The sequence below is a fragment of the Paraburkholderia tropica genome (assembly GCF_914484835.1).
Taxonomy (GTDB): Bacteria; Pseudomonadota; Gammaproteobacteria; order Burkholderiales; family Burkholderiaceae; genus Paraburkholderia; species Paraburkholderia tropica_A.
Map to the genome: position 1 here is coordinate 56,967 of NZ_CAJZAR010000095.1, position 55,779 is coordinate 112,745.

Here is a 55,779-nt window from a genome sequence, read left to right on the forward strand (position 1 = left end):
TGCCCATCAGGCCGACCTTGCCGCCGCCGTAGACGAGGCCCAGGTCCGCCGCAACCAGCGCGCGGCCGAACGCGCGGGCCGCGTCGCCATACTTCGGATCGACTCCATTCGAGGAGCCGCAATACACACAGACTGCTTTCATTCGCGGGTTTCCTTGCTGTCCTTGCTGGCCGGTGCGCCGTCGCGCGGCGGCAGATAGTCGTAGAACTCGCGCTTGGGCAGCTTGCCCGAGACGAGATCGTCGAACAGCTGCTTCGCGCGGCCACGCAGATACGGCGCCATCAGCGACACGATCTGCACGCTCACCTGGTGGAGTTCGTCGCGGATCGCTTCCTGGTCGTTGTACTTGCGCGGGTTCATCACGAACTGGTACGACAGCCAGTAAGTCGCGATCACGCCGATATTGGTCGAGATCACGCCGATCTCGGCGGGCGTGGCCACCATCTCGCCGTCTTCCACGAGCTGATCGCAGAACTCCTTCCCGAAGTGCACCTTGTGGCTGATGATCTGCTTGAAGTGCATCTCCAGCGTGCGGTTGCGCGCGAGCAGATCGTTCAGGTCGCGGTACAGGAAGCGGTAGCGCCACGTGAAATCGACCATGTATTGCAGATACGCCCACATCTCGTCGATGGTGGCGCGATGGTCGTCGGGGAAACGCAGACGCTTTTCGATCTCCTGCTCGAACTGGCTGAAGATGCTGTTGATGATGTCGTCTTTGTTGCGGAAGTGGTAGTACAGGTTGCCTGGACTGATCTCCATTTCCTCGGCGATGGTCGTCGTGGTGACGTTCGGCTCGCCGATCTCGTTGAACAGTTTCAACGACAACTCAAGAATCCGTTCGCGTGTACGGCGGGGAGGTTTGGCTTCCATGTCCGGCCCTGAATGTGCGGCGCCGGGCGTGGCGCGCTGCCGCTGATGCGTTGCGTAGTGTGCCCGGTCGCGGTTGGTCTTTTTTAAGACTGTCGTTCGATTATAAACCGACGCTGGGGGCGCAAAACGCACCCGCAAGGAATGGAGAGTAGAGGCGGCGCACGCGTCGCGCAAGGGCGGACGGGGCGTGCGCCTGGATTCGGGCCGGATTCCGTCTGGATTGCGCCTGGATCTGCCCTGGAGTCGGGGCGGATCCGGCGCGGATTCCGTGCAGCTTCAGCGCATCAGCGCGATTGCAGCCAGTGCAGCAGCGACGGGCCGAAGCGCGGCACGAGGATCAAGCCCCACGTCATCACGCAGGTGAGGAGCGCGACCGTGACGGCCGCGCTGCCGAGATCCTTGGCGCGGCCCGAGAGTTCGTTGCGTTCGAGCCCGATGCGGTCGACGGCGTTTTCGATGCTCGAATTGAGCAGTTCGACGATCAGCACCAGCATCACCGAGCCGAGCAGCAGCACGCGCTCGACCGGATCGACGGGCACGAAGATGCCGATCGGCACGAGGATCGCCGCGAGCGTCAGTTCCTGGCGAAACGCGCTTTCCTCGCGGATGGCCGCGCGAAATCCCTTGATCGAATACTTGAGCGCCTTCCAGGCGCGCGTGACGCCGCGATTGCCCTTGTACGGATTGAAGGGCGCGGGCGCGAGCGGATCGTCGGGGCTCAGCGGCTCGTGCAGATGCGCGGGCTCGGGCGGCTCGGGCAGGATCGCGTGGACCTGTGGCTGCGGTGCGCCGGAGGGTTGGGCGGCGTGCGTCGCCTGCGGATCGCGAGGCGCGGAAGACGGCTGCGGCGGGGTCGAGGGACGAGGGGCCATATCAGTGCGAGTGGATGCCGCAGTATCGCACGCATGATTGGCCGTTGCGTCGGAAACGTCTGAGGAAGCGCGCGACGCGGCGCGCGCCGCGCGCGCGTCGCCGTCGTCGTGGGACAGATCGGGTAAATCGGGCAGCGTTTGCACGCCGCCTTCGGCTTCGTCGGCACGGGGTGCGTCGGGGCCGTCCATGGCGTGGGGTCGCTTCATCGCTCGCTTCGCTCCATGCGCTTCGTGCCGGGTGCCGGGTGCCTGGTGCCTGGTTGCCGCGCGGCGCGCTCAGGCCGCCGCGCTGCTTTCCTGCATCGACGCGCGCGGGCGCGGCTTCAGATGCGAGGCGAACTGCTCGGACGCGGCCTGCCACGAGAAGCGCTCGGCCCAGGCGCGCGCCGTCGCGCGGTCGATCTTGAGCGCTTCGAGGCAGGCTTCGCGCAGGTCCTCGTTCATCGAACCGGCGTCGCCGCCGCTGAGCACGTCGATCGGGCCCGTCACCGGATAGGCCGCCACCGGCGTGCCGCAGGCGAGTGCTTCGAGCAGCACGAGGCCGAAGGTATCAGTGCGGCTCGGGAACACGAACACGTCGGCGGCCGCGTAGACCTTCGCCAGCTCGGGCTGGCTCAGCACGCCCAGATAGTTGGCCTGCGGATAGCGCGACTTCAGTTCGGCGAGCGCCGGACCTTCGCCGCAGACCCACTTCGAGCCCGGCAGATCGAGCTTGAGGAAGGCTTCGACGTTCTTCTCCACGGCCACGCGGCCCACGTAGAGGAAGATCGGGCGCGCGGTGTTGAGCACCTTCGAGTCCATCGGATGGAAGATTTCGAGGTCGACGCCGCGCGTCCACAGCACGACGTTGGTGAAGCCGAATTTTTCGAGGTCGGACTTCACGACGGGCGTGGGCGCCATCACCGCGAGCGAGGGCTTGTGGAACCAGCGCAGGAAGCGATAGGTGGCCGACAGCGGAATGCCGAAGCGCGCCTGCACGTACTCGGGAAAGCGCGTGTGATAGGCGGTCGTGAACGGCAGATCGTGGTCGATCGCGTAGCGGCGCGCGGCGAGGCCGAGCGGGCCTTCGGTCGCGATGTGGATCGCGTCGGGGCCGAAGGCGTCGATGCGCTCGCGCAGATGACGACGCGGAAACAGCGAGAGCCGGATTTCCGGGTAGGTCGGGCACGGAATCGTGCGGAATTCGAGCGGCGTGAGCAGTTCGACCTGATGGCCGAGCGCGATCAGCTCGCGCGTGGTGTTCTTGAGCGTGCGGACTACGCCGTTGACCTGCGGCTCCCATGCATCGGTCACGATCATGATTTTCATTGGTCGGAGGCCCTCTGTTGGTGCGGTTGGTGTGGCGTCGGCGCGCCATGGCGGACGAGCGCGGCCGATGCCGTGTCCGAGCCGTTCACGGCGCGCGTGCGCGATGCTGGCGGAAAGCGAAGCGAGGCACGCAGCCCGATGACACGAAGCCCGGCGCGCGTGTTCGTGCGCGCGGGCGGTCGTGCGGATGGAAGGCGGCGGGCGTTCAAGCGGGGCTCGGGGGAAGCGGGCGAGCGGCGGCCGCGCCGGTCAGGCGGCGCTCACGCGCGCCTTGCGGCTGGCGGCTTGCGCCTGCGGCGACTGCATCACCGTCCAGTAGACGATGCGCAATTCGCCATCGAAGGTCTCGACGAGCGCCGACAGACTCTCGACCCAGTCGCCGTCGTTGCAGTACAGCACGCCGTCGATTTCGCGGATCTCGGCCTTGTGGATGTGGCCGCAGACCACGCCGTCACAGCCGCGTCGGCGCGCTTCGTCGGTCATCACGCGCTCGAACGACGAGATGAAGTTCACGGCGTTCTTCACCTGGTGCTTGAGATATTGAGAGAGCGACCAGTACTGGAAACCGAGCTTCGCGCGGATGCGGTTGAACCAGCGGTTCAGTACGAGGATCACGGTATAGGCCGAGTCGCCGAGGTAGGCGAGCCACTTCGCGTGCTGGATCACGCCGTCGAACAGATCGCCGTGCACGACCCACAGGCGCTTGCCGGCGAGCGTCGTGTGGAACGCTTCCTCGCGCACGTGGATGTCGCCGAACGCGAGATTGCAGAACTGGCGCGCGCTCTCGTCGTGATTGCCGGGGATGTAGACGACCTGGGTGCCCTTGCGCGCCTTGCGCAGCACTTTCTGCACGACGTCGTTGTGCGCCTGCGGCCAGAACCAGCCCTTGCGCAGCTGCCAGCCGTCGATGATGTCGCCCACCAGGTACAGGTACTCCGAGTCGTTGTGGCGCAGGAAGTCGAGCAGATAGTTCGCCTGACAGCCGTTGCTGCCGAGGTGGATGTCGGAGAGCCAGATCGTGCGGTAGCGATGCGGGGAGGGGTGATCGTCGTCGTGAGAGTCGGACGACGTGTCGGCCTGAAGGGGCAACGGTGGGGTGGCGAGCGTCGCGGCGCTCGGACCGGAGTGGAAGGCGGCGGAATCGGCGCCCGGGCCGGACGTCTGCCGGAAAAGAGGGGTCGCGGTCGTCTTCTGGGCCATGGCTCACGCGGCAGGTTGCAATGTGCGCATTGCGCCATGTGGCCGTGACCGCGCCGTGACAGTCACAAGAAGGTCTTGTTACGGGGTCCAGGACAGGCGAGCGGCCGGTGGCAAAGGCCGCGCGGGGCCTGGCGTTGCGTCGCCGCGCAGGCTGGCGGCGGCGCGTGCGCCGTGCCGCATGACGTTTCGATGACGTGGTTTGGCGGCAACGCGGCGTCGCGCGCTTGCGGTGGTTTTCCGCATTTTCGCCGCCGCGGGCCTTCCGGTTTCAGCGCGGCACGGCGACGATGCGCGTGCCTGCGAGGCGATCGTGCGGGAACCGGCGTGCGCGATCCAGCCGCGTCGCCGCCGCCCAGAGTGCGAACCAGACGGCTTCGAGCACGAGCGTGTGGGGAATCGTGAGATCGAGCAGCGGATGCAGCACGAGCGGCGGCAGGAACCAGAGCCAGGCGGCCAGATAGCGCAGCGTGGCGCGGCCAATCGTCGGCGGCGCGCCGTCGGGGCCGACGACGCGCATGCGCCAGGTTTTCATCGGCAGCGTCTGCCCGCCGCGATGCCAGCAGCCGACGAAGTACATGCCGGCCACGAGCACGATCCACGCGGACATCGCCCGATGGTAGGTGTAGCCGTTGCGCTGCTGCATGACGAGGCTGAAGGCGAGCCCGGCGATGAAGATCACGCCGAACAGCAGCACGCTTTCGTAGACGAGCGAAGCGAGGCGGCGGCGCAGGGTGACGGGCGAGGCGAGTGGGCTGGAGCCGCCGGAATCCGCGGAGACGGAAACGGGGAGAGCGGGGGAAGCGCGGTCGGTCACGTTGGCGTCGCGGTGTCGGAATGAGGGCGGGACACCGCAAGAATAACCGCGAACGCGGGCAGGACGAAACGCGTGCTAATGCCAGGCGAACGCATGGCGATCGGGTTTGGCGGCGGTGGAGCGCAGTGGCCGAACCGCGCCGAAACGTGCCAATACGCGGCTCAGGAGCCTTTGAACGCGGCGGGCGCTTCGGCGGGCGACACCGGCACCGGCACGGCGGGTTCGAAGCTGCCGGCGGCGGGAATACTGGAGCCGGCGGCCGTAGCCGGGACGCCGTTCTGACCGGACGAGCCCGGTTGCACGGGCAGCGCGGGAGACGGCGCGCCATTGACGCCCGAAGCGCCGGCCGCGGTGCGCGAATGGGCGCGGTGCTCGCGTTCGTTCACGAGGCGCTCGATGTCGCGGATTTCGCTCTTGTTGCCGCTCGGCGGCGCGCTGACGACCGTGCGGCGCTTGCGCTCGCTGGCCGCGAGCTTCGCCTTCTGTTCGTCGGAGAGTTCCTGATACGCCTTCCACGCGCGCTGACGCGCCTGTGGGGGCAGTTCCTTCGAGACCTGATAGTTTTCACGCGCGACGCGGCGCTGCTCGGGCGTCATGCGGACCCATTCGGCCATGCGCTCCTGCAAGCGCTTTTGCGCTTCGGGCGTCATTTTCGGGTAACGTGCGGCGATCCGCAGCCATTTGCGCTTGCGTTCGTCGCTGAAACGGTCCCATTCGCCGGCGAACGGCGCGAGTGCGACGCGCTGTGCGTCGCTCAGGCGCGACCAGGCGAGCGGACTGCCGTTGTCAGGCTGCGGCGCGGCGGCGGGCTCAACGGCGCTGGAGGCGGAGCCGGGCGCGGGCGCGTTCGCCGCGTTGGCGGCTTCCGGCGCGGCGAGCTCGGGATGAAAGCGCGGGTAGGTTGCCGCGTACGACACCAGCGCCGCGACCACAGATCCAATGACAACGGCCAGGCCGCGCTTGTAACTCACCCCGACAATCCCCCGGTTTTTCGTGTTAGTGCGAGCGCGACAGGTACGCGTTGAAGCCGTGATCGAGATAGGCCGTGAGCGGCAGATCGTCGCTCAGCATGGCCGCGTCGATATCGGCGAGTTCCGCAGTACGTTGCTGGTCTTCGAAGTAGGCGATCGCGAAGAGTCCGGCCACCAGCGCGGCGAGCGGCCAGGCGAGCGCGAAGCGCGCGAGCGCCGAACGGCGGCGCGGCGCCGGCAGGCCGCCCGGCACGCCACCGATGGCGCCGACACCCGCGGCGGCCAGCGCCGGCGCGCGCACGAGCACCGGCTCGGCCTTCTTGCGGGCGAGCGCGGCCTTGCGGGCGGCGGACAATCGGACAGTGGTGGCAGAGGGCAGGCTGGCGGCGCTCTCGTCGAGCGCGCGGCGCAGCTCCTGCACGAACTCTAGTTCTTGTTTATCGATAGCGGAGCTCATAGCGTGATTCCTTTGGCCTTGAGCGCCTGAGCCAGCGTGTGCGTGGCCCGCGAGCAGTGCGTTTTCACACTGCCCTCGGAACAGCCCATGGCAGCGGCGGTTTCGGCGACATCCATATCTTCCCAGTAACGCATCAGAAACGCCTCCCGTTGACGTGCTGGCAATTTCTGGATTTCGTCGTCGATGAGCTGGAGGACCTGGGCGCGCTCCATTTGCTGCTCGCTGCTCTCCGCGCCGGGGGAACCCGACTCGGCCTCGAAGGTTTCGAGCGGGTCGAAATCCTCGTCGTCGGCGCCGCTCAGCGAGGAGAACAGGCTCACCCACGTATTGCGTACTTTCTGCCGACGAAAATAGTCGTGCATCGTATTCTGCAGAATACGCTGGAAGAGCAGCGGGAGTTCGGCGGGGGTGCGGTCTCCGTATTTCTCGGCGAGCTTGATCATCGCGTCCTGCACGATGTCGAGCGAGGCGTCGTCGTCGCGCACGGCGTAGACCGTCTGCTTGAACGCGCGTCTTTCGACGCCCGCCAGGAAATCGGCGAGTTCCTTGTCTGATGCCATCCGTTGCAGGGCGCCGCCACCAGCGTACGCGTAATCGTTCGAAAAATGTCGTAAAACTCGCGGATGCTAGCAAATTTTCGCGCCGGCAGGTGAGCCGGCTGTCCGCGCAGCTGTTTCGCGTCAGGCCGGGCGCGGCTTGCGCGGGTGCGGCGGGGATCGTGTCCGGCGCCGCTGCCGCGCACTTTACCCGATCTGGAGCGTGTCGAGGCGTGCAAGTGCCACACTGGCGAATTCGGCACCCGCGCAACGTTTATGCCTGTCTTTCAAAAATGCACGGCGAATCGGCAATAAGCGCTTGACCGAATGCTGTCGAGCCGCTATCTTCGACGGTTCGCAACATAAGTGACTGTCTCAATTGAGATGAGCCCAAGAAGCCCATCTGTCAACTGGACGCGCCGCTTGAACCCGAGCCACAAGCCCGGCAGAGAGCACCCGATCAATTTTTTGCCGAAAATTCGAAAGGTGAATGAATGAACATGCCTAGCGCGGAATTCTCCACGTCGGTCCCCCCCTCGCAAGAATCTGACCCTCAAGCTCACAACTCCATCGGCGGAACCGTGCTGATGAAGGCGCTCGCCGACGAGCAGGTCGAATTCATCTGGGGTTATCCCGGCGGCTCGGTGCTCTACATTTACGACGAGCTGTACAAGCAGGACAAAATCCAGCACGTTCTCGTGCGCCACGAACAGGCAGCCGTGCACGCGGCCGACGCCTATGCGCGTTCGACCGGCAACGTCGGCGTGTGTCTCGTGACCTCGGGTCCTGGCGTCACCAACGCGGTGACCGGCATCGCAACGGCCTACATGGATTCGATCCCGATGGTGATCATCAGCGGCCAGGTGCCGACTGCTGCCATCGGTCAAGATGCGTTCCAGGAGTGCGATACGGTCGGCATCACGCGTCCCTGCGTGAAGCACAACTTCCTCGTGAAGGACGTGCGCGACCTCGCCGCCACCGTCAAGAAAGCTTTCTACATTGCGCGCACCGGCCGTCCCGGCCCTGTGCTGATCGACATTCCGAAGGACGTGTCGAAGACGCCGTGCGCGTATGAACCGGTCAAGAGCGTGTCGCTGCGCTCGTATAACCCGGTCACCAAGGGCCATTCGGGGCAGATCCGCAAGGCGGTTTCGCTGCTCCTCTCGGCCAAGCGTCCGTACATCTACACCGGCGGCGGCATCATCCTCGCGGATGCGTCGCGCGAACTGAACCAGTTCGCCGACCTGCTCGGCTATCCGGTCACGAACACGCTGATGGGTCTGGGCGGCTATCGCGCGAGCGACCGCAAGTTCCTCGGCATGCTCGGCATGCACGGCACCTACGAAGCCAACATGGCGATGCAGCACTGCGACGTGCTGATCGCGATCGGCGCGCGCTTCGACGACCGCGTGATCGGCGACCCGGCGCACTTCGCGTCGCGTCCGCGCAAGATCATTCACATCGACATCGACCCCTCGTCGATCTCGAAGCGCGTGAAGGTCGATATCCCCATCGTCGGCGACGTCAAGGAAGTGCTCAAGGAGCTCATCGAGCAGCTTCAGCACGCCGAACACGGTCCCGATACGGCGGCTCTGGCCGACTGGTGGAAGGACATCGAAGGCTGGCGTGAAAAGAACTGCCTGAAGTTCGACCGTTCGAGCGAGATCATCAAGCCGCAGTACGTGGTCGAAAAGGCGTGGGAACTCACGGGCGGCAACGCCTTCGTGTGTTCGGACGTCGGCCAGCACCAGATGTGGGCCGCGCAGTTCTACCGCTTCAACCAGCCGCGCCGCTGGATCAACTCCGGTGGTCTCGGCACGATGGGCTTCGGCCTGCCGGCGGCGATGGGCGTGAAGATGGCCCACCCCGACGACGATGTGCTGTGCATCACGGGCGAAGGCTCGATCCAGATGTGCATTCAGGAGCTGTCGACCTGCAAGCAGTACGACACGCCCGTGAAGATCATTTCGCTGAACAACCGCTACCTCGGCATGGTCCGCCAGTGGCAGCAGATTGAATACAGCAAGCGCTATTCGCATTCGTACATGGATGCGCTGCCTGACTTCGTGAAGCTCGCCGAAGCGTTCGGCCACGTCGGCATGCGGATCGAAAAGACGGCCGATGTGGAGCCGGCGCTCAAAGAAGCGCTGCGCCTGAAGGACCGCACGGTGTTCCTCGATTTCCAGACCGACCCTTCCGAAAACGTCTGGCCGATGGTTCAGGCCGGCAAGGGCATCACCGAGATGCTGCTCGGCTCGGAAGACCTGTAACGGTATTTGCACGGCGCCGTTCCAACCCCGCGCGGCGCGCGTCCACACAACGGGCGCGCGGGTTCGCGGGGAAGGGCGGCAGTCACGCTCAACTGGATAAATCGCGGATCACATCATGAGACACATCATTTCCGTTCTGCTGGAAAACGAGCCGGGCGCGCTGTCGCGCGTCGTCGGACTCTTCTCCGCACGCGGCTACAACATTGAAACCTTGACGGTGGCGCCGACCGAAGACCGTTCGCTGTCGCGCATGACCATCGTTTCCATTGGCTCGGACGACGTGATCGAACAGATCACGAAGCATCTGAACCGCCTGATCGAGGTGGTGAAAGTGGTCGACCTTACCGAGGGCGCCCACATCGAGCGCGAGCTAATGCTGATCAAGGTAAGGGCGGTCGGCAAGGAACGTGAGGAGATGAAGCGGATGGCGGATATTTTCCGTGGCCGCATCATCGACGTCACCGAAAAGACCTACACGATCGAACTGACGGGTGCGAGCGACAAGCTCGACGCGTTCATCGAGGCGCTCGACGCCACCGCGATTCTCGAAACCGTCCGCACGGGCGGCTCGGGCATCGGGCGCGGAGAGCGCATTCTGAAGGTGTGACCCGACTCAGTCGATCTTGCACCGAAACTTGACCGGATGCGTTTTTGATCGCATCCGGTGCAGCAAAGCTAATAGCAGTACCGAAATTCACCAGACTCTCGCCAAGGAACCAACATGAAAGTTTTCTACGACAAGGACGCCGATCTCTCCCTCATCAAGGGCAAGCAGGTCACGATCATCGGTTACGGCTCGCAAGGCCACGCACACGCGCTGAACCTGAAAGACAGCGGCGTGAACGTCACCGTCGGTCTGCGCAAGAACGGCGCATCGTGGAGCAAGGCTGAGAACGCCGGCCTCCAGGTCAAGGAAGTGGCCGAAGCGGTGAAGAGCGCCGACGTCGTCATGATGCTGCTGCCGGACGAGCAGATCGCCGACGTCTACGCGAAGGAAGTCCACGCGAACATCAAGAACGGCGCAGCCCTCGCATTCGCGCACGGCTTCAACGTTCACTACGGCGCTGTGATCCCGCGTGCGGATCTGGACGTCATCATGATCGCGCCGAAGGCTCCGGGCCACACGGTTCGCGGTACGTACTCGCAAGGCGGCGGCGTGCCCCACCTGATCGCTGTCCACCAGGACAAGTCGGGCGCAGCACGTGACATCGCCCTGTCGTACGCAGCAGCGAACGGCGGCGGCCGTGCCGGCATCATCGAAACGAACTTCCGCGAAGAAACCGAAACCGACCTGTTCGGCGAACAAGCCGTGCTGTGCGGCGGTACGGTCGAGCTGATCAAGGCTGGCTTCGAAACGCTGGTGGAAGCGGGCTACGCGCCGGAAATGGCGTACTTCGAGTGCCTGCACGAACTGAAGCTGATCGTCGACCTGATCTATGAAGGCGGCATCGCCAACATGAACTACTCGATCTCGAACAACGCCGAATACGGCGAATACGTGACGGGCCCGCGCGTCGTCACGGCAGAGACGAAGAAGGTCATGAAGGACGTCCTCAAGGACATCCAGACCGGCGAATACGCCAAGAGCTTCATCCTGGAAAACAAGGCCGGCGCACCGACGCTGCAATCGCGCCGCCGCCTGGGCGCCGAGCACCAGATCGAAACGGTCGGTGCAAAGCTGCGCGCGATGATGCCGTGGATCGCCGCAAACAAGCTCGTCGACCAGTCGAAGAACTAATCTGACGGACTGAGTACGACCTCGCGTGCGGTTTTGCGCCGCTTCGCGACAACGAGTACCAACAAAAGCCGCCCAGGTGGGACGAACCCTGGGCGGCTTTTGCTATCCTACGGTTTTTAGTGCGACACGCACGCTCGTGTCCGTCAGCCCCACGTTACGGGGCATCGACTAGAGGGTTATTGAAACGGCCTTGGCCGGATCACCATGCCCTCCGCAGGCGGCCTCCTTGTGGGCCGCAATTTTGAGAAGTAGACGTGCTCTTCATGAGCACGCTTTTTAGTGAAAGCGGGACTCGGTGCAGTTGGCCGATTACCGCATTGCATTGACCTGATTACCGTCAGGTCCCGCCCAGTCAGCGGCTTCATCTCCGCCGACAGGGTGGGGTGATGTTTGCAATTCCTGCGCCGTCAGGCAACGGAGTCGCTAGACGATACGAGCGAAAGTTCGGTGTGTCATTGTTCGAACTCACTGGCATTACAGGTGAGTAGCGAACCTGCTGTACGACCAGCAGTAGCCTAGGAAGACATGCGTCACTGGCAACGGTGGGGTGTGAAGCTCTTCTGACAATGTAGCCCCCGGAAGTTCGGGCGGATGACTGTCGCGAGACAGTCGTCCGGAGACTCCAAGCAGCGCAGGGGTCGAGGAGCTAGGCTGGCTGATATGGTTAACGTATGTGAACTGCTGATAAACCTCGTAAGTAGGACGGTGCCAAAGCTGCTGACAGGCATCAACCAAACGGTGTGCGGTCGGATAGCCCGCTTGAAATTCGGGTTACGTCGTCGGAGACCGCCGGGGGATAGGCAGAACCTAAGTCGGTCGTGTGACATGCCGGGAACGTGGTAAGCCTGTATGGTCGCCAGTGCAGCATGGCTGGCAGGCGAACCGTGAGGAACGCTGTGGATTGTGCAGGTATGGGATGACGGAGAAAGCGAAAGCCGGGTTGTAACGATCCGGATAGGGGTTGAGACATTACCCCACGCGAAAGCGGGCAGACTTCCGTCTGGTCTACCGTCGCAAGATGGCTGACTGACCCCTTAGCAAAAAGTGAAACTGCCGGGCTTCCGGATCGGCAGTGATGTTCTTATCCCAAGCGGGAGCAAAGCGCTCCCGTAAGGGACGTGTTGCTCTCCGCGGAGGATCACTTCTTCGACTAGGAGAGCAGCATGAGAGTATCTGTCCGTAAGGATGGGTCTGCGCTTTCCCACGCGCCGGACAACTGGTACGCCGTAGATTGGCGGCGGGTTGAACGGAATGTGAGAGGGATGCAGGTTCGAATTGCGAAGGCGACGCGGGAAGGCAACTGGCGCAAAGGGAGAGCTTTGCAAAGGATGCTGACTCGCACGTTGTCCGCAAAGCTGTACGCGGTACGACGTGTTACGCAGAACCAAGGTGCGCGGACGGCGGGAGTCGATCGCGAACTGTGGGATTCGCCTGAGAGCCGATGGGAAGCTGTCGGCAAATTGAAGCGGCGTGGATATAAGCCTCTGCCCTTACGCAGAGTCTTTATCCCTAAGGCCAATGGGAAGGAACGCCCTCTGGGCATTCCGACCATGCGGGACAGAGCGATGCAAGCTCTGTATCTGCTGGCCTTGGAGCCAGTGGCAGAGTCCACGAGCGACCCGAACTCGTATGGGTTCAGAATCAATCGCTCCACGGCTGACGCCATGTCACAGATATTTGTTGCCATGTCCCAGAAGGGCTCCGCCCGATGGGTATTGGAGGCGGATATCAAGGGATGCTTCGATTACATCAGTCACGACTGGTTGATAAGCCATGTCCTTATGGACAAGGAAATCCTCCGGAAGTGGCTGAAGGCTGGTTTGATTTACAAAGGCCAGCTACAGGCGACAGAGGCCGGTACGCCGCAGGGAGGCATCATCTCCCCGACGTTGGCTAACGTGACGCTGAACGGACTGGAGCGAGAACTGATTGCGCAACTAGTTGCGAAATTCGGGATCGCGAAGGCGAAGAAGCTGAAGGTAAATGTGGTGCGGTACGCGGATGACTTCGTGATTACCGGCGACTCGCGAGAGGTGCTGGAGCGTGAAGTCAGACCTTGGGTGGAAGCATTCCTCGCGGTACGAGGCTTGCGGCTCTCTGAGGAGAAAACGCGCATCGCGCATATTGACGAAGGCTTCGACTTCCTAGGGTGGAATTTCCGGAAGTACTCGGGAAAGCTACTCATCAAACCGAGCAAGAAGAACGCGCAAGCGTTCTATCGCAAGGTATCGGAGACGATCAGCGGCAATAAGACGGTGCGGCAGGAGGATTTGATCCAACTGCTGAACCCGATGCTACGAGGTTGGGCGCAGTATCACAGCCGCGTGGTGGCCAAGCAGGCGTACTCCCGCATGGAGTCTCTAGTCTTTCGGAGACTCTGGTGGTGGTCGAAACGGCGACATCCGAACAAGGGTGCTGGCTGGGTGCGAAAGAAGTACTTCCACTCAGACGGCGACCGCGCGTGGATCTTTGCTGTTCCCGTGGTTCGAGACGATGGCAGTAAAGGCCTGAACGAGTTGTATCAGCTGCGCGATACATCAATCAGGCGGCACAGGAAGATCAAAGGCGACTTCAATCCCTTTGATCCTGAGTGGGAGCAGTATGGCGAGCAGTTGCGTCAGGCACGCATGGAAGGATCAATGCGGCACCGGAAGCAATGGGTATCGCTGTACATGTCGCAGGGCGGTTTATGTGCGCACTGTGGCGGTGCTTTGACGAAGGAGACGGGCTGGCACAACCATCACCTGGAATATCGGGTGCATGGGGGTTCTGATGCTCTGTTCAACCGAGTGCTACTACATCCCGACTGTCACCGGCAGGTGCATGTAGGTAAAATTGCGCTAACTAAGCCGGCCCGGTCATAAGACTGGGCTTTGATCGTAGATTGGAGCCGTATGCGGGGAAACTCGCACGTACGGTTCTTAGGGGGCTCTCTTTCCGCGAGGAAGGGGGGCTACCCTCCAAATAACAGCGAAGCCACCATGAATTACCCTCATCCGATCATCGCGCGCGAAGGCTGGCCGTTCATCGCCATTGCGGCCGTCGTGGCGCTCTTGATCCATGCGGTCGCAGGCTTCGGACTCGCATGGCCGTTCTGGCTGATCCTGATCTTCGTCGTCCAGTTCTTCCGCGATCCGCCGCGCCCGATTCCCACCCAGGCCAACGCCGTCCTGTGCCCCGCTGACGGCCGCATCGTCGCCGTGGAAACCGCGCACGACCCGTATGCCAACCGTGAAGCGCTGAAGATCAGCGTGTTCATGAACGTCTTCAATGTCCATTCGCAACGCTCGCCCGTCGACGGCGCTGTCGCGAAGGTCGAATATTTCCCGGGCGCGTACCTGAACGCCGCCATCGACAAGGCGTCGACCGAGAACGAACGCAACGCCGTCGTGCTGACGATGGCCGACGGCACGACCGTCACCTCGGTGCAGATCGCCGGCCTGATCGCCCGCCGCATTCTTTGCTACGTGCGCGCAGGCGAGCCGCTCTCGCGCGGCCAGCGCTACGGCTTCATCCGCTTCGGCTCGCGCGTCGACGTGTATCTGCCGGTGGGTAGCCGTCCGCGCGTGTCGATCGGCGAGAAGGTGTCCGCCTCGTCGACGATCCTCGCCGAATTGCCGACCCAATCGGCATAAGGAGGGCAGGTATGGCCGGATTCAAACCGCGTCGTCCCCGCAATCCCGCTGGCGGCCCGCTGCCGCGCCCGTTTCGCCGCAACAAGGCGGTTCAGGAGCAGGTCGGCGTGGCGGCGAGCCGTCGTGCCGCGCGCCAGGATTTCCTGAAGAAGCGCGGCATTTATCTGCTGCCCAATGCGTTCACGACCGCCGCGCTGTTCTGCGGCTTCTTCGCGGTCGTGCAGGCGATGAACGTGCGCTTCGAAGTGGCGGCGATCGCCATTTTCGTCGCGATGGTGCTCGACGGCATGGACGGGCGCGTCGCGCGCATGACGCACTCGCAGAGCGCGTTCGGCGAGCAGTTCGACAGCCTGTCGGACATGGTGTCGTTCGGCGTCGCGCCGGCGCTCGTGATGTACGAGTGGGTGCTCAAGGATCTCGGGCGCTGGGGCTGGCTCGCGGCCTTCGTCTACTGCTCGGGCGCGGCGCTGCGGCTCGCGCGCTTCAACACCAACATCGGTTCGGTGGACAAGCGCTTCTTCCAGGGCCTGCCGAGCCCGGCCGCCGCGGCGCTGATCGCCGGTTTCGTCTGGCTCGCGACCGATAACCGCGTGCCGGTGAAGCTGTCGTGGCTGCCGTGGGTCGCCTTCGTCCTGACGATTTACGCGGGCGTGACGATGGTGTCGAACGCGCCGTTCTACAGCGGCAAGGCGCTCGACGTGCGGCATCGCGTGCCGTTCGCGGCCACGCTGCTCGTGGTGGTGGCGTTCGTGCTGGTGTCGTCGGATCCGCCGCTGATGCTGTTCGGCCTGTTCGTGCTCTACGGTCTCTCGGGCTATGTGTTCTGGGCGTACCAGGGCCTGCGCGGGCGCGCCAATCCGGCGCGGTCGTCGCCGCGCGAGCGCTAGGGAGCGCCGGGGTGGGCGGTTTTTTCCGCCGGATACACGTTGAAAGGGCCACGCGCGAGCGCGGCCCTTTTTCTTTTTCCGACGCCAGGTCGGTGGCTGGCGTGCACTGGTCGTATCGGATTGCGCTATCGCCGGTTTCCGGCTATAGTCAGCTGATGGACACCATCCAGTTCCCCCTCTTTTCCCTTCAAGCCGGCGCGCTGCTAAGCACGCTAGCGCTAGCGCGCCTGCCGCGCTGATCTCGCTCGCCCTCCGTAAGCCTCGTTCATTGTCAGCGTCGCCATCGGTGGCGCGAACACCCAAAATCCGTTTTTAGACACTGAACAAGTCCCCCCCGGAGACCCAAAATGGCAGCAGACAAGCTCATCATTTTCGATACGACGTTGCGTGACGGCGAGCAGTCGCCCGGTGCGTCGATGACGAAGGAAGAGAAAATCCGCATCGCGAAGCAGCTCGAGCGGATGAAGGTCGACATCATCGAAGCGGGCTTCGCGGCCAGCTCGAACGGCGACTTCGACGCGATCCACACGATCGCCGGCATGATCAAGGACAGCACGATCTGCTCGCTCGCACGTGCGAACGACAAGGACATCCGGCGCGCCGCCGACGCGCTCAAGCCCGCCGACCATTTCCGCATTCACACCTTCATCGCCACGTCGCCGCTGCACATGGAGAAGAAGCTGCGCATGTCGCCGGAACAGGTGCTCGAACAGGCGAAGCTGTCGGTGCGTTTCGCGCGCAAGTTCACCAACGACGTGGAGTTCTCGCCGGAAGACGGCAGCCGCTCGGACATGGACTTCCTGTGCCGCGTGCTCGAAGCCGTCATCAACGAAGGCGCGACCACGATCAATATCGCCGATACGGTCGGCTACGGCGTGCCGGAACTCTACGGCAACCTCGTGAAGACGCTGCGCGAGCGCATTCCGAACTCGGACAAGGCGGTGTTCTCGGTGCATTGCCATAACGACCTCGGCATGGCCGTGGCGAACTCGCTGGCCGGCGTGCAGATCGGTGGCGCGCGTCAGGTCGAGTGCACGATCAACGGTCTCGGCGAGCGCGCGGGCAATACCTCGCTCGAAGAAATCGTCATGGCCGTGAAGACCCGCAAGGACTACTTCGGCCTCGACCTCGGCATCGACACGACGCAGATCGTGCCGGCCTCGAAGCTCGTCTCGCAGATCACCGGTTTCGTGGTGCAGCCGAACAAGGCGGTGGTGGGCGCGAACGCGTTCGCGCACGCGTCGGGCATTCACCAGGATGGCGTGCTCAAGGCGCGCGACACCTACGAAATCATGCGCGCGGAAGATGTGGGCTGGACCGCGAACAAGATCGTGCTCGGCAAGCTCTCGGGCCGCAACGCGTTCAAGCAGCGTCTCCAGGAACTCGGCGTGCAGCTCGAAAGCGAAGCCGAACTCAACAGCGCGTTCGCCCGCTTCAAGGAACTCGCCGACCGCAAGTCGGAGATTTTCGACGAAGACATCATGGCGATCGTCACCGAGGAATCGGCCGAGCAGCAAGAGAAGGAACACTACAAGTTCATCGCGCTCTCGCAGCGTTCGGAAACCGGTGAGCGCCCGCATGCACGCATCGTGTTCTCGGCGGACGGTTCGGAAGTCACGGGCGAAGCCGCGGGCAACGGCCCGGTCGACGCGACCTTCAACGCGATCGAAACCGAAGTGGGCAGCGGCTCGGAACTGCTGCTTTACTCGGTGAACGCGATCACGACCGGCACGCAGGCGCAGGGCGAAGTGACGGTGCGTCTGTCGAAGGGCGGCCGCATCGTGAACGGCGTGGGCACGGACCCGGACATCGTCGCGGCATCGGCCAAGGCGTATATCTCGGCGCTCAACAAGCTCTACTCGTCGGACACGAACAAGCTCAATCCGCAGCTGTCGTAAGCGCTTGAGCGGCGCGTCGCTGCGTGCGGCGCGCGCCAATGAAAAACCCCCGCGTTCGCGAGAGCGCGGGGGTTTTGTTTTGCGGCTCGCTGATCGGACCCGGTCGGATCAGCCCGGTCGGATCAGAAATGGGCGCGCACATCCGGATCGTGCAGCGGATCGGGCGTTTTCTGCGTGAGGCGCAGGATGCCCTGATCGTCGAAATAGAAGCTGTAGAGCATGTACCAGACGCCGTCTTCCAGATAGCGGTAAGTCCACGCTTCTTTCTTCATCAGCGGGAAATAGGCGGTTTCGACCGGGCGGCCGAAGTTCACGAGCACATCGGTGCGGGTCCATTTGCCGATCTCGGCCTTGTAGAACTCGTTCGGCTGCAGCACCTGGCGCACGTTGACGACCTTGCCGTTCTTGTCGATGTCGGCGGCCGTGGTGACTTCGCCCATCGGCTGCGTCGGCCACATCAGGCGCTTGCCGCCGTCGGGCAAATCGTAGACTTCGCGCGGCTGGCCGAAGCGGGCGATCACGGCCTGGGCGTCGTCGCCCGCGTGGAACTGTTGCCACGGCTGCGCGCAGCCCGCGAGCGCGAGCGCGCCGAGGCCCGCGAGCAGGGCGCGGCGCGGCGCGAGTGGAATCCGGTGCGTCAGTGCGGCTCGTGTGCTCAGTGCGCTGAGCGTGGAGAAAAGGCGGTCGAACATGGGGACTCCCCGAGGGCGCCGTCGCGGCGGCGCGCGCGCAAGCTGCGCTGCGCCGTGCGTGATGGAGCCGAATATGGAACCGTTATTTTGACACGTCGCGATGACGGCGGGCTTGCGGGCGTGCGTCGGTGCGCCCTATGATCCGCGCTTCATTCGAGTTTGCGAAGCGAGAGGGCAGAGCGCATGACGGCACGATTCACGCGATTTTTCACCCGCGCTCCGGCGCTGTTGACGCTGGCGGCGTTCATGAGCGTAGTGGCGCCCGGCGCGGCGCACGCCGCCAACGTCGCCAACGCGGCGGCGGCAACCGGCAAGCCGATCCCGCTCGCGCTGATCGAAGGCATGTCCGGCCCGTTCGCCGATGCGGGCGCGGCGGTCGAGCGCAATCTGCGTTTCGGCGTCGAGCGCGTGAACGCGCAGGGCGGCGTGGCGCTGCCCGACGGGCGGCATCCGCTCGAACTGGTCGTGCTCGACAGCAAGGGCAGCACCGAAGCCGCGCTGATGCAGCTGCGCGCGGCGCAGGACCGCCATATCGGCTTCGTCATGCAGGGCAACAGCTCGGCGGTGGCGGCGGCGCTGGTGACGGCCATCGACCGTCAGAACTCGCGCGAGCCGGACAACCGCGAGCTGTTCCTCAACTATTCCGCCGACGATCCCGCGCTCACCAACGCGAATTGCAGCTACTGGCACTTCCGCTTCGACGCCCACGCGGGCATGCGCATGGACGCGCTCGCCGACGTGATCGCCGCCGACAAGTCGGTCAAGAAGGTCTACCTGCTCAATCAGGACTACAGCTTCGGCCACGACGTGAGCACGCTCGCGCGCGCGGCGCTGGCGAAGGATCGGCCCGATATCGCGGTCGTCGGCGACGAGTTTCATCCGATCGGGCGCGTGAAGGATTTCGCGCCGTATATCGCGAAGATCCGCGCGGCGGGCGCCGATGCGGTCGTCACGGGCAACTGGGGCAACGACCTCACGCTGCTGGTGAAGGCGGCGCGCGAGCAGGGTCTCGACGCGAAGTTCTACACCTTCTACGGCAACAGCCTCGGCGCTCCGGCGGCGCTCGGCGACGCGGGCGTCAAGCACGTGATCGCCGTGGCCGACTGGCACCCGAACGCGGGCGGCGCGGCCTCTGACGCGTGGTACAAGGCATTCCGCGCGCGCTACCCGGCGGCTCAGGACGACTACCCGGTGCTGCGCATGTCGATGATGGTCGAGATGCTCGCGCAGGCGATGACGAAGGCCGGTTCGGCCGATCCGGCGGCGGTGGCGAAGGCGCTCGAAGGGCTGCGTTTCGACAACGGCTTCCATCCGATCCTGATGCGCGCCGACGACCATCAGGCGATCCAGCCCCTTTACGTCATGCAGATGGACAAGCAGGGCACGCCGGGCGTGCGCTACGACAACGAGGGCTCGGGCTACGGTTTCCGCACCGTGCTGGCGCTGCCGGCGGAGCGCACGGCGCCCGCGACGGTCTGCACGATGAAGCGCCCGTGAACGCGTCGTGAATCCGTGGTGACAGGCGGGCTCGCGGCGTATCGGCGCTGTGCTACAATACGCGCCTTGTCGAAAATCTCGGCAAGGCTGTATCGCAGTAAAGCTGTCGTAAAAACCTCGTAGTTGCAACTAACCACGGCACGGCCGTTCTTCCGTGACCGCTTGTTTGTTTCAAAGGAAAAGCAAATGTCCGTAGCAGATATCAAGAAGTCCGACATCGTCGCGCAATTCGCACGCGGCACCGGCGACACGGGTTCGCCCGAAGTTCAGGTTGCACTCCTGACGTCGCGTATCAACGAACTGACGGGCCACTTCAAGTCGCACGCCAAGGATCACCACAGCCGTCGTGGCCTGCTGCGCATGGTTAGCCGCCGTCGCAAGCTGCTCGACTACCTGAAGGGTAAGGACGCTGATCGTTACCGCGCTCTGATCGAAAAGCTGGGTCTGCGCAAGTAACCGGAAGGTCTTCCAGAAAGATGCCTGTGTCAGTTCCACTGATACAGGCATTTTGTTTTTGAACGGTACGCTTCTCGCGATGCGTGCCGGTTAGCGGTACAAGGCAGCACAAGGCAACACAAGGCAGTACAAACAAGGCAGTAGTGCAGCACCAAGCAGCCAGGGCCGGACTTCGGGGCAGAGCTTTGTGTCATTCCAGCAGATCGTGCGCGGCCAATGGCCGCGAGGGCGCGCCCAACGCACCCGCGCGCTCCGCTGGAATGGCATAACACTCCTCTTCCCGCGCGGTGCCGGAACCTTGGCTTGCCGTGACGTCCGCGTGTGCGGGCGCCGCATAACAAATGAGTAAGGAGTGAGTGGCCATGACCATGTTCAATAAAGTCGTGAAGGAATTCAAATGGGGCCAGCACAATGTGCGCCTCGAAACCGGTGAAATCGCCCGTCAGGCGAGCGGCGCCGTCATCGTCGACGTCGAAGACACCGTGGTGCTCGCGACCGTCGTCGGCGCCAAGACCGCGAAGCCGGGTCAAGACTTCTTCCCGCTCACCGTCGATTACCTCGAAAAGACCTATTCGGCCGGCAAGATCCCCGGCGGCTTCTTCCGCCGCGAAGGCCGTCCGTCGGAAGGCGAAACGCTGATTTCGCGCCTGATCGACCGTCCGCTGCGTCCGCTGTTCCCGGAAGGCTTCTACAACGAAGTCCAGGTCGTGATCCACGTCCTGTCGATCAACCCGGAAGTCCCGGCTGACATCCCCGCGCTGATCGGCGCGTCGGCTGCGCTGGCGATCTCGGGTCTGCCGTTCAACGGCCCGGTCGGCGCCGCACGCGTGGCCTACATCAACAACGAATACGTCCTGAACCCGACGCGTTCGCAAAGCAAGCAGTCGAGCCTCGACCTCGTGGTCGCCGGCACGGAGCGCGCGGTGCTGATGGTGGAATCGGAAGCCGATCAGCTGCCGGAAGACGTGATGCTCGGTGCGGTCGTGTTCGGCCACGAGCAGATGCAAACGGCGATCGACGCGATCCACGAACTGGTTCGCGACGGCGGCAAGCCCGAGTGGGACTGGCAGCCGGCCCCGAAGAACGAAGCGCTGATCGCACGCGTGACGGAAATCGCTCACAGCGACCTGCTCGCCGCGTACCAGCTGCGCGACAAGCAACAGCGTTCGGCCAAGCTGAAGGAAGTCTACGCAGCAACGTCGGCGAAGCTCGAAGAAGACGCAGCGGCTGCTGGCACCGTCGCGGCCGACAAGGCTTCGGTGGGCAACGTCCTGTTCGACCTCGAAGCGAAGATCGTCCGTTCGCAGATCCTGAACGGCGAGCCGCGTATCGACGGCCGTGACACGCGCACGGTCCGCCCGATCGAAATCCGCACCGGCGTGCTGCCGCGCACTCACGGTTCGGCGCTGTTCACGCGTGGCGAAACGCAGGCGCTGGTCGTCGCGACGCTCGGCACGAAGGGCGACGAACAGATCATCGACGCGCTCGAAGGCGAGTACCGCGACCGCTTCATGCTCCACTACAACATGCCCCCGTTCGCGACCGGCGAAACGGGCCGTGTTGGTTCGCCGAAGCGCCGCGAAGTCGGCCATGGCCGTCTGGCCAAGCGTGCGCTCGTCGCATGCCTGCCGAGCGCCGAAGAATTCGGCTACTCGATCCGCGTCGTTTCGGAAATCACCGAATCGAACGGTTCGTCGTCGATGGCTTCGGTCTGCGGCGGCTGCCTTGCGCTGATGGACGCCGGCGTGCCGATGAAGGCGCACGTCGCGGGTATCGCGATGGGCCTGATCCTCGAAGACAACAAGTTCGCGGTGCTGACCGACATCCTCGGCGATGAAGATCACCTCGGCGACATGGACTTCAAGGTGGCGGGTACGGAAGCTGGCGTGACCGCGCTGCAGATGGACATCAAGATCCAGGGCATCACCAAGGAAATCATGCAGGTCGCGCTCGCGCAAGCGCACGAAGCCCGTCTGCATATCCTCGGCAAGATGACCTCGGCGGTGTCGGGCGTGAACACGGAGCTGTCGGCTTACGCTCCGCGCATGATCACCATCAAGATCAACCCGGAAAAGATCCGCGACGTGATCGGCAAGGGCGGTTCGGTGATCCGCGCGCTGACGGAAGAAACCGGCACGACCATCGACATCTCGGACGACGGCGTCGTGACGATCGCTTCGACTTCGAGCGAAGGCATGGCCGAAGCGAAGAAGCGCATCGAGAACATCACGGCTGAAGTCGAAGTCGGTCAGGTGTACGAAGGCGCGGTTCTGAAGCTGCTGGACTTCGGCGCGATCGTGAACCTGCTGCCGGGCAAGGATGGCCTGCTGCACATCTCCGAAATCGCCAACGAGCGCATCAAGGACATCAACGACTACCTGAAGGAAGGCCAGATCGTCAAGGTCAAGGTCATCCAGACGGACGAGAAGGGTCGTGTGCGTCTGTCGGCGAAGGCACTGCTCAACGAGCAAGCCAACGGCGGCGCACCGCAAGGCGAACCGCAGCAGTAAGGCGGCAAGTCTGAAACGGCCGGCAGCGCGATGAGCGCGCCGGCCGTTTTTTTATGAGAATGTCGGAAGGGATTGCCGTGCGTCCGCAGCGCGGGCGCGACACCATTCAAGCCGGGGCGCGAAGCCCTTGGGAGACGCGAGATGAAGGCCGTTGAGATAACCGAATTCGGTGCGCCGGACGTGCTCAAGCTGACCGAACGCCCGACCCCCGAGCCGAAGGCCGGTGAGGTGCTGATCAAGGTGAGCGCGTCGGGCGTGAATCGCCCTGACGTGTTCCAGCGCAAGGGGTCGTACGCACCGCCGCCGGGCATTTCCGATCTGCCGGGACTCGAAGTTGCGGGTGAGATCGTCGGCGGCAACATCGACGAAAAGCACAATCCGTTCGGCCTGAAGGTCGGCGACCGCGTGTGCGCGCTGATCGCGGGCGGCGGTTACGCCGAATACGCGGTCGCACCGCTCGGCCAGTGTCTGCCGGTGCCGCAGGGTCTGACCGACGTCGAGGCGGCGTCGCTGCCCGAGACGTTCTTCACGGTGTGGAGCAACGTGTTCCAGCGCGCGCAGCTCGGCAAGGGCGAGGGCGGCGAGAACGAAACGCTGATGGTGCAGGGCGGTTCGAGCGGCATCGGCGTGACGGCGATCCAGATCGCGCATGCGCTCGGTTTCCGCGTGTTCGCGACCGCGGGCTCGGACGACAAGTGCCGTGCCTGCGAGGCGCTCGGCGCGGAGCGGGCGATCAACTATCGCACCGAGGATTTCGTCGAGGTTGTGAAGTCGCTCACGCACGACCGCGGCGTGGACGTGATACTTGACATGGTCGCGGGCGGCTACGTGCCGCGCGAACTGTCGGCGCTCGCGACCGGCGGGCGCATCGTGCTGATCGCGACGCTCGGCGGCTCGAAGTCGGAGCTCAACATGGGCGAAATCCTGCGCCGCCGCCTGACGATCACGGGCTCGACGCTGCGTGCCCGTTCGGTCGAGTTCAAGGCGCAGATCGCGCAGGAACTGAAGACGAATGTGTGGCCGCTGATCGAAGAGGGCCGCATCAAACCGGTCGTGTTCAAGGTGTTCCCGGCCGCGCAGGCCGCTGAGGCGCACGCGCTCATGGAGAGCAGCGAGCACATCGGCAAGATTGTGCTCGACTGGTCGTAATCGGCCGAACACTCCGCGAATGCGCGGCATCGAGGCGCCGAAACGGGTTCGTGCTTGATTTTTCGGGGCTTTTTTGGCGCTTTCTCGGCGCGTTTTTTCGTGGATCGGGCGCCGCGCGGTTTGACCCGTCAGGATTACGCGCAGTAAAATGTTGTGTTTTGCGTCCGCTTTTAACAGCAACCGAAACAATGACGAATCAACGATCGAAGCTCGTAGTCGGTAACTGGAAGATGCATGGCCGCCTGGCGGCCAATGTGGCACTGCTCGAACGCGTCGCGCAAGGCGCGCAGACGCTGCCCGCCGGCGCGCGCGTCGGCGTGTGCGTGCCGTTCCCTTATCTCGCGCAGGCTCAGGCGTTGCTCGGCGGCAGCCGGGTCGTGTGGGGCGCGCAGGACGTGTCGGCGCACGAACAGGGCGCTTACACGGGCGAAGTCGCGGCCGGCATGATCGCCGACTTCGAGGCGGGTTTCGCGATCGTTGGTCACTCGGAGCGCCGCGCGTATCACGGCGAAAGCTCGGAGCTCGTCGCGGTCAAGACGCAGCGTGCGCTGGCGGCCGGCATCACGCCGATCGTCTGCGTGGGCGAAACGCTGGAACAGCGCGAAAGCGGCGCGACCGAGCAGGTCGTCGGCGCGCAGCTCGACGCGGTGCTGGCGGTGTTGTCGGTGGAAGAGGCGGCGCGCATCGTCGTCGCGTACGAGCCGGTCTGGGCCATTGGCACGGGCAAGAGCGCAAGCTCGGAGCAGGCGCAGCAGGTGCACGCGTTCCTGCGCGCGAAGCTGGCGGCGAAGGGCGCGCAAGTGGCCGACGTGCCGCTGCTCTACGGCGGCAGCGTGAAGCCGGACAACGCGGCGGAGCTGTTCCGTCAGGCCGACATCGACGGCGGCCTGATCGGCGGCGCGGCGCTGAAGGCGCAGGATTTTCTCGCGATCTGCGCGGCCGCTGCGGCGGGCGCGAGCCTCGCGGGCTGAAGGTAAAGCCAGGCCGGTGTGCGGCGCTCTAGCGGGCGCCGGGCGCGGGCAGCATATGCGGCTGTCTCAGGGGAGGCAGGCGCTCAACAAGGACTCAGGTGAGTGTGATGCTGTATTTGAAAACGTTGATTATCGTCGTTCAGCTTCTGTCGGCGCTCGGGGTGATCGGCCTCGTTCTGCTGCAGCACGGCAAGGGCGCCGACATGGGCGCGGCCTTCGGCAGCGGCGCGTCGGGCAGCCTGTTCGGCGCGAGCGGTTCGGCCAACTTCCTGTCGCGGACTACTGCAGTTCTCGCAACAGTTTTTTTCCTGTCGACGCTTGCGCTAACCTACTTGGGGTCGTATCATGCGAAGCCTTCGGCGGGTGTGTTGGGTGCTTCGGCTCCTGCCCCGGTCGTGGCCTCGGCTCCGGTCGCTGCAAGCCTTACCGCAGCGCCTGTCGCAAGCGCTCCGGCAGCGGCTTCGGCAGCATCGAGCAGCGGTAACGACGTACCGAAATAAATTCAAAAAACTTGTTTTTGTGCATTGAACAAACGTCAGGAACAAGTTAGAATTTAAGTCTTGAAGCGATTCGCGGGTTTCAATAAATTGTTGTCCCGGATTGCATGCAGTGCCGACGTGGTGAAATTGGTAGACACGCTATCTTGAGGGGGTAGTGGCGAAAGCTGTGCGAGTTCGAGTCTCGCCGTCGGCACCAAATGTATCTACAAAATGCCAGCCGCTTGCTTCAGCTTCGGCTGGCATTTTTGCTTTATACGTCGTGTTTGTTTCGTTCGCAGCGCGAAGTCGTAAAGTGATTCCCGCAGAGCGACATCGTGTGTTCCTGCGGAACCTCAGAACCAACCGATAGAGGATAGCCTTGAACCTCGCTACCTATTACCCCGTCCTGTTGTTCCTTCTTGTAGGTCTTGGTCTGGGCGTAGCGCTGGTATCAATCGGCAAGATCCTCGGTCCCAACCGGCCCGACAGCGAAAAGAATTCTCCGTACGAGTGCGGCTTCGAAGCGTTCGAAGACGCGCGCATGAAGTTCGATGTACGGTATTACCTCGTGGCCATTCTCTTCATCATCTTCGATCTCGAAACGGCATTCCTGTTTCCGTGGGGCGTAGCCCTGCGCGATATCGGCTGGCCGGGCTTTCTGTCGATGATGGTGTTTCTGCTCGAATTCCTGCTGGGCTTTGCCTACATCTGGAAGAAAGGTGGTCTCGACTGGGAATGACGGGTTAATCGCCGGTTAGCATGGGCGGCACTGTGGGGACAACTGCAGGCCGTCCGCTGGAGTGGAAAGCACATGAGTATCGAAGGGGTCTTGAAGGAAGGGTTTGTCACCACCACGGCTGACAAACTGATCAACTGGACGCGCACCGGCTCCCTGTGGCCGATGACGTTCGGGCTGGCGTGTTGCGCGGTCGAAATGATGCACGCGGGCGCGGCCCGCTACGACCTCGACCGCTTCGGCGTGGTGTTCCGTCCGAGCCCGCGCCAGTCCGACGTCATGATCGTGGCCGGCACGCTCTGCAACAAGATGGCGCCCGCGCTGCGCAAGGTCTACGACCAGATGGCCGAACCGCGCTGGGTGATCTCGATGGGGTCGTGTGCCAATGGCGGCGGCTACTATCATTATTCGTATTCGGTCGTGCGCGGTTGTGACCGCATCGTGCCGGTCGACGTCTATGTGCCAGGCTGCCCGCCTACCGCGGAAGCTCTGGTCTATGGGGTGATCCAGTTGCAGGCGAAGATTCGCCGCACCAGCACCATCGCCCGTCAATAAAGGCCAAGCGCCTCCCCACAATATGGCAAGCAAACTCGAGACCCTGAAAGCGAACCTCGAAGCGGCCCTTGGTGCGCGCATCGTCACTCTCACTGAAAAGCTCGGTGAGTTGACCTTGGTCATAAAGGCGGTAGATTACCTGAACGTAGCGCAGGAACTCCGCGACAATGCGTCGCTCCGCTTCGAGCAGTTGATGGACCTGTGCGGCGTCGACTATCAAACGTACGGTGACGGCGCGTGGGAAGGCCCGCGCTTCGCGGCCGTGTCGCATCTGCTCTCCCTCACGAACAACTGGCGTCTGCGCCTGCGCGTCTACGCGCCGGACGACGACGTGCCTATCGTGCCTTCGCTCGTCGACATCTGGAGTTCGGCCAACTGGTACGAACGCGAAGCGTTCGACCTGTTCGGCATCGTCTTCGAAGGCCACCCCGACCTGCGCCGCATCCTGACCGACTACGGCTTCATCGGCCATCCGTTCCGCAAGGACTTCCCCGTCTCCGGCTACGTCGAAATGCGTTACGACCCGGAGCAGAAGCGCGTGGTCTACCAGCCGGTCACCATCGAGCCGCGCGAAATCACGCCGCGCGTGATCCGCGAGGATCGGTACGGCGGTCTGAGGAAACACTAAGAGGGTCGCATGTCAGAGATCAAGAACTACACGCTCAACTTCGGCCCGCAGCACCCGGCAGCGCACGGTGTGCTGCGCCTCGTGCTCGAGCTCGACGGCGAAGTGATCCAGCGCGCCGATCCGCACATCGGCCTGCTGCACCGCGCGACCGAAAAGCTCGCCGAAAGCAAGACCTTCCTGCAGTCGGTGCCGTACATGGACCGTCTCGACTATGTGTCGATGATGGTCAACGAGCACGGCTACGTGATGGCGATCGAAAAGCTGCTCGGCATCGAAGTGCCGATCCGCGCGAAATACATCCGCGTCCTGTTCGACGAAATCACGCGCGTGCTGAACCACCTGATGTGGATCGGCTCGCACGGTCTCGACGTGGGCGCGATGGCGGTGTTCCTCTACGCGTTCCGCGAACGCGAAGATCTGATGGACGTCTACGAGGCGGTGTCGGGCGCGCGCATGCACGCGGCTTACTACCGTCCGGGCGGCGTCTATCGCGATCTGCCGGACGCGATGCCGCAATACAAGGCGTCGAAAATCCACAACGAGAAGGCGCTCGCCAAGATGAACGAGGCGCGCCAGGGCTCGCTGCTCGATTTCATCGACGACTTCTTCACGCGCTTCCCGGCTTGCGTCGACGAGTACGAAACGCTGCTCACCGACAACCGCATCTGGAAGCAGCGTCTCGTGGGCATCGGCGTGGTGAGCCCCGAGCGCGCGATGCAGCTTGGCCTGTCGGGCGCGATGCTGCGTGGTTCGGGCATCGAGTGGGATCTGCGCAAGAAGCAGCCGTACGAAGTCTACGACCAGCTCGATTTCGACATTCCGGTCGGCGTGAACGGCGATTGCTACGACCGTTATCTCGTCCGCGTGGAAGAGATGCGTCAATCGACCCGTATCGCGAAACAGTGCATTGAGTGGCTGCGCAAGAATCCGGGTCCCGTGATGGTCGACAATCACAAGGTTGCGCCGCCGTCGCGCGTGAACATGAAGTCGAACATGGAAGAGCTGATTCACCACTTCAAGCTCTTCACCGAAGGCTTCCATGTGCCCGAAGGCGAGGCCTACGCAGCAGTGGAACATCCGAAGGGTGAATTCGGCATCTACCTGGTGTCGGATGGCGCGAACAAGCCGTATCGTCTGAAGATCCGCGCCCCGGGTTACGCCCACCTGGCCGCGCTGGACGAAATGGCGCGCGGTCACATGATTGCCGACGCGGTCACGATCATCGGCACGCAGGATATCGTGTTCGGCGAAATCGACCGCTAAGGCAGCAACAGCCGGTGCGCCCCCGAAGCAAGAGGAGGCGCGCCGCGCGAGAATACCGGGAACACCACGTCTGCCGCAGCGAGCAGTGCGCTACACGCGCGGCAGGGTTGTGTCTGGTGTGAAATGAATTAACGAGCCGTGACAGAAAATGATCTCAGCTGAAGGCCTGAAAGAAATCGATCGCGCGTTGTCGAAGTACCCCGCCGATCAGCGACAGTCCGCCGTGATGGCGGCTTTGGCCGTTGCTCAGGAAGAGCATGGCTGGCTGTCCCCCGAACTCATGCAGTTCGTGGCCGACTACATCGGCATGCCGCCGGTGGCCGTCGAGGAAGTCGCCACGTTCTACACGATGTTCGAGACGAAGCCCGTCGGCAAGCACAAGATCACGCTCTGCACGAATCTGCCGTGCCAGCTCGGCCCCGATGGCGGCTCGGAGAGCGCCGCCGACTACCTGAAGCAGAAGCTCGGTATCGACTTCGGCGAAACCACGTCCGACGGCAAGTTCACCTTGAAAGAAGGTGAGTGCATGGGCGCGTGCGGCGACGCACCGGTGATGCTTGTGAACAACCACCGCATGTGCAGCTTCATGAGCCGCGAGAAGATCGACCAGCTGCTCGAGGAGCTTTCGAAATGACTTCGTTGCACGACCGTCACATCAAACCGCTGATTCTCGCGGGCCTCAACGGCGAGAACTGGCATCTCGAAGATTACGTCGCGCGCGGCGGCTACAAGCAGCTGCGCCGTATTCTCGAAGAGAAGATTCCGCCCGAGCAGGTGATCGCCGACGTCAAGGCCGGCGGTCTGCGCGGCCGCGGCGGCGCGGGTTTCCCGACCGGCCTGAAGTGGAGCTTCATGCCGCGTCAGTTCCCGGGGCAGAAGTACCTCGTCTGCAATTCGGACGAGGGCGAGCCGGGCACGTTCAAGGACCGCGACATCCTGCGCTGGAATCCGCATGCCGTGATCGAAGGCATGGCGATCGGCGCCTACGCGATGGGCATCACCGTCGGCTACAACTACATCCACGGTGAGATCTTCGAGGTCTATCGCCGCTTCGAGGCTGCGCTGGAAGAAGCGCGCCAGGCGGGCTACCTCGGCGACAACATTCTGGGCACCGACTTCACGTTCCAGCTGCACGCGCACCACGGTTATGGCGCGTATGTCTGCGGCGAAGAAACGGCGCTGCTCGAATCGCTCGAAGGCAAGAAGGGCCAGCCGCGCTTCAAGCCGCCGTTCCCGGCGAGCTTCGGCGTGTACGGCAAGCCCACCACGATCAACAACACCGAAACGTTCGCGGCGGTGCCCTTCCTGCTGACCGTCGGTCCGCAGACCTACATGGAACTGGGCAAGCCGAACAACGGCGGCACCAAGATCTTCTCGATCTCGGGCGACGTCGAGCGTCCGGGCAACTATGAGATCCCGCTCGGTACGCCGTTCGCGACGCTCATGGAACTCGCCGGCGGCGTGCGCGGCGGCAAGAAGCTGAAGGCCGTGATTCCGGGCGGCTCGTCGGCGCCGGTCATTCCGGGCGACCTGATGATGCAGACCGACATGGACTACGACTCGATCGCCAAGCAGGGCTCGATGCTCGGCTCGGGCGCGGTCATCGTCATGGACGAAACGCGCTGCATGGTGCGCTCGCTGCTGCGTCTCTCGTACTTCTACTACGAAGAGTCGTGCGGCCAGTGCACGCCGTGCCGCGAAGGCACGGGCTGGCTGTACCGCGTGGTGAACCGTATCGAGCACGGCCTCGGCCGCCAGGAAGACCTGGATCTGCTGAACTCGGTCGCGGGCAACATCATGGGCCGCACGATCTGCGCGCTGGGCGACGCAGCGGCCATGCCGGTGCGCGGCATGCTCAAGCATTACTGGGACGAATTCGAATATCACGTGCACAACAAGCGCTGTCTCGTCGGCGGACATGCCGGCTCGCACGCGGCCTCGGAATCGGTGGCTGCCTGAGGGCAAGAGACGTAAGCGTTAGCGCGTTGTGCGCGGGCCGCGTGGCTCGACGCAACGGGGTAGACCGCTGTGAAATTGAGCGGTAACAGGTTAGGGACGATTAACCATCATGGTTGAACTTGAAATAGACGGCAAGAAGGTGCAGGTGCCCGAGGGCAGCATGGTGATCCAGGCCGCGCAGCGGGTGGACACGTACATCCCGCACTTCTGCTATCACAAGAAGCTGTCGATCGCGGCCAACTGCCGGATGTGTCTCGTCGATGTCGAGAAGATGCCGAAGGCCGTGCCCGCGTGCGCGACGCCGGTGTCGCAAGGCATGATCGTGCGCACGACGTCCGACAAGGCCGTGCAGGGTCAGCAAGCCGTGATGGAATTCCTGCTGATCAACCACCCGCTGGACTGCCCGATCTGCGATCAGGGCGGCGAATGCCAGCTGCAGGATCTGGCGGTGGGCTACGGCAAGTCGGCGTCGCGCTACAGCGAAGAAAAGCGCGTGGTGTTCCACAAGAACGTGGGCCCGCTCATCTCGATGGAAGAGATGTCGCGCTGCATCCACTGCACGCGCTGCGTGCGCTTCGGCGACGAGATCGCCGGCGTGATGGAACTCGGCATGCTCGGCCGCGGCCAGCATTCGGAAATCAGCACCTTCCTCGGCAAGACCGTCGACTCGGAACTGTCGGGCAACATGATCGACCTGTGCCCGGTGGGCGCGCTCACGAGCAAGCCGTTCCGCTTCTCGGCGCGTACCTGGGAACTGTCGCGCCGCAAGTCGGTGAGCCCGCACGACGGCACGGGCGCGAACCTCGTCGTGCAGGTCAAGAACAACCGCGTGATGCGCGTGCTGCCGTTCGAGAACGAAGCCATCAACGAATGCTGGATTTCCGATAAGGACCGCTTCGCCTACGAAGGCCTGAACAGCGAAGACCGCCTCACGCACCCGATGATCAAGCAGGGTGGCGAGTGGGTGGAAACCGACTGGCAGACCGCGCTCGAATACGTGGTGAAGGGCATCAAGGGCATCAGCGACGAACACGGCGAAAACCATCTCGCCATGCTCGCGAGCCCGCACAGCACCGCTGAAGAACTCTATCTGGTCAAGCAGCTGGCCGACGCGATCGGCACGCCGAACGTCGACTTCCGTCTGCGTCAGAGCGACTTCTCGGCGCCGCTTTCGGGCGCGCCGTGGCTCGGTACGAAGATCGCCGAACTCTCGCTCGCCGACTCGGCGCTCGTGATCGGCTCGTTCCTGCGCCGCGACCACGCGCTGTTCGCCGCGCGTCTGCGCCAGGCCGCCAAGGGCGGCGCGCAGATCACGCTGCTCAACGCCACGGCAGACGGCTCGCTGATCCCGAACGCGCAGCGCATCGTCGCCGCGCCGTCGGCATGGCTCGACGAACTCGCCACGATCGCGGCCGCCGTGTCGGAAGCGAAGGGCGTGGCACTGCCGGAAGCCTTCGCGGGCACGCAGTCGAACGACGCGGCCAAACAGGTCGCCGCCTCGCTCTCGACGGGCGAGCGCCGCTTCGTGCTGATCGGCAACGCGGTTGTGCAGCATCCCGATTTCGCGCTGCTGCATGCGGCCGCGCAGTTCATCGCCGAACACACGGGCGCGACGCTCGGCTTCCTCACGGAAGCGGCCAACACGGTCGGCGCGCACCTCGTGGGCGCACTGCCGGGCCGCGACGGCCTGAACGCACGCGAAGCGTTCGAGCAGCCGCGCAAGGGCTATCTGCTGTTCAACGTCGAACCGGAATTCGATACGGTCAACCCGGCCGCCGCGCGCGCCGCGCTCGCGCAGGCCGAGATGGTCGCCGTGTTCTCGCCGTACAAGACCGGTCTCGATTACGCGGACGTGCTGCTGCCGATCGCGCCGTTCACGGAAACCTCGGGTACGTTCGTGAACGCCGAAGGCACGGTGCAAACCTTCAACGGCGTGGTGCGCCCGCTCGGCGACACGCGTCCGGCCTGGAAGGTCCTGCGCGTGCTGGGCACGCTCATGAAGCTGCCCGGCTTCGAATACGAAACCGCCGACGAAGTGCGCCGCAAGGCTCTCGGCGACGGCAGTTTCGACGCACGTCTGTCGAACAAGGCCGTGGCGCAGGTTGCGCGCGGCAGCGTGGCGAAGGCCGCGGAAGGCCGCTTCGAGCGCGTCGCCGACGTGCCCATCTACAGCGCCGATCCGATCGTGCGCCGTGGCGAAGCCCTGCAACTCACGATGGCGGCCCGCGTGGCGAACACGGTCGGCCTGCCGGCAGCGCTGTTCGATCAGCTCGGCCTGAAGGAAGGCGACGCCGTGCGCGTGCGCCAGGGCGACCTGTCGGTGACCGCGCCGGCAACGCGCGATGCGAATCTTGCGCCGACGGCGGTGCGCGTGTCGGCGGCCACGCCGGCCGGCGCGCAGCTCGGCAGCCTGTTCGGTGAACTGCTGGTGGAGAAGGCGTAAATGAGCTTGTTCGATACGATCAATGCAGGCGGCAGCCAGCTGCTCGGCGTGGCCTGGCCCACGGTCTGGGCGCTGGTGCGCATTCTCGTCGTCGCGGTGGTGATCCTGCTGTGCGTGGCGTACCTGATCCTCTGGGAGCGCAAGCTGATCGGCTGGATGCACGTGCGTCTCGGCCCGAACCGCGTCGGTCCCGGCGGCCTGCTGCAGCCGATCGCCGACGTGCTGAAGCTGCTGCTCAAGGAAGTCATTCAGCCCGCGCAGGCGAGCCGCTGGGTCTACATGGTCGCACCGGTCATGGTCGTGGTGCCGGCCTTCGCGGTCTGGGCGGTGATTCCGTTCCAGGCGGGCGCGGTGCTCGGCAACATCAACGCCGGTCTGCTCTACGTGATGGCGATCTCGTCGATCGGCGTCTACGGCGTGATTCTCGCGGGCTGGGCCTCGAACTCGAAGTACGCGTTCCTCGGCGCGATGCGCGCCGCGGCGCAGATGGTTTCGTACGAAATCGCGATGGGCTTCGCGCTCGTCGTGGTGCTGATGGTGTCGGGCAGCCTGAACCTCTCGGACATCGTCCAGGGCCAGATGCGCGGCATGTTCGCGAACTGGGGCATCACGTTCCTCTCGTGGAACTGGCTGCCGCTGCTGCCGATGTTCGTCGTCTACTTCATCTCGGGCATCGCCGAAACGAACCGCCACCCGTTCGACGTGGTGGAAGGGGAGTCGGAAATCGTCGCGGGTCACATGGTCGACTACTCGGGGATGGGCTTCGCGCTGTTCTTCCTCGCCGAGTACATCAACATGATCGTGATCTCGGCGCTGGCGTCGGTGCTGTTCCTGGGCGGCTGGAGCGCGCCGTTCGCGTTCCTCGACTTCATCCCGGGCGTGTTCTGGCTCGTGCTGAAGGTCTTCTGCCTGCTGTCGGTGTTCATCTGGGCGCGCGCAACGTTCCCGCGCTACCGCTATGACCAGATCATGCGTCTGGGCTGGAAGGTGTTTATTCCGGTCTGCGTGGTGTGGCTGATCGTGGTCGGCTTCTGGTATATGTCGCCGCTGAGCATCTGGAAATAAGGGGCGAACGAAACATGAACGCGATCCAAAACTTCTTCAAGACGTTCTTCCTGACCGAGCTGCTCAAAGGTCTGGCGCTGACGGGCCGTTATACGTTCAAGCGCAAGATCACCGTGCAGTTCCCGGAAGAGAAGACTCCGATGTCGCCGCGTTTCCGTGGTCTGCACGCGCTGCGCCGCTATGAAAATGGCGAAGAGCGCTGCATCGCGTGCAAGCTGTGCGAGGCCGTGTGCCCCGCGATGGCGATCACGATCGAATCGGAAGTGCGCGAGGACAACACGCGCCGCACGACGCGTTACGACATCGACCTGACCAAATGCATCTTCTGCGGTTTCTGCGAAGAGAGCTGCCCGGTCGACTCGATCGTCGAAACGCACATTCTCGAGTATCACGGCGAGAAGCGCGGCGATCTGTACTTCACGAAAGACATGCTGCTGGCCGTCGGCGACCGCTACGAAGCGCAGATCGCGGCGAACAAGGCAGCAGATGCACCGTACCGTTGATCTTAAGCTTGACGCTGCATCGGCCCGCGGTTCGGGCCGGCTGCGGGGAACGCGCGTGCCGCAAAACGCCGCGCGCCGCAGTCTGACCGCCGCCGCGGCGCACTCTGGTCTGGCCGCCAGTCCGCGCCGCGCAATCCGCCTCACGATGGCCTCAACGATGAACCAGTAATCATGGAATTCACGACCGTCCTGTTTTACATCTTCGCGCTGCTGCTCACGCTATCAGGGCTGAAGGTGATCACCTCGCGCAATCCTGTCTCGTCGGCGCTCTTTCTCGTGCTCGCGTTCTTCAACGCAGCGGCGATCTGGATGCTGCTCGAGGCCGAATTCCTCGCCATCCTGCTGGTGCTCGTCTACGTGGGCGCGGTGATGGTGCTGTTCCTGTTCGTCGTGATGATGCTGGACATCAACGTCGACGTGCTGAGCCGCGACTTCAAGCGCTTCATCCCGGTGGCGACCATCGTGGGCGCGATCATCGTGGTCGAAACCGCGCTGATCCTGTGGCACGGCTACGGCGCGACCAGCGCACCGGTGCCCGACACTTCGGCGGCCGCTGCCGCGTCGGTGTCGAACACGCACCTGATCGGCAAGATCATCTACACCGACTACATCTTCGCGTTCGAAGTCGCCGGCCTCGTGCTGCTGGTGGCGATTGTCGCGGCCATCGCGCTGACCGTGCGCGAGCCGAAGGACAGCAAGCGCCAGAACGTCTCGAAGCAGGTGGCCGTGCGCCGCGAGGACCGCGTGCGTCTCGTGAAGATGCAGGCTGTCGTGGAAGTGCCGGAGCCGGAACCGGCGCCCGCGGAAGCGGCTGCTCCGGCAGCAGGCGCGGCACCGGCTGCACCCGCTGCCCCGGCCGCACCGGCAACGAAGAGCTAAGCGCGAAGGAGCGAAACATGTTGACTCTGGCCCATTACCTCGTGCTCGGCGCGATCCTCTTCGCGATCTCGATCGTCGGAATCTTTCTCAATCGGCGCAACGTCATCATCATCCTGATGGCGATTGAGCTGATGCTGTTGGCGGTGAACACGAACTTCGTCGCGTTCTCGCATTATCTCGGTGACGTTCACGGACAGATTTTCGTGTTCTTCGTGCTAACTGTTGCGGCCGCGGAAGCCGCGATTGGTCTGGCTATTCTTGTGACTCTGTTCCGCAGCCTCGACACGATCAACGTCGAGGACCTCGATCAGCTCAAAGGCTAAGGCAGGCTGCTATGGCAACAACACTCAACGAAACCTTATTGCTGGCGATTCCGCTAGCGCCTCTCGCCGGTTCTCTCATTGCCGGCCTGTTCGGCAAGACGGTCGGGCGCGCGGGCGCGCATACGGTGACCATTCTCGGCGTGGCGATCGCGTTCGTGCTCTCGTGCATGACGTTCTTCGACGTGCTGAACGGCGCGAGCTACAACGCCACCGTGTATGAATGGATGTCGGTCGGCGGCCTGAAGTTCGAGGTCGGCTTTCTGATCGACTCGTTGACGGCGCTCATGATGATCGTCGTGACTTTCGTGTCGCTGATGGTGCACATCTACACGATCGGCTACATGGCCGAGGAAGAGGGCTACCAGCGCTTCTTCTCGTACATCGCGCTGTTCACCTTCTCGATGCTGATGCTCGTGATGAGCAACAACTTCCTGCAGCTGTTCTTCGGCTGGGAAGCGGTGGGCCTCGTCTCGTACCTGCTGATCGGCTTCTACTTCAAGCGTGAAAGCGCCATCTACGCGAACATGAAGGCGTTCCTCGTGAACCGCGTGGGCGACTTCGGCTTCCTGCTGGGCATCGGTCTGCTGCTCGCGTACGGCGGCTCGCTGAACTACAACGACGTGTTCGCGAAGGGCCACGAAATCGCGGCGCTGACCTTCCCGGGCACCTCGTGGAACCTGCTTACGGTCGCGTGTATCTGCCTGTTCATCGGCGCGATGGGCAAGTCGGCGCAGTTCCCGCTGCACGTCTGGCTGCCCGACTCGATGGAAGGCCCGACGCCGATCTCCGCACTGATCCACGCGGCAACCATGGTCACGGCCGGTATCTTCATGGTCGCGCGCATGTCGCCGCTGTTCGAACTGTCGGAAGCGGCGCTGTCGTTCATCGTCGTGATCGGCGCCATTACCGCGCTGTTCATGGGCTTCCTCGGCGTCGTGCAGAACGACATCAAGCGCGTGGTCGCGTACTCGACGCTCTCGCAGCTCGGCTACATGACGGTCGCGCTCGGCGTGTCGGCGTATCCGGTCGCGATCTTCCACCTGATGACGCACGCGTTCTTCAAGGCGCTGCTGTTCCTCGGCGCGGGTTCGGTCATCATCGGCATGCACCACGACCAGGACATGCGCAACATGGGCGGCCTGCGCAAGTACATGCCCATTACGTGGATCACTTCGCTGGTCGGTTCGCTCGCGCTGATCGGCACGCCGTTCTTCTCGGGCTTCTACTCGAAGGATTCGATCATCGATGCCGTGAAGCTCTCGCACCTGCCGGGTTCGGGCTTCGCGTACTTCGCGGTCGTGGCGAGCGTGTTCGTGACGGCGCTGTACTCGTTCCGTATGTACTTCCTCGTGTTCCACGGTGAGGAGCGCTTCCGCGGTCCGAAGCATCCCGAATCGCCGATGGCGATCGAGGCTGCCCACGGTCACGGCGATCATGGTCACGACGAACATCACGTCCACGTGCCGCACGAGTCGCCGTGGGTGATCTGGGTGCCGCTGGTGCTGCTCGCGATTCCTTCGGTGATCGCCGGCGCCTACGCGATCCAGCCGCTGCTGTTCGGTTCGTTCTTCCAGAACGGCGTGGCGTTCGACAAGGTGATTTTCATCGGTCAGAACCACGAAGCGCTCACGGAAATGGCTTCGGAATTCCAGGGCTGGGCCGCGATGGGCGCGCATGCGTTCTCGGGTCTGCCGGTTTGGCTCGCGCTGGCGGGTGTGGTGGTGGCGTGGTTCTTCTACATGAAGCGCCCGGATCTGCCGGCCGTCGTGCAGCGTACGTTCGCACCGGTCTACAAGCTGCTGGCTAACGCGTATTACCTCGACAAGATCAACGAAATCGTCTTCGCTCGCGGAGCGGTCGCAATCGGTCGCGGTCTGTGGAAGGAGGGCGATGTCGTCGTGATCGACGGCGTCGTAAACGGGAGCGCCAAGTTTATCGGCTGGTTTGCAACTGTCATTCGTTTCCTGCAATCCGGCTATATCTATCACTACGCATTTGCCATGATCATTGGCATGCTTGGCCTCCTTACCCTGTTTGTAACGCTCAGCGGCAAATAAGGCGAGGAAACGCATGCACGCAACTCCGATTCTCAGTATTGCGATCTGGATGCCGATATTATTCGGCGTCGTCGTTCTAGTAGTGGGTTCCGACCGGAACCCGGGCCGAGCCCGCTGGCTCGCGCTCATCGGTTCAGTGCTTAGTTTCCTCGTTACGCTCCCGCTCGTTTCGGGCTTCGACACCACCACGGCTGCGCTGCAGTTCGAGGAGAAGTCGGTCTGGATCGAGCGGTTCAACATCGCCTATCACCTGGGCGTCGACGGCATCGCCATGTGGTTCGTGGTGCTCACGGCGCTCATTACCGTGATCGTCGTGATCGCGGGCTGGCAGGTGATCAAGGAAGACGTCGCGCAGTATTTCGCCGCCTTCCTTGTCCTGTCGGGGCTGATGATCGGCGTTTTCTGCGCCGCAGACGGTCTGCTGTTCTACGTGTTCTTCGAAGCCACGCTGATTCCGATGTACATCATCATCGGTATCTGGGGCGGTCCGAATCGCGTGTATGCGGCGTTCAAGTTTTTTCTGTACACGCTGGCCGGTTCGCTGCTGATGCTGGTCGCGTTGCTGTACATGTACCGTGTGACGCACACGTTCGACCTCGCCACCTGGCAGGACGCCAAGCTCGCCATGACGCCGCAGATACTGCTGTTCATCGCGTTCTTCTTCGCGTTCGCCGTGAAGGTGCCGATGTGGCCGGTGCACACGTGGTTGCCGGACGCGCACGTCGAAGCGCCCACGGGCGGCTCGGTGGTGCTGGCCGCCATCATGCTGAAGCTCGGCGCGTACGGTTTCCTGCGTTTCTCGCTGCCGGTCACGCCGGACGCGAGTCATTACCTGGCGCCGGTCATCATCACGCTCTCGCTGATCGCTGTGATCTACATCGGTCTCGTGGCGATGGTGCAGGCGGACATGAAGAAGCTGGTCGCGTATTCGTCGATCGCCCACATGGGTTTCGTCACGCTCGGCTTCTTTATGTTCGGCCCGTCGAGCCAGCTTGCGATTGAAGGCGGGATCATCCAGATGATCTCGCACGGCTTCGTCTCGGGCGCCATGTTCCTGTGCATCGGGGTGCTGTACGACCGCATGCACACGCGTCAGATCGCCGATTACGGCGGTGTCGTCAACACGATGCCGAAGTTCGCGGCGCTGGCCATGCTGTTCGCGATGGCCAACTGCGGCCTGCCGGGCACCTCTGGATTCGTCGGCGAATTCATGGTGATTCTGGCGGCTGTGAAGTTCAACTTCTGGATCGCATTCGGGGCGGCGTTCACGCTGATCCTGGGCGCGGCCTATACGTTGTGGATGTACAAGCGGGTGTTCTTCGGCGCCATCTCGAACGATCATGTTCGCGAGCTGAAGGACATCAACGGTCGCGAATACTTCATTCTTGCGGTGCTCGCGCTGTTCACGCTTTTCATGGGCATCTACCCGAAGCCCTTTACCGATGTGATGCACGTTTCCGTGGAAAACCTCCTCTCCCACGTCGCAGTGTCGAAACTGCCGCTGTCACAGTAATACCGAGCGGAGGAACAAAAGATCATGCCAAACGCCCCTATGAACGCTCTGCTACCCGACGCGCTGGTGATGACCGGCCTCGTCGTGGCGTGGCTCAACGACACGTTCTCCGGTCCTTCGGGCCGGCGCACGACCTATTTCATCGCGCTGCTGACCACGGTCATCGCCGGTATCTGGTTTGCGGTGAACGCGTTCGACCCGCACGTGTACTACTACTTCACGCGCATGTACGTGGTGGATGCGTTCGCCAGCGCCATGAAGTCGGTCGTCACGCTCGGCTACGCCGTGTCGATCGTGTACTCGCGCAAGTATCTCGAAGACCGCGACATGTTCCGGGGCGAGTTCTTCCTGCTTGGCATGTTCTCGCTGCTCGGCCAGCTTGTGATGATCTCGGGCAACAACTTCTTGACGCTGTACCTCGGCCTCGAACTGATGTCGCTGTCGCTCTACGCGGTCATCGCGCTGCGCCGTGACGCGACGCAGTCGAACGAAGCGGCCATGAAGTACTACGTGCTGGGCGCGCTCGCATCGGGCTTCCTGCTCTACGGCATCTCGATGCTGTACGGCGCGACCGGTTCGCTCGAACTCGGCGAAGTGTTCAAGGCGGTGGCCTCGGGTCACATCAACGACATCGTGCTGCTGTTCGGCGTGGTGTTCATCGTGGCGGGCGTGGCGTTCAAGATGGGCGCGGTGCCGTTCCACATGTGGGTGCCCGACGTCTACCAGGGCGCGCCCACGGCCATGTCGCTGCTCACCGGCGGTGGCCCGAAGGTCGCGGCGTTCGCCTGGGCCGTGCGTTTCCTGGTCATGGGTCTGCTGCCGCTGGCCGTCGACTGGCAGCAAATGCTGATCATCCTGGCCGCGCTCTCGATGATCGTCGGCAACATCACGGGTATCGTCCAGCGCAACGTCAAGCGCATGCTCGCGTACTCGGCCATCTCGAACATGGGCTTCGTGCTGCTCGGCCTGCTCGCCGGCATCGTCGACAACAAGGCGACGGGCGCGGCCAGTGCGTACAGCTCGGCCATGTTCTACAGCATCGTCTACCTGATCACGACGCTCGGCGCGTTCGGTATCGTCATGCTGCTGTCGCGCCGCGACTTCGAAGCGGAAACGCTTGACGACTTCAAGGGCCTGAATCACCGCAGCCCGATGTTCGCGGCGGTCATGATGGTCATGATGTTCTCGCTCGCGGGCATTCCGCCGACGGTCGGCTTCTATGCGAAGCTCGCCGTGCTCGAAGCGACGATGAACGCCGGCCTCACGTGGCTCGCGATCCTCGCCGTCGTCACGTCGCTGTTCGGTGCGTTCTACTACCTGCGCATCGTCAAGCTGATGTACTTCGATGCACCGACGGACACCGCGCCGATCGAAAGCCATAGCTGCAACCGCGCGCTGCTCACGCTCAACGGCGTGGCCGTGCTGGCGCTCGGCATCATTCCGGGTCCGCTGATGTCGGTCTGCCTGCAAGCCGTTTCGCATACGCTGCCGCTGTAATGTCGTCTGCTGGCTGGTTTATCGTCTTGTTGGCGCTCGCGGGCGCCAACCTCCCGTTCCTCAATCAACGGTTGTTCGGCCTGGTGCCGGTGCGTGCGCAGAAGAAAAGCGCGTGGATCCGCATTGCCGAACTGATCGTGCTGTATTTCGTGGTCGGTGCGTTCGGCTTCCTGCTGGAAGCGCGCGCCGGTAACCGCTTCGACCAGGGCTGGCAGTTCTACGCCATCACGTTCAGTCTTTTTGTCGTGTTCGCGTTCCCCGGCTTCACCTGGCAATATCTCGTCAAACGCCGTCAGGCGTGAAGCGCGCGTCTCGTCCCGCACGAGGCGCGCGTTGTCAGTTTCTTCGCGGCTTTCCCGCGCCTTCCCGATCACGCGTCTTTCCGAGGTTTCAACATGGCTGCTGAAGATCAGAAACACGACCCGGCGCTCGCCGAGACGTGCGTCGAAAGCACGACGCTCCACGCGGGCAAATTTCTCACGCTCAAATGCGATACGGTTGCGCTGCCCGACGGCAAGCACGCCACGCGCGAATACGTGCAGCATCCCGGCGCGGTCATGGTGATTCCGTTGTTCGACGACGGCCGCGTGTTGATGGAGCGCCAATATCGCTATCCGCTCTCGCGCGTGATGACCGAGTTTCCAGCGGGCAAGCTCGATCCGCAGGAAGGCGCGCTCGCCTGCGCGATCCGCGAACTGAAGGAAGAGACGGGCTACACGGCGCGCGAGTACATTTATCTGACGAAGATTCATCCGGTCATTTCGTACTCGACCGAGTTCATCGACATCTATCTGGCGCGCGGCCTCACGGCGGGCGAGTCGAAGCTCGACGAAGGCGAATTCCTCGAAACCTTCACGGCCACGCTGCCCGAGCTGCTCGAATGGGTGCGCAACGGCAAGATCACCGACGTGAAGACGGTGATCGGCACGTTCTGGCTCGAGAAGGCGCTTTCGGGCGAATGGCCGCTCGGCAAGGCGGAGCAGGGCTGATCGCGGCGCGACGCGGTTCTAGCAAGCTGGACAGCAACACGGCGGCCCGCGAGGCCGCCGTGTGCATTCTGGCGCGGCGGATTCGATCGAACTGCTTTGGCGCGCAAAATTGGGCGGCGCTACAATTCATCATCGGCATTCCCCGCGCATCAACGCCGCCACCGGTGCGGGTAGGGCAGTGAATACCCCACCCCAAAAATTTACGAACGGTCGTTCACAAATTTGCGATTTGCGCTACACTTCAACGCAAGCCTCGACTCCCCATGAAGGTCCTCGATTTACAGTGCCCAGACGGCCATCGGTTTGAAGGCTGGTTCGCTTCCGCTGACGATTTCGAATCGCAGCGCGCGCGCAAGCTGGTCGAATGTCCGATGTGCGGCGCGAACGAAGTCACGCGCCTGCCGTCCGCGCCCCGGCTGAATCTGTCGGGCGCGCGCGCGACGCCTGACGCACCGTCTCATGCTCAGGGCAAACACGCTGAGCAGGCGGCGCAGTGGCAGGCGCACGTGATGCGTGTGATGCGCGAGGTCCTCGAGAAAACGGAGAACGTAGGCGACCGTTTCGCCGAGGAGGCGCGGCGCATTCACTACAACGAAGCGCCGTCGCGCAACATTCGCGGAGTTGCTTCCGTGGAGGATGCGCAAGCTCTCGTCGAAGAAGGCATCGATGTGATGCCGCTGCCGGTGCCGGCCGCGCTGAAGGGTCCGCTGCAATAACCACGCGGGTCTTCGCCGAGGCTGGGGGGATCGTCCCCAACCAGCCGCGGCCAGGAGACTACCCGCATGGATCTCGATTACTCCCCCACCGACGACGCATTCCGCGCCGAAGTCCGCACCTGGCTCGAGGCCAATCTGCCTCAGGCCATGCGCGACAAAGTCCTGAATCACAAGCGCCTCTCGCGCGACGACATCGCCAACTGGCACAAGCTGCTCGGCCAGAAAGGCTGGTCCGTGCCTGCGTGGCCGGTCGAATTCGGCGGTCCCGGCTGGACCGAAGCGCAACGCCATATCTGGGACGCGGAATGCGGGCGCATCGGCGCGCCGCCGGTGCTGCCGTTCGGCGTGTCGATGGTCGCGCCCGTCATCATGAAATACGGCAACGAGGAGCAGAAGCGCCGCTATCTGCCGCGCATCCGTTCGGGCGAGGACTGGTGGTGTCAGGGCTATTCCGAGCCCGGTTCGGGTTCCGATCTCGCCTCGCTGCGTACGCGCGCCGTCCGCGATGGTGATCACTACGTTGTGAACGGCCAGAAAACCTGGACCACGCTCGGCCAGCACGCCGACATGATGTTCTGCCTCGTGCGCACCGACCCCGCCGCGAAGAAGCAGGAAGGCATCTCGTTCCTGCTGATCGACATGAAGACGCCGGGCATCACCGTGCGCCCGATTATCACGCTCGACGAAGACCATGAGGTCAACGAAGTGTTCTTCGAGGACGTGAAGGTGCCGGTCGAGAACCTCGTCGGCGAAGAGAATCGCGGCTGGACCTACGCGAAATATCTGCTCGGCCATGAGCGCACGGGCATCGCGCGCGTGGGCGCGTCGAACCGCGAACTCGCCTTCCTCAAGACCGTCGCGCTGAACCAGAAGAAGAACGGCAAGCCGCTGCTGCTCGATCCGGTGTTCGCCGCGCGCGTGGCTGCCGTCGAAATCGAGCTGATGGCGCTCGAAGTGACCGCCGAGCGCGTGATCGCGAGTTCGAGTAACGGACGCGGCCCCGGCCCCGAGGCGTCGATGCTGAAGATCAAGGGCACCGAAATCCAGCAGGCGCTCACCGAGCTGATGGTCGATGCGGTCGGGCCGCTCGCGGCGCCGTTCGATCCGGCCTTCCTCGAAGGCGAGCACGCGCACGCGGCAGGCGGCGACGACGACGCAGCGCCGCTCGCGGCGTACTACTTCAACTATCGCAAGACGTCGATTTACGGCGGGTCGAACGAAATCCAGAAGAACATCATCTCGCAGATGATTCTGGGGATTTGAGGAGCGGCGCAATGGACTTCAATTTCACCGAAGAGCAACAGCAACTCGCCGACGCGCTGCGTCGCTATCTCGACAAAAACTATGGCTTCGAAGCGCGCCAGGCGATCGTGAAGACGCCCGCAGGCGTCTCGGCCGATCATTGGAACGCGTTCGTCGAGCTTGGGCTCACGGCGCTGCCGGTGCCGGAAGCGCAGGGCGGTTTCGACGGCACGCCGTTCGACATGCTCGTGGTCATGCAGGAACTGGGGCGCGCGCTCGTGATCGAGCCGTATTGGGCGAGCGCCGTGGGCATCGAGGCGCTCAAGCTCGCCGGAACGGATAACGCTGAAAACGCTGAAAACGCGCAATTGCTCGAACGCGTGGCGACCGGCGAGGTCAAGCTCGCGCCCGCGTTCCACGAACCCGAGTCGCGCTACGACCTGTTCTCGCTCGCCACCACGGCGAAGGAAACCGGCGACGGTTTCGCGCTCAGCGGCGCGAAGTCGGTCGTGCAGCACGGCGCGCAGGCCGACTTCTGGATCGTGCCGGCGCGCCTCGCGGGCGAGGTGGCGCTGTTCGTCGTCGCGCGCGACGCGAAGGGCGTGACGGTCAGCGACTACCGGACGATCGACGGCCAGCGCGCCGCCACGATCCAGTTCGACGCCGCGCAGGCCCGCCGTCTCGGCGACGCGAAAACGGGCGCGGCCACGTGGGAGCGGATCGCCGATTACGCCACTTTCCTGCTGTGCGCGGAAGCGGTCGGCGCGATCGACGCGCTCAATCACGCGACCGTCGAATACACGAAAACGCGTCAGCAATTCGGTGTGCCGATCGCGCGCTTCCAGGCGCTCCAGCACCGCATGGCCGAGATGCTGATCCACGGCGAGCAGGCGCGCTCGCTCACGTACCTCGCGGCCGCGCGTTACAGTAGTGCGTCCGCCGACGAGCGCCGTCGCGCGATTTCGGCGGCGAAGGCGCGTGTGGGCCAGGCGGCGCGCTACGTCGGCCAGCAGGCGGTGCAATTGCATGGCGGCATGGGCGTGACCAACGAAGTCGTGGCGGCGCATCTCTTCAAGCGTCTCGCGATCATCGAAACCACGCTCGGCGACGTCGATTACCACCTCGAACGCTTCGCCTCGCTGCCGGGGTTCGCGCAAGCGGCCGCCTGAGCGGCGAGACGAAACGGCGCAAAAAAAAGCGAAACGGAGAGTCACCGATGGGCGTGAGTTACGAAGATCTCGAAGTGGGCAAGTCGTATGAAGTCGGCTCGCACACGTTCGGGCGCGACGAGATCGTGCAGTTCGCGCAGCAATACGATCCGCAGCCGTTCCATGTGAGCGAGGCGGGCGGCGAGGCGTCGATGTTCCGCGGTCTCGTCGCGAGCGGCTGGCACACCTGCTCGATCATGATGGGCATGCTCGTGCGCAACTTCCTCGAAGGCTCGACGTCGATGGGGTCGCCGGGCATCGACGAGATTCGCTGGATCAAGCCGGTGCGCGTCGGCGACACGCTCACGATGGTCAACAGCATCGTGAGCAAGCGCGTGTCGGAGAGCAAGCCCGATCGCGGCATCGTCGAAACGCGCTGGGAAGGGCGCAATCAGCACGGCGAGCTTGTCGTGACGGTCAGTTCCAAGGCGCTGTTCGGTCTGCGCCATCCCGGCGTGCGCCATCCAGGAGAGGCGAAATGAGCGAAGCATCCGTGATCGAAATCGCCGACCTCGACGCCTTGCGCGCACGCGTGGGCGCCGAACCGTTCGTGAGCGGCTGGCGCACGGTGAGCGCGGCGAGCGTGCAGGGTTTCGCCGATGCCACCGGCGATCATCAGTGGATTCACCTCGACGCCGAGCGCGCGCGCCGCGAGTCGCCGTTTGGCGGGCCGATCGCGCATGGCTTTCTCACGCTGTCGCTCGTGCCGGTGCTGCTGGAATCGACGATTTCGCTGCGTCAGCGCATGGGCGTGAACTATGGGATGAACCGTGTGCGCTTCACGTCGCCGGTGCCGGTCGACGCGCGCGTGCGCGGGCGTTTCGGCGTGAAGGAAGTGAGCGAGATCGAGCGCGGCGGCGCGCAGGTCGTGTGGGACGTGACGATCGAATGCGAGGGCAGCGAGCGCCCCGCGTGCGTGGCCGAATTCATCACGCGGCATTACTTCTGATGCGTGCGGGCCGCCGTGCGTGGCCCGCTTTAAGCATGTAAAAAGCGGCGTCCGGTTCACACCGGACGCCGCTTTTCTTTTGAAGCGTGCCGCAAATAGAGCCGTAAATCAGGCCGCTTTAGCGCTGTGCTTCGCGTACTGCGTCGCGCCGAACAGCATTTCCTTCGCCTTGTCGTCCATCAGCGGCTTGCGCGCGTTCGCGAGCACTTCCACGCCGCGCTTGACGGCGGGGCGTGCGGCGATGGTTTCGTGCCAGCGCTTCACGTTCGGCAGCGCGTCGAGATCGATGCCCTGGTTCTGCCACGAACGCGTCCACGGGAACGCGGCGATATCGGCGATCGTGTACTCGTTGCCGGCCAGATATTCGCTCTTTTCGAGCTGCGTTTCCATCACGTTGTAGAGGCGCTTCGCTTCGTTCGTGTAGCGGTTCACCGCGTACTCGATCTTCTCGGGCGCATAGATGCGGAAGTGGTGCGCCTGGCCGAGCATCGGGCCGAGGCCGCCCATCTGGAACATCACCCACTGCAGCACGTCGTAGCGCGCGGCGAGATCGTCGGGCATGAACTTGCCGGTTTTCGCGGCCAGATAGATCAGGATCGCGCCCGATTCGAACAGCGAGAACGGCTTGCCGTCGGCGCGCGCCGGACCTTCGGAATCGACGATCGCCGGAATCTTGTTGTTCGGGCTGATCTCGAGAAACTCGGGCTTGAACTGATCGCCCGCACCGATATCGATCGGATGCGCGCGGTACTCGAGGCCGGTTTCCTCGAGCATGATGTGGACTTTGTGGCCGTTGGGCGTGGCCCAGCTATAGACGTCGATCATCGTGGCTCCTTGGGACGGGGCGCCACGGCATGGGCGTCGGCGCCTGAACTGGCGGAAATTAGCATAGTTCGGCGCGCCGCGCAGAAGGCCGCCGAGTGACCTCAATGTCAGCGTGGGATCGTTGCGGTGCGCGTCGGTGGCATCATGGAACGCTGTGTCCAGCTTCCGCGATTCGCACACGTCTCCGATGACTCCATCCGCCGCCGCATACACGCGCTTTTTGCCGAGCCATACGTTCTGCGAGCGACACGCCACGACGCTCGGCGAAACGTCGCCCGCGCGCATTCTCGATGCGCTCGTGGCGCTCGACATGCGCGACGACAAGGTGATCGATACGCTGATGCGCGTGCGCGAGGCGCCAACGCGGCTGATGCAGCGCCTGCATGGCGGCGAGGCGCGCGCGCCGTTCGGCTTGAGCACGTTCACGCCGCTCGAGCGCAGCGAACGCGAGTTATCGTTCGGATTGGCGGGGCGCTTCTGGCGGCCGGATTTCGGGCTCGTCGAGGTGGCGGACGCCGACGCTTTCCTTGCGCTCGCACGCACCGATATCGCGAAGCTGGTGCTGCGTTATCGCGTGGACGAGGCGGGCGCGCAGGCGTCGCGGCTCGTGACGGAGACGTTCGTCTATTGCCCGTCGTGGTCCACCCAGGCGTTGATGACGCCGTACTGGCTGGCGATCCGCGCGGCCAGCGGCTGGATCCGGCGCAGAACGCTGGCGTCGGTGGCCAGAACGCTCGCGACCGGGCGCGCGGGCGCAGGCTGAATGAATTGCGCGCGCATCGAGCGGATTTTGCGATCTGCCCGATGCCGCGCCGATGATGCCCGTGAGCGCCGGACTTACGAGCGCGTAACCGGCATCTCCACGCGCGAAGCCGCGCCCGGCTCCATGTGGCGCGCGAATTCGAGCTTGGCGATGGCGTTGCGGTGCACCTCGTCCGGGCCGTCCGCGAAACGCAGCGTGCGCGCCTGCGCATACGCGTAAGCGAGCGGGAAGTCGCCGCTCACGCCGCCGCCGCCGTGCACCTGGATCGCCCAGTCGATCACCTGGCAGGCCATGCTCGGCGCGACCACCTTGATCATCGCGATCTCGCCGCGCGCGCCCTTGTTGCCGACCGTGTCCATCATGTACGCGGTCTTGAGCGTGAGCAGGCGGGCCTGTTCGATCATGCAGCGCGCTTCGGCGATGCGTTCCTGCGTGACCGTCTGCTGCGCAATGGTCTTGCCGAACGCGACACGCGAAAGCGCGCGCTTCGCCATGAATTCGATCGCGCGTTCCGCAAGCCCGATCAGCCGCATGCAGTGGTGGATGCGGCCCGGTCCGAGGCGGCCTTGCGCGATCTCGAATCCGCGTCCCTCGCCGAGCAGGATGTTCGACGCCGGTACGCGCACGTTCTCCAGCTTGATTTCCATGTGGCCGTGCGGCGCGTCGTCGTAGCCGAACACCGTGAGCGGGCGCTTGACCGTGATGCCCGCCGCGTCGGACGGCACGAGGACCATCGACTGCTGCGCGTGACGCGGGCCGTCGGGATCGGTCTTGCCCATCACGATATAGACCGCGCAGCGCGGATCGCCGGCGCCCGACGACCACCACTTCGTGCCGTTGATCACGTAGTCGTCGCCGTCACGCTCGATGCGCGTCTGGATGTTGGTCGCATCCGACGAGGCGACTTCCGGCTCGGTCATCAGGAAAGCCGAACGAATCTGCCCTTGCAGCAGCGGATCGAGCCACTGGCGCTTGTGCTCCTCGGTGCCGTAGCGCTCGATGGTTTCCATATTGCCGGTGTCGGGCGCGCTGCAATTGAACACTTCGGGCGCCCAGATCACGCGGCCCATGATCTCGCACAGCGGCGCGTATTCGAGGTTCGTCAGGCCCGCGCCGCGATGCGATTCGGGCAGGAACAGATTCCACAGTCCGGCTTCGCGCGCCTTGATCTTGAGCTTCTCGACGATTTCGGTGGGCACCCACGCGTTGCCGGCGGCGCGGTTGCGCTCGACTTCCTCGTGATAGACGGACTCGTTCGGATAGATGTGTTCGTCGAAGAACGCGAGCAGCTTCTCGCGCAGCGCCTGCACTTTCGGGGTGTAATCGAAATTCATCTGGACCTCGCTAAAGAGCACGGAAGCGCACCGAATGCGTTTCGCGTGCGATGGGTTTGCCGATCGATGAGTCAGGAAATCCGGCGCGCGGCTAGCGCACCTTTTGTGCGTAGTGCCACGCGAGTTCGGCCATCGGCCGTGCGCGGCGTCCGGCGTCGGCGGCCTGGGCGCTGGCGGCGGTGCCGTCGACCACGCGCTTCATGATCCCTTGCAGGATGGCCGCGATGCGGAACATGTTGTAGGCGAGATAGAAGTTCCAGTCGCCGCGGATTTCGAGGCCGGTGCGCTCGCAATAGCGCTGCACGTAGTGCTGCTCGTCGGGAATGCCGAGCGCCTGCCAGTCGAGTCCGCCGATGCCGCGGAACTGGCCCGGCTCGACGTGCCACGCCATGCAGTGATACGAGAAGTCGGCGAGCGGATCGCCGAGCGTCGAGAGTTCCCAGTCGAGCACGGCGAGCACGCGCGGTTCGGTCGGGTGGAAGATGAGGTTGTCGAGGCGGAAGTCGCCGTGCACGACCGAGACGCGCGAGCCCTGATCGTCGGGCATATGCTGCGGCAGCCACTCGATCAGGCGATTCATCGCGTCGATCGATTCGGTTTCCGAGGCCTGATACTGGCGGCTCCAGCGATCGATCTGGCGTGCGAAGTAATTGCCGGGCTTGCCGTAATCGGCGAGACCGATGGCGTCGGGCTTCACGTTGTGGAGCGCGGCGATCACGCGGTTCATCTCGTCGTAGATCGCGCCGCGCTCCTCGCGCGTCATGCCGGGCAGCGCCTGATTCCACAGCACGCGGCCCTCGACGAACTCCATCACATAGAACGCGCGGCCGATCACGGCTTCGTCCTCGCAGAGCGCGAGCATCTTCGCGACCGGCACGTCGGTGGCGCCGAGCGCGTCCATCACGCGATATTCGCGCTCGATGGCGTGCGCCGAGGGCAGCAGCTTCGCCTTCGGCCCCGGCTTCGCGCGCATCACGTAGCTGCGCGTGGGCGTGACGAGCTTGAAGGTGGGATTCGACTGACCGCCGGCGAACTGCTCGACCGTGAGCGGCCCCGCGAAGCCCGCGACGTGCGCCGCGAGCCAGGCGCTCAAGGCCTCGACGTCGAAGCGTTGACGATCGGCCACGGGCCGCGTGCCTTCGAACGCCGAGAAGTCGGTGGACTTGTCGGCGGCGTTCTTGTCTCCATCCGGGTTGGCTTGCGCCATGTTTGTCTCCGTTCTTGTGTAAGCCGTCGGTGCAACGCGCTAGCGCTGCGGGCGATAGCGCAGATATTGCGCGTACAGCATCTCCATCGTGGTGTTGCGGGTGTCGCGATGCAAAGGCGAGGGCGGCGCGTGGTTGAGCGCGCGCACGACCCAGTCGTGCGGTTTCGCGCCCACGTCGAGCACGTTGATGCAGCCCGTGGTCTGCGCGAGATGGCCGAAAAACATGCGCCCGCCGGCCGTGATCGCGTGCGAGAGAATCGCGCGGTTCACGCCGCCGTGCAGGACGAGCAGCGCGGTGTCCCAGGTGGGATCGGCGCGCAGTTCGGCCACGGCGGGCAGCACGCGATCGAGCAATTCGCCGATGCTCTCGCCGCCGAGAAAGCGCGTTTCCTCGGGCACGACGCCGTCGAAGGCGCGCAGGAACGCGTTCTCGATATCCGCGGGCGGGATGTCGGCGAGACGGCCGCCGCGAATCTCCTGCCACGCGGGCTCTTCTTCGAGCGCGATAGCCTGGCCGGTCGCGTCGAGCACGTGGCGCGCGGTTTCGACGGTGCGCCGCAAGCCGCTCACGATCACGCGGTCGAAACGCACGCCTTGCTGCGCGAACGCCGCGCCCGCGGCGCTGGCCTGCGCGCGGCCGTTCTCGTTGAGCGGCACGGTGTCCGGGTCGATGGCGCGGCCCGAATCGTCGAAATAGGTGACGTCGCCATGCCGCATCAGATACACACGGCGGCGCTGTGGCAGCTGGAAGTCGCTCATCGCTTGTAGACCGGGGAACGTTTTTCGAGGAACGCGGTGATGCCTTCGAGGCCGTCGCTGTGATGCAGCGAGGCGACGAAATTGTCGCGTTCGGCGGCGAGCTGCTCGTCGAGCGTGTGCGTGACGGCGGCGTTCGTCAGGCCCTTGATGCGCGAGACCGAGTTCGGCGCGATCTTCGCGAGTTCGTCGGCCCACGCAAGCGCGGCGTCGAGCGCGCCCTGCGGTTTGGCGAGGCGGTTGACGACGCCCAGTTCGGCGAGGCGCGGCGCGGCGATCGGCTTGCCTTCCGCCATCAGCTCGAACGCCAGCGCGCGCGGCAGCGACTGGGCGAGGGACCACGAGCCGCCGCCGTCGGGCGTGAGGCCGACGCGCGCGTAGGCCATCACGAACTTCGCGTCCTCGGCGGCCACGAGCAGGTCGGCGGCCAGCGCGAGCGAGAAGCCCGCGCCCGCGGCCGCGCCCTCCACGGCGGCGATCACGGGCTTGCTGCACTGGCGCATGGCCGTGACCCATTGCGCGAGCATGTCGATGCTGGCGGCCTGCACGGACGGATCTTTCGCGCGGTTTTCGAGCAGGCGGTTCAGGTTGCCGCCCGCGCAGAAGAAGTTGTCGGCGCCCGTGAGCACGATCGCGCGCAGCGACGCATCGCGCTCGGCGGCGTCGAAGGCCTCGATCGCGGCGGCGTACATGTCGGGATGCAGCGCGTTGCGCGCGCCGGGATTCGAGAGCGTGAGCACGAGCGTCGAATCATGGCCGTGCGGGCGGGTACTGAGGAGTTCGGCGCTCATGACTGGGCCTCGTTCGGTGCGATGGGGGCGGCGCGCAGGCGCTTGCCGGACTTGCCTTTTACGGCGAGTTTCGCGAAGGTGTCGGCGGGATACGCAATCGCATCGTCGCCGAGTGTCTCAATATTGAAATGATGGAAAGTCATTGGAAGCCTGGCTCCATGATTGGCCTAGAATAGCACGGTCGTACATTTCTATGAAAACGGTTCGGCAATCTCGTTTTGCCGGATCTCGCCCCCCGGGAGGAGACAAGGATGATCAAGCTGCATGGTTTTGCGCTGTCGAACTACTACAACAAGGTGAAGTTCGTGCTGCTCGAACATGGCATTCCGTTCGAGGAAGTGGTGACGAAGCTGCCGCTCGCCGAGGCGCAGCTCGCCGAATCGCCGGCCGGCAAGGTGCCGTACATCGAGACGGAGCAGGGCTTTCTGTGCGAGTCGGCCGTGATCGTCGAATATCTGGCGGCGCGTTTTCCCGAGAAGCCGATCTTCGCCGCCGATCCCTGGCAGGCCGCCAAGGAGCGCGAGCTGATCACCTTCATCGAAACGCATCTGGAGCTGGTCGCGCGCGATCTGTACGGCGAGGCGTTCTTCGGCGGCAAGGCCAGCGAAGAGGTGAAGGCGACGGTGGAAAAGCGCCTGAACCGCTATATCGCGAGCTTCAAGCGGATCGCGAAGTTCGCGCCTTATGTGGGCGGCGCGCAGTTCGGCGTGGCGGATATGGCGGCGTTCGTGAGCCTGCCGCTCGTCGCGATGACGACGCAGAAGATCTACGGCCGCGACTTCCTCGCCGAGGCCGGCGTGGACTGGAAGGCGTACATCAAGCGGGTGGGCGAGCGCCCGGCCGCGCAGCGCGTGGGCGCCGACCGCAAGGCGTATATCGAAGCGAACGCGTAAAGGGAAACGGCGCGCCGCGCGGCGCGATGATCGGGCGCGCCGTGAGGCGGTTCGCGCCGTTGACACGCAGATCATCGCGCGGACGCGGCGTGAAATGGCGTCGCGTGGCGCTACGCGCTCAGAGCCGCGCGAGCCGTTCGAGCGCGCTCGCGAGCGTGCTTTCCTGCTTGGCGAAGCAGAAGCGCACGACGCCCGATTCGTGCGACTCGTGATAGAACGCCGACACCGGAATCGCCGCCACGCCGATCTCCGTCGTGAGCCACTTCGAGAACTCGGCTTCGGGCAGATCGCTGATCGCCGAATAGTCGACGCACTGGAAATACGTGCCCTCGCAGGGCAGCAGTTTGAAGCGCGAGTTCGCGAGGCCCGCGCGGAAAAAGTCGCGCTTCTTCTGATAGAACGCGGGCAGGTCCAGATACGGCTGCGGATCGCGCAGATACTGCGCGAGACCGACCTGCATCGGCGTGTTCACCGTGAACACGTTGAACTGATGCACCTTGCGGAATTCCGCCGAGAGCGCCGCGGGCGCGGCCACATAGCCCACCTTCCAGCCCGTCACGTGAAACGTCTTGCCGAAGCTCGACACGATAAAGCTGCGCGCGGCCAGTTCCGGGTAGCGCGCCACGCTTTCGTGCGGCTGGCCGTCGTAGACCATGTGTTCGTAGACTTCGTCGGAGAGGATCAGCACGTTGGTGCCGCGCACGATCTCTTCGAGCTGGCGCATGTCTTCCGCGCGCCAGACCGTGCCGGTCGGGTTGTGCGGCGTGTTGATGAGGATCAGGCGCGTTTTCGGCGTGATGGCGGCGGCGAGGCGGTCGAACGGAATCGCGTAGTCGGGCGCTTCGAGCGTCACGAACACGGGCTTGCCGCCCGCGAGTTCGATCGACGGCAGATAGCTGTCGTAGGTCGGCTCGACCACGATCACTTCGTCGCCGGGATGCACGGTCGCGAGAATCGCCGTGAGGAGCGCCTGGGTGGCGCCCGCCGTCACCGTGATTTCGCTGTTGGCGTCGTAGCGGCGGCCATAGACCTGCTCGATCTTGTCCGCGATGGCCTCGCGCAGCGCGGCCACGCCGGCCATCGGCGGATACTGGTTGTGGCCGTCGCGCATGGCCTGCGCGACCGCGTCGACGATGCGCGCATCGCAGTTGAAGTCGGGAAAGCCCTGACCGAGATTGACCGCGCCCTTTTCGGCGGCCAGCGCGCTCATCACCGTGAAGATCGTCGTGCCGACGTCGGGCAGACGCGACGGAAAAGAGGGCGTGAGCAGGTTCTGCGTCGACGGAGCTTGCGAAGGATGCGGTGCGTTCATGGCGCGGTCGTCTGAATTCGGAGGAACGGGAAAGCCTGATTGTAGGGAAATCGGCGCGGCTGCGTGCGCGGGTTCGGGCGCGGGGTTCCGGTGGCCCGGGGCGTGGATCGCCTCAAGTCGCCGCAGTTCGCGTCGGGCTGCCGCGGTCGCGACGACTTCAGGCCGCCGCTTCCGCCGCGCCGCCCAGCCCGCATTCGGCGACGAACACGTCGGGCGTCGCGATCCGAAAGCCGAAGTCGCGCGCGATGCGCTTCGCGAGCTTGAGCACCGCGCGATCCTTCGAGACCAGCCACGCCGCGCCGCTCGCGCGCGCGAGTTCGAGGAACTTCTGGTCGTCGCGGTCGCGGCATTGCGGCAGCGCACGCGCGTCGGCGGGCAGCTCGGGCGGCTCGATCAGCGAGACGAGCGGGGCGAGCGCGGCCAGCGCGCCAGCCTTGTCCACGCCGCGCCCTTGCAGATGCGGATAATCGAGCACGAACGCGAGTTCGCCGTGGCAGCGCGCGTCGATCAGCGCCTTGAGGGCGCCGCGTTCGAGTGCGGCGCGTATCGGCCGCGTGTGGGGATCGTCGAAGATGAGGATGTCGAGCCAGACATTGGAGTCGAGCACCACCGTGGGCGCGTCGGTATTCTGGGGCGTAAAACCGGTCATTCGTGAATTCGCTACAATCGGGCTTTCGCCTTTGAACATGGGCACCGCGTGCCCTGCAAGCCTCTATGATAATCGTTCTGTCGCCGGCCAAATCGCTCGACTATGACACGCCGGCGCACGTCGACACCCACACCATCCCCGATTTCGTCGACGACGCGGCCGAGCTGATCGACGGCCTGCGCCGCCTGTCGCCGCAGCAGATCGGCACGTTGATGAGCATTTCCGATCCGCTCGCGCGCCTGAACTTCCAGCGCTACGCCGACTGGTCCACGCGCTTTAGCCAGACCAATGCGAAGCAGGCCGTGCTCGCGTTCAACGGCGACGTCTACGAAGGCTTCGACGCCAAATCGCTCTCGCACGCCGATCTCGACTACGCGCAGAACCACGTGCGCGTGCTCTCGGGTCTTTATGGCCTCCTGCGGCCGCTCGACCTGCTGCAACCCTATCGTCTGGAGATGGGCACGCGCTTCGAGAACGCGCGCGGCAAGGATCTCTACGCGTTCTGGGGCGAGCGCATCACGCACGCGCTCAACGCGCAGTTCGAGCACAACCATGCGAAGCGTTCGAAGCACGGCGCGCGCGTGCTGGTGAATTGTGCGTCGAACGAGTACTTCAAGGCCGTGAAGCCGAAGAAGCTCGACGCGCCCGTGATCACGCCGGTGTTCGAGGACTGGAAGGGCGGCCGCTACAAGATCATCAGCTTCCACGCGAAGCGCGCGCGCGGCCTGATGGCGCGCTATGCGGTCGAGAACCGCATCGCCGAGCCCGAAGCGCTCAAGGCCTTCGACAGCGAAGGCTATGCATTCGATGCGGGCGCATCGAACGATTCGACCTACGTATTCCGCCGGCGCATCGCCGATTGACCGATTGAGCGGCGCGCGAGCACCGATCCAGCCAAGGACATTGCCATGACGATTTCCATCTCCAGCCAGTTCGACGCGGGCGCGATCGAAGTCCTGTCGTGCGAACAGCCCGACGATATCCGCCTGCGCGTGCGGCCCGACAATCAGTCGGAATTCGCGCAGTGGTTCTACTTCCGCCTGACGGGCGCGCGCGGCGAGCCGTGCACGATGACCTTCGAGAACGCGTCGGCCTGCGCGTTTCCCGAAGGTTGGCGCGACTACCAGGCCGTCGCGAGCTACGACCGCGTGAACTGGTTCCGCGTGCCGACCTCGTATGACGGCAAGGCGCTGACCATCGAGCACACGCCCGATTTCGACAGCATCTACTACGCGTACTTCGAGCCGTACGGCGAGGAGCGCCACTCGGAATTCCTCGGCGCGCTGCAGCAGTTGCCGCATGCCACGCTGAGCGAACTCGGCCAGAGCGTCGAGGGCCGGCCGATGTCGCTGCTCTCGCTCGGCATGCCCGGCGACACGACGCCCGAGGGCAAGCCCAAGCAGACTGTGTGGATCATCGCGCGCCAGCATCCGGGCGAGTCGATGGCCGAATGGTTCGTCGAAGGCCTCGTGAAGCGGCTGGCGGGCTGGGGCGACTGGTCGGGCGATCCGGTC

At 64.0% G+C, this 55,779-nt stretch carries 56 protein-coding genes and 1 tRNA gene (2 of these 57 running past the window's edge); 39 read left to right on the forward strand and 18 right to left on the reverse strand.

The genetic code is table 11. The features are described 5' to 3' along the window. The 9 genes from LDO54_RS34840 to LDO54_RS34880 form a co-directional block, all read right to left on the reverse strand. Positions 1-142, reverse strand: the start of a protein-coding gene (locus tag LDO54_RS34840; RefSeq protein WP_224016981.1) for a TIGR00730 family Rossman fold protein. 443 nt of this gene lie to the left of the window's left edge; only the first 142 of its 585 coding nucleotides appear in the window; its start codon is at positions 140-142; its stop codon lies beyond the left edge, outside the window. Beyond that, positions 139-870 (reverse strand): TetR/AcrR family transcriptional regulator, encoded by a 732-nt coding sequence (locus LDO54_RS34845; RefSeq protein ID WP_224016984.1) that lies wholly within the window; start codon positions 868-870, stop codon positions 139-141. Before LDO54_RS34845 ends, LDO54_RS34840 begins: the two co-directional genes overlap by 4 nt. A gap of 284 nt (positions 871-1,154) precedes the next feature. After that, positions 1,155-1,949, reverse strand: a complete 795-nt coding sequence (locus tag LDO54_RS34850) for a diacylglycerol kinase (protein ID WP_224016987.1) — start codon at positions 1,947-1,949, stop codon at positions 1,155-1,157. 69 nt (positions 1,950-2,018) lie between these two features. After that, on the reverse strand, positions 2,019-3,050 hold the full coding sequence (locus LDO54_RS34855; protein WP_224016999.1) for a glycosyltransferase family 4 protein: 1,032 nt from the start codon (positions 3,048-3,050) through the stop codon (positions 2,019-2,021). Positions 3,051-3,299: 249 nt separating this feature from the next. Continuing rightward, positions 3,300-4,250 (reverse strand): UDP-2,3-diacylglucosamine diphosphatase, encoded by a 951-nt coding sequence (locus tag LDO54_RS34860; RefSeq protein WP_224017001.1) that lies wholly within the window; start codon positions 4,248-4,250, stop codon positions 3,300-3,302. Between the two features lie 268 nt (positions 4,251-4,518). Then, positions 4,519-5,064, reverse strand: a complete 546-nt coding sequence (locus LDO54_RS34865) for an RDD family protein (protein WP_224017003.1) — start codon at positions 5,062-5,064, stop codon at positions 4,519-4,521. 161 nt (positions 5,065-5,225) lie between these two features. Beyond that, entirely contained in the window at positions 5,226-6,035 is an 810-nt protein-coding gene (locus LDO54_RS34870; RefSeq protein ID WP_224017005.1) for a DUF3106 domain-containing protein, read from the reverse strand. Positions 6,036-6,060: 25 nt separating this feature from the next. After that, the gene (locus LDO54_RS34875; RefSeq protein ID WP_224017007.1) at positions 6,061-6,492 is read right to left on the reverse strand and encodes a DUF3619 family protein; all 432 of its coding nucleotides are present in this window, start codon (positions 6,490-6,492) and stop codon (positions 6,061-6,063) included. Further along, the gene (locus LDO54_RS34880; RefSeq protein WP_224017009.1) at positions 6,489-7,052 is read right to left on the reverse strand and encodes an RNA polymerase sigma factor; all 564 of its coding nucleotides are present in this window, start codon (positions 7,050-7,052) and stop codon (positions 6,489-6,491) included. The genes LDO54_RS34875 and LDO54_RS34880 overlap by 4 nt, the downstream gene beginning before the upstream one ends. Positions 7,053-7,522: 470 nt before the next feature. Between LDO54_RS34880 and LDO54_RS34885 the strand changes: the two genes are divergently transcribed. The 7 genes from LDO54_RS34885 to LDO54_RS34915 all read left to right on the forward strand — a co-directional run bounded on the left by LDO54_RS34885 (position 7,523) and on the right by LDO54_RS34915 (position 17,456). Further along, positions 7,523-9,298: an acetolactate synthase 3 catalytic subunit gene (locus LDO54_RS34885; protein ID WP_224017012.1), complete on the forward strand. Its 1,776-nt coding sequence runs from the start codon at positions 7,523-7,525 to the stop codon at positions 9,296-9,298. A gap of 115 nt (positions 9,299-9,413) precedes the next feature. Next, positions 9,414-9,905, forward strand: a complete 492-nt coding sequence (gene ilvN / locus LDO54_RS34890; protein ID WP_091998307.1) for an acetolactate synthase small subunit — start codon at positions 9,414-9,416, stop codon at positions 9,903-9,905. 114 nt (positions 9,906-10,019) lie between these two features. Continuing rightward, complete coding sequence (gene ilvC / locus LDO54_RS34895) at positions 10,020-11,036, forward strand: ketol-acid reductoisomerase (RefSeq protein WP_028218528.1); 1,017 nt, start codon at positions 10,020-10,022, stop codon at positions 11,034-11,036. Between the two features lie 1,163 nt (positions 11,037-12,199). After that, positions 12,200-13,900 (forward strand): group II intron reverse transcriptase/maturase, encoded by a 1,701-nt coding sequence (gene ltrA / locus LDO54_RS34900; RefSeq protein ID WP_224017013.1) that lies wholly within the window; start codon positions 12,200-12,202, stop codon positions 13,898-13,900. Between the two features lie 117 nt (positions 13,901-14,017). After that, positions 14,018-14,671 carry a phosphatidylserine decarboxylase gene (locus LDO54_RS34905; RefSeq protein WP_035534386.1) on the forward strand — a complete coding sequence of 218 codons (654 nt, stop codon included), beginning with the start codon at positions 14,018-14,020 and terminating at the stop codon, positions 14,669-14,671. Positions 14,672-14,682: 11 nt separating this feature from the next. Next, positions 14,683-15,558, forward strand: a complete 876-nt coding sequence (gene pssA / locus LDO54_RS34910) for a CDP-diacylglycerol--serine O-phosphatidyltransferase (RefSeq protein ID WP_224017015.1) — start codon at positions 14,683-14,685, stop codon at positions 15,556-15,558. Between the two features lie 347 nt (positions 15,559-15,905). Beyond that, entirely contained in the window at positions 15,906-17,456 is a 1,551-nt protein-coding gene (locus LDO54_RS34915) for a 2-isopropylmalate synthase (RefSeq protein ID WP_224017017.1), read from the forward strand. Between the two features lie 122 nt (positions 17,457-17,578). Here the strand turns inward: LDO54_RS34915 and LDO54_RS34920 are convergent, their stop codons facing one another. Beyond that, positions 17,579-18,148: a hypothetical protein gene (locus tag LDO54_RS34920; protein ID WP_224017019.1), complete on the reverse strand. Its 570-nt coding sequence runs from the start codon at positions 18,146-18,148 to the stop codon at positions 17,579-17,581. A 183-nt stretch (positions 18,149-18,331) separates the two neighbouring features. Between LDO54_RS34920 and LDO54_RS34925 the strand changes: the two genes are divergently transcribed. The 28 genes from LDO54_RS34925 to LDO54_RS35060 all read left to right on the forward strand — a co-directional run bounded on the left by LDO54_RS34925 (position 18,332) and on the right by LDO54_RS35060 (position 45,735). Next, positions 18,332-19,645, forward strand: coding sequence for a branched-chain amino acid ABC transporter substrate-binding protein (locus LDO54_RS34925; protein ID WP_224017021.1), 1,314 nt, complete (start codon positions 18,332-18,334; stop codon positions 19,643-19,645). Positions 19,646-19,831: 186 nt separating this feature from the next. After that, on the forward strand, positions 19,832-20,101 hold the full coding sequence (rpsO, locus tag LDO54_RS34930; protein WP_027795476.1) for a 30S ribosomal protein S15: 270 nt from the start codon (positions 19,832-19,834) through the stop codon (positions 20,099-20,101). Positions 20,102-20,463: 362 nt separating this feature from the next. Then, complete coding sequence (gene pnp, locus LDO54_RS34935; protein ID WP_224017024.1) at positions 20,464-22,611, forward strand: polyribonucleotide nucleotidyltransferase; 2,148 nt, start codon at positions 20,464-20,466, stop codon at positions 22,609-22,611. A 141-nt stretch (positions 22,612-22,752) separates the two neighbouring features. Next, positions 22,753-23,760 (forward strand): NAD(P)H-quinone oxidoreductase, encoded by a 1,008-nt coding sequence (locus LDO54_RS34940; RefSeq protein ID WP_224017026.1) that lies wholly within the window; start codon positions 22,753-22,755, stop codon positions 23,758-23,760. Positions 23,761-23,948: 188 nt separating this feature from the next. Continuing rightward, entirely contained in the window at positions 23,949-24,731 is a 783-nt protein-coding gene (gene tpiA / locus LDO54_RS34945) for a triose-phosphate isomerase (RefSeq protein ID WP_224017029.1), read from the forward strand. A gap of 107 nt (positions 24,732-24,838) precedes the next feature. Beyond that, complete coding sequence (gene secG / locus LDO54_RS34950; RefSeq protein WP_074984820.1) at positions 24,839-25,231, forward strand: preprotein translocase subunit SecG; 393 nt, start codon at positions 24,839-24,841, stop codon at positions 25,229-25,231. 111 nt (positions 25,232-25,342) lie between these two features. Then, positions 25,343-25,427, forward strand: a tRNA-Leu gene (locus tag LDO54_RS34955). A gap of 162 nt (positions 25,428-25,589) precedes the next feature. After that, the gene (locus tag LDO54_RS34960) at positions 25,590-25,949 is read left to right on the forward strand and encodes an NADH-quinone oxidoreductase subunit A (protein WP_065064571.1); all 360 of its coding nucleotides are present in this window, start codon (positions 25,590-25,592) and stop codon (positions 25,947-25,949) included. A gap of 72 nt (positions 25,950-26,021) precedes the next feature. Then, positions 26,022-26,501, forward strand: coding sequence for a NuoB/complex I 20 kDa subunit family protein (locus LDO54_RS34965; protein ID WP_027819582.1), 480 nt, complete (start codon positions 26,022-26,024; stop codon positions 26,499-26,501). A gap of 22 nt (positions 26,502-26,523) precedes the next feature. Further along, on the forward strand, positions 26,524-27,129 hold the full coding sequence (locus LDO54_RS34970) for an NADH-quinone oxidoreductase subunit C (protein WP_224017031.1): 606 nt from the start codon (positions 26,524-26,526) through the stop codon (positions 27,127-27,129). Between the two features lie 9 nt (positions 27,130-27,138). Further along, a complete protein-coding gene (locus LDO54_RS34975; protein ID WP_224017032.1) occupies positions 27,139-28,392 on the forward strand; it encodes an NADH-quinone oxidoreductase subunit D in 1,254 nt (417 codons plus the stop codon). Positions 28,393-28,540: 148 nt separating this feature from the next. Next, positions 28,541-29,026, forward strand: coding sequence for an NADH-quinone oxidoreductase subunit NuoE (gene nuoE / locus LDO54_RS34980; RefSeq protein WP_065064576.1), 486 nt, complete (start codon positions 28,541-28,543; stop codon positions 29,024-29,026). Next, positions 29,023-30,351 carry an NADH-quinone oxidoreductase subunit NuoF gene (gene nuoF / locus LDO54_RS34985; protein WP_065064579.1) on the forward strand — a complete coding sequence of 443 codons (1,329 nt, stop codon included), beginning with the start codon at positions 29,023-29,025 and terminating at the stop codon, positions 30,349-30,351. Before nuoE ends, nuoF begins: the two co-directional genes overlap by 4 nt. A gap of 109 nt (positions 30,352-30,460) precedes the next feature. Then, a complete protein-coding gene (gene nuoG, locus LDO54_RS34990; RefSeq protein WP_224017035.1) occupies positions 30,461-32,794 on the forward strand; it encodes an NADH-quinone oxidoreductase subunit NuoG in 2,334 nt (777 codons plus the stop codon). Beyond that, the gene (gene nuoH, locus LDO54_RS34995) at positions 32,795-33,859 is read left to right on the forward strand and encodes an NADH-quinone oxidoreductase subunit NuoH (protein WP_224017037.1); all 1,065 of its coding nucleotides are present in this window, start codon (positions 32,795-32,797) and stop codon (positions 33,857-33,859) included. Between the two features lie 14 nt (positions 33,860-33,873). Then, entirely contained in the window at positions 33,874-34,362 is a 489-nt protein-coding gene (gene nuoI, locus LDO54_RS35000) for an NADH-quinone oxidoreductase subunit NuoI (protein ID WP_224017039.1), read from the forward strand. 171 nt (positions 34,363-34,533) lie between these two features. After that, positions 34,534-35,241: an NADH-quinone oxidoreductase subunit J gene (locus LDO54_RS35005; RefSeq protein WP_224017041.1), complete on the forward strand. Its 708-nt coding sequence runs from the start codon at positions 34,534-34,536 to the stop codon at positions 35,239-35,241. Between the two features lie 17 nt (positions 35,242-35,258). Further along, positions 35,259-35,564: an NADH-quinone oxidoreductase subunit NuoK gene (gene nuoK, locus LDO54_RS35010; RefSeq protein ID WP_006052894.1), complete on the forward strand. Its 306-nt coding sequence runs from the start codon at positions 35,259-35,261 to the stop codon at positions 35,562-35,564. 11 nt (positions 35,565-35,575) lie between these two features. After that, positions 35,576-37,621, forward strand: a complete 2,046-nt coding sequence (gene nuoL, locus LDO54_RS35015) for an NADH-quinone oxidoreductase subunit L (protein WP_224017042.1) — start codon at positions 35,576-35,578, stop codon at positions 37,619-37,621. Between the two features lie 13 nt (positions 37,622-37,634). Continuing rightward, positions 37,635-39,134: an NADH-quinone oxidoreductase subunit M gene (locus LDO54_RS35020; protein ID WP_224017044.1), complete on the forward strand. Its 1,500-nt coding sequence runs from the start codon at positions 37,635-37,637 to the stop codon at positions 39,132-39,134. A gap of 24 nt (positions 39,135-39,158) precedes the next feature. Next, entirely contained in the window at positions 39,159-40,631 is a 1,473-nt protein-coding gene (gene nuoN, locus LDO54_RS35025; RefSeq protein ID WP_224017046.1) for an NADH-quinone oxidoreductase subunit NuoN, read from the forward strand. Then, the gene (locus tag LDO54_RS35030) at positions 40,631-40,933 is read left to right on the forward strand and encodes a DUF2818 family protein (protein WP_224017048.1); all 303 of its coding nucleotides are present in this window, start codon (positions 40,631-40,633) and stop codon (positions 40,931-40,933) included. The genes nuoN and LDO54_RS35030 overlap by 1 nt, the downstream gene beginning before the upstream one ends. A 93-nt stretch (positions 40,934-41,026) precedes the next feature. Next, positions 41,027-41,620: an NUDIX domain-containing protein gene (locus tag LDO54_RS35035; protein ID WP_224017050.1), complete on the forward strand. Its 594-nt coding sequence runs from the start codon at positions 41,027-41,029 to the stop codon at positions 41,618-41,620. A gap of 263 nt (positions 41,621-41,883) precedes the next feature. Continuing rightward, entirely contained in the window at positions 41,884-42,336 is a 453-nt protein-coding gene (locus LDO54_RS35040; protein ID WP_224017053.1) for a DUF1178 family protein, read from the forward strand. Between the two features lie 66 nt (positions 42,337-42,402). Further along, positions 42,403-43,599: an acyl-CoA dehydrogenase family protein gene (locus tag LDO54_RS35045; RefSeq protein WP_224017056.1), complete on the forward strand. Its 1,197-nt coding sequence runs from the start codon at positions 42,403-42,405 to the stop codon at positions 43,597-43,599. A gap of 11 nt (positions 43,600-43,610) precedes the next feature. Further along, positions 43,611-44,747 carry an acyl-CoA dehydrogenase family protein gene (locus LDO54_RS35050; RefSeq protein WP_224017058.1) on the forward strand — a complete coding sequence of 379 codons (1,137 nt, stop codon included), beginning with the start codon at positions 43,611-43,613 and terminating at the stop codon, positions 44,745-44,747. 47 nt (positions 44,748-44,794) lie between these two features. Beyond that, the gene (locus tag LDO54_RS35055) at positions 44,795-45,268 is read left to right on the forward strand and encodes a MaoC family dehydratase (RefSeq protein ID WP_224017061.1); all 474 of its coding nucleotides are present in this window, start codon (positions 44,795-44,797) and stop codon (positions 45,266-45,268) included. Continuing rightward, the gene (locus tag LDO54_RS35060) at positions 45,265-45,735 is read left to right on the forward strand and encodes a MaoC family dehydratase (RefSeq protein ID WP_205992829.1); all 471 of its coding nucleotides are present in this window, start codon (positions 45,265-45,267) and stop codon (positions 45,733-45,735) included. The genes LDO54_RS35055 and LDO54_RS35060 overlap by 4 nt, the downstream gene beginning before the upstream one ends. A gap of 108 nt (positions 45,736-45,843) precedes the next feature. On the opposite strand, the gene LDO54_RS35065 is transcribed toward LDO54_RS35060, so the two are convergent. Continuing rightward, positions 45,844-46,560 (reverse strand): glutathione binding-like protein, encoded by a 717-nt coding sequence (locus LDO54_RS35065; RefSeq protein ID WP_224017063.1) that lies wholly within the window; start codon positions 46,558-46,560, stop codon positions 45,844-45,846. Positions 46,561-46,747: 187 nt separating this feature from the next. Here LDO54_RS35065 and LDO54_RS35070 point away from each other — a divergent pair, with 187 nt between their 5' ends. Beyond that, positions 46,748-47,323 (forward strand): hypothetical protein, encoded by a 576-nt coding sequence (locus LDO54_RS35070; RefSeq protein WP_224017065.1) that lies wholly within the window; start codon positions 46,748-46,750, stop codon positions 47,321-47,323. Positions 47,324-47,397: 74 nt separating this feature from the next. Here LDO54_RS35070 and LDO54_RS35075 read toward each other — a convergent pair whose 3' ends face one another. The 5 genes from LDO54_RS35075 to LDO54_RS35095 all read right to left on the reverse strand — a co-directional run bounded on the left by LDO54_RS35075 (position 47,398) and on the right by LDO54_RS35095 (position 51,554). Continuing rightward, entirely contained in the window at positions 47,398-48,657 is a 1,260-nt protein-coding gene (locus LDO54_RS35075) for an acyl-CoA dehydrogenase family protein (RefSeq protein ID WP_224017068.1), read from the reverse strand. Positions 48,658-48,748: 91 nt separating this feature from the next. Continuing rightward, complete coding sequence (locus tag LDO54_RS35080) at positions 48,749-49,864, reverse strand: phosphotransferase (RefSeq protein WP_224017070.1); 1,116 nt, start codon at positions 49,862-49,864, stop codon at positions 48,749-48,751. 39 nt (positions 49,865-49,903) lie between these two features. Next, entirely contained in the window at positions 49,904-50,623 is a 720-nt protein-coding gene (locus LDO54_RS35085; RefSeq protein ID WP_224017072.1) for a histidine phosphatase family protein, read from the reverse strand. After that, positions 50,620-51,411, reverse strand: coding sequence for an oxepin-CoA hydrolase, alternative type (locus tag LDO54_RS35090; protein ID WP_224017075.1), 792 nt, complete (start codon positions 51,409-51,411; stop codon positions 50,620-50,622). Before LDO54_RS35090 ends, LDO54_RS35085 begins: the two co-directional genes overlap by 4 nt. Continuing rightward, positions 51,408-51,554, reverse strand: a complete 147-nt coding sequence (locus tag LDO54_RS35095; RefSeq protein ID WP_224017078.1) for a hypothetical protein — start codon at positions 51,552-51,554, stop codon at positions 51,408-51,410. Before LDO54_RS35095 ends, LDO54_RS35090 begins: the two co-directional genes overlap by 4 nt. 108 nt (positions 51,555-51,662) lie before the next feature. On the opposite strand from LDO54_RS35095, the gene LDO54_RS35100 reads away from it, so the two are divergent. After that, complete coding sequence (locus LDO54_RS35100; RefSeq protein WP_224017080.1) at positions 51,663-52,304, forward strand: glutathione S-transferase; 642 nt, start codon at positions 51,663-51,665, stop codon at positions 52,302-52,304. A 118-nt stretch (positions 52,305-52,422) separates the two neighbouring features. Here LDO54_RS35100 and LDO54_RS35105 read toward each other — a convergent pair whose 3' ends face one another. Both LDO54_RS35105 and LDO54_RS35110 read right to left on the reverse strand, forming a co-directional pair. After that, positions 52,423-53,616 carry a pyridoxal phosphate-dependent aminotransferase gene (locus tag LDO54_RS35105; protein WP_224017082.1) on the reverse strand — a complete coding sequence of 398 codons (1,194 nt, stop codon included), beginning with the start codon at positions 53,614-53,616 and terminating at the stop codon, positions 52,423-52,425. Between the two features lie 157 nt (positions 53,617-53,773). Further along, positions 53,774-54,265, reverse strand: a complete 492-nt coding sequence (locus tag LDO54_RS35110) for a putative toxin-antitoxin system toxin component, PIN family (RefSeq protein WP_224017084.1) — start codon at positions 54,263-54,265, stop codon at positions 53,774-53,776. Between the two features lie 65 nt (positions 54,266-54,330). Here LDO54_RS35110 and yaaA point away from each other — a divergent pair, with 65 nt between their 5' ends. Next, positions 54,331-55,128, forward strand: a complete 798-nt coding sequence (gene yaaA, locus LDO54_RS35115) for a peroxide stress protein YaaA (RefSeq protein ID WP_224017086.1) — start codon at positions 54,331-54,333, stop codon at positions 55,126-55,128. A 45-nt stretch (positions 55,129-55,173) separates the two neighbouring features. Further along, positions 55,174-55,779, forward strand: the 5' portion of a protein-coding gene (locus tag LDO54_RS35120; RefSeq protein ID WP_224017087.1) for a M14 family metallopeptidase. Its footprint extends 558 nt past the window's final position; the window shows 606 of its 1,164 coding nt (coding positions 1-606); its start codon is at positions 55,174-55,176; the stop codon falls past the right edge of the window.

What these genes read in the sequence shown, in the direction of transcription:
- LDO54_RS35100 (WP_224017080.1), top strand. Translation starts at nt 51,663, where the DNA reads ATGATCAAGCTGCATGGTTTTGCGCTGTCGAACTACTACAACAAGGTG.
- LDO54_RS34925 (WP_224017021.1), top strand. Translation starts at nt 18,332, where the DNA reads ATGACGGCACGATTCACGCGATTTTTCACCCGCGCTCCGGCGCTGTTG.
- LDO54_RS34845 (WP_224016984.1), bottom strand. Translation starts at nt 870, where the DNA reads ATGGAAGCCAAACCTCCCCGCCGTACACGCGAACGGATTCTTGAGTTG.
- LDO54_RS34905 (WP_035534386.1), top strand. Translation starts at nt 14,018, where the DNA reads ATGAATTACCCTCATCCGATCATCGCGCGCGAAGGCTGGCCGTTCATC.
- LDO54_RS35045 (WP_224017056.1), top strand. Translation starts at nt 42,403, where the DNA reads ATGGATCTCGATTACTCCCCCACCGACGACGCATTCCGCGCCGAAGTC.
- secG (WP_074984820.1), top strand. Translation starts at nt 24,839, where the DNA reads ATGCTGTATTTGAAAACGTTGATTATCGTCGTTCAGCTTCTGTCGGCG.
- LDO54_RS35090 (WP_224017075.1), bottom strand. Translation starts at nt 51,411, where the DNA reads ATGAGCGCCGAACTCCTCAGTACCCGCCCGCACGGCCATGATTCGACG.
- nuoF (WP_065064579.1), top strand. Translation starts at nt 29,023, where the DNA reads ATGACTTCGTTGCACGACCGTCACATCAAACCGCTGATTCTCGCGGGC.
- yaaA (WP_224017086.1), top strand. Translation starts at nt 54,331, where the DNA reads ATGATAATCGTTCTGTCGCCGGCCAAATCGCTCGACTATGACACGCCG.
- LDO54_RS35050 (WP_224017058.1), top strand. Translation starts at nt 43,611, where the DNA reads ATGGACTTCAATTTCACCGAAGAGCAACAGCAACTCGCCGACGCGCTG.
- LDO54_RS35065 (WP_224017063.1), bottom strand. Translation starts at nt 46,560, where the DNA reads ATGATCGACGTCTATAGCTGGGCCACGCCCAACGGCCACAAAGTCCAC.
- nuoL (WP_224017042.1), top strand. Translation starts at nt 35,576, where the DNA reads ATGGCAACAACACTCAACGAAACCTTATTGCTGGCGATTCCGCTAGCG.
- LDO54_RS35035 (WP_224017050.1), top strand. Translation starts at nt 41,027, where the DNA reads ATGGCTGCTGAAGATCAGAAACACGACCCGGCGCTCGCCGAGACGTGC.
- LDO54_RS35060 (WP_205992829.1), top strand. Translation starts at nt 45,265, where the DNA reads ATGAGCGAAGCATCCGTGATCGAAATCGCCGACCTCGACGCCTTGCGC.
- LDO54_RS35030 (WP_224017048.1), top strand. Translation starts at nt 40,631, where the DNA reads ATGTCGTCTGCTGGCTGGTTTATCGTCTTGTTGGCGCTCGCGGGCGCC.
- pssA (WP_224017015.1), top strand. Translation starts at nt 14,683, where the DNA reads ATGGCCGGATTCAAACCGCGTCGTCCCCGCAATCCCGCTGGCGGCCCG.
- LDO54_RS34975 (WP_224017032.1), top strand. Translation starts at nt 27,139, where the DNA reads ATGTCAGAGATCAAGAACTACACGCTCAACTTCGGCCCGCAGCACCCG.
- LDO54_RS35105 (WP_224017082.1), bottom strand. Translation starts at nt 53,616, where the DNA reads ATGAACGCACCGCATCCTTCGCAAGCTCCGTCGACGCAGAACCTGCTC.
- LDO54_RS35020 (WP_224017044.1), top strand. Translation starts at nt 37,635, where the DNA reads ATGCACGCAACTCCGATTCTCAGTATTGCGATCTGGATGCCGATATTA.
- nuoE (WP_065064576.1), top strand. Translation starts at nt 28,541, where the DNA reads ATGATCTCAGCTGAAGGCCTGAAAGAAATCGATCGCGCGTTGTCGAAG.
- LDO54_RS35085 (WP_224017072.1), bottom strand. Translation starts at nt 50,623, where the DNA reads ATGAGCGACTTCCAGCTGCCACAGCGCCGCCGTGTGTATCTGATGCGG.
- LDO54_RS35055 (WP_224017061.1), top strand. Translation starts at nt 44,795, where the DNA reads ATGGGCGTGAGTTACGAAGATCTCGAAGTGGGCAAGTCGTATGAAGTC.
- tpiA (WP_224017029.1), top strand. Translation starts at nt 23,949, where the DNA reads ATGACGAATCAACGATCGAAGCTCGTAGTCGGTAACTGGAAGATGCAT.
- nuoI (WP_224017039.1), top strand. Translation starts at nt 33,874, where the DNA reads ATGAACGCGATCCAAAACTTCTTCAAGACGTTCTTCCTGACCGAGCTG.
- nuoN (WP_224017046.1), top strand. Translation starts at nt 39,159, where the DNA reads ATGCCAAACGCCCCTATGAACGCTCTGCTACCCGACGCGCTGGTGATG.
- LDO54_RS34855 (WP_224016999.1), bottom strand. Translation starts at nt 3,050, where the DNA reads ATGAAAATCATGATCGTGACCGATGCATGGGAGCCGCAGGTCAACGGC.
- LDO54_RS34875 (WP_224017007.1), bottom strand. Translation starts at nt 6,492, where the DNA reads ATGAGCTCCGCTATCGATAAACAAGAACTAGAGTTCGTGCAGGAGCTG.
- LDO54_RS35095 (WP_224017078.1), bottom strand. Translation starts at nt 51,554, where the DNA reads ATGACTTTCCATCATTTCAATATTGAGACACTCGGCGACGATGCGATT.
- LDO54_RS34885 (WP_224017012.1), top strand. Translation starts at nt 7,523, where the DNA reads ATGAACATGCCTAGCGCGGAATTCTCCACGTCGGTCCCCCCCTCGCAA.
- LDO54_RS34965 (WP_027819582.1), top strand. Translation starts at nt 26,022, where the DNA reads ATGAGTATCGAAGGGGTCTTGAAGGAAGGGTTTGTCACCACCACGGCT.
- ilvC (WP_028218528.1), top strand. Translation starts at nt 10,020, where the DNA reads ATGAAAGTTTTCTACGACAAGGACGCCGATCTCTCCCTCATCAAGGGC.
- LDO54_RS34850 (WP_224016987.1), bottom strand. Translation starts at nt 1,949, where the DNA reads ATGAAGCGACCCCACGCCATGGACGGCCCCGACGCACCCCGTGCCGAC.
- pnp (WP_224017024.1), top strand. Translation starts at nt 20,464, where the DNA reads ATGACCATGTTCAATAAAGTCGTGAAGGAATTCAAATGGGGCCAGCAC.
- nuoG (WP_224017035.1), top strand. Translation starts at nt 30,461, where the DNA reads ATGGTTGAACTTGAAATAGACGGCAAGAAGGTGCAGGTGCCCGAGGGC.
- LDO54_RS35080 (WP_224017070.1), bottom strand. Translation starts at nt 49,864, where the DNA reads ATGGCGCAAGCCAACCCGGATGGAGACAAGAACGCCGCCGACAAGTCC.
- ltrA (WP_224017013.1), top strand. Translation starts at nt 12,200, where the DNA reads ATGAGAGTATCTGTCCGTAAGGATGGGTCTGCGCTTTCCCACGCGCCG.
- LDO54_RS35070 (WP_224017065.1), top strand. Translation starts at nt 46,748, where the DNA reads ATGACTCCATCCGCCGCCGCATACACGCGCTTTTTGCCGAGCCATACG.
- nuoK (WP_006052894.1), top strand. Translation starts at nt 35,259, where the DNA reads ATGTTGACTCTGGCCCATTACCTCGTGCTCGGCGCGATCCTCTTCGCG.
- LDO54_RS34915 (WP_224017017.1), top strand. Translation starts at nt 15,906, where the DNA reads ATGGCAGCAGACAAGCTCATCATTTTCGATACGACGTTGCGTGACGGC.
- LDO54_RS34940 (WP_224017026.1), top strand. Translation starts at nt 22,753, where the DNA reads ATGAAGGCCGTTGAGATAACCGAATTCGGTGCGCCGGACGTGCTCAAG.
- LDO54_RS34970 (WP_224017031.1), top strand. Translation starts at nt 26,524, where the DNA reads ATGGCAAGCAAACTCGAGACCCTGAAAGCGAACCTCGAAGCGGCCCTT.
- ilvN (WP_091998307.1), top strand. Translation starts at nt 9,414, where the DNA reads ATGAGACACATCATTTCCGTTCTGCTGGAAAACGAGCCGGGCGCGCTG.
- LDO54_RS34920 (WP_224017019.1), bottom strand. Translation starts at nt 18,148, where the DNA reads ATGTTCGACCGCCTTTTCTCCACGCTCAGCGCACTGAGCACACGAGCC.
- LDO54_RS35005 (WP_224017041.1), top strand. Translation starts at nt 34,534, where the DNA reads ATGGAATTCACGACCGTCCTGTTTTACATCTTCGCGCTGCTGCTCACG.
- LDO54_RS34880 (WP_224017009.1), bottom strand. Translation starts at nt 7,052, where the DNA reads ATGGCATCAGACAAGGAACTCGCCGATTTCCTGGCGGGCGTCGAAAGA.
- LDO54_RS35110 (WP_224017084.1), bottom strand. Translation starts at nt 54,265, where the DNA reads ATGACCGGTTTTACGCCCCAGAATACCGACGCGCCCACGGTGGTGCTC.
- LDO54_RS35040 (WP_224017053.1), top strand. Translation starts at nt 41,884, where the DNA reads ATGAAGGTCCTCGATTTACAGTGCCCAGACGGCCATCGGTTTGAAGGC.
- LDO54_RS34860 (WP_224017001.1), bottom strand. Translation starts at nt 4,250, where the DNA reads ATGGCCCAGAAGACGACCGCGACCCCTCTTTTCCGGCAGACGTCCGGC.
- LDO54_RS35075 (WP_224017068.1), bottom strand. Translation starts at nt 48,657, where the DNA reads ATGAATTTCGATTACACCCCGAAAGTGCAGGCGCTGCGCGAGAAGCTG.
- rpsO (WP_027795476.1), top strand. Translation starts at nt 19,832, where the DNA reads ATGTCCGTAGCAGATATCAAGAAGTCCGACATCGTCGCGCAATTCGCA.
- nuoH (WP_224017037.1), top strand. Translation starts at nt 32,795, where the DNA reads ATGAGCTTGTTCGATACGATCAATGCAGGCGGCAGCCAGCTGCTCGGC.